Annotated in this window: 59 protein-coding genes and 1 tRNA gene (2 of these 60 running past the window's edge); 30 read left to right on the top strand and 30 right to left on the bottom strand. The window is 62.6% G+C overall.

Features of this window, described 5'->3' with window-relative positions:
• The 3 genes from RHP72_RS02430 to RHP72_RS02440 form a co-directional block, all read right to left on the bottom strand.
• A protein-coding gene (locus tag RHP72_RS02430) for a sensor histidine kinase (protein WP_082920527.1) crosses the window boundary here: on the bottom strand, positions 1-833 show its 5' portion. Its footprint begins 382 nt before the window's first position; 833 of the gene's 1215 nt are visible here — the first part of the coding sequence; its start codon is at positions 831-833; its stop codon lies beyond the left edge, outside the window.
• 20 nt (positions 834-853) lie between these two features.
• Positions 854-1120, bottom strand: a complete 267-nt coding sequence (locus tag RHP72_RS02435) for a response regulator transcription factor (RefSeq protein WP_370333094.1) — start codon at positions 1118-1120, stop codon at positions 854-856.
• Positions 1121-1263: 143 nt separating this feature from the next.
• Positions 1264-1974 (bottom strand): LuxR C-terminal-related transcriptional regulator, encoded by a 711-nt coding sequence (locus tag RHP72_RS02440; RefSeq protein WP_007732315.1) that lies wholly within the window; start codon positions 1972-1974, stop codon positions 1264-1266.
• A 183-nt stretch (positions 1975-2157) separates the two neighbouring features.
• Here RHP72_RS02440 and RHP72_RS02445 point away from each other — a divergent pair, with 183 nt between their 5' ends.
• From RHP72_RS02445 to RHP72_RS02480, 8 genes are all read left to right on the top strand, one after another.
• Positions 2158-2682 carry a TetR/AcrR family transcriptional regulator gene (locus tag RHP72_RS02445; RefSeq protein ID WP_202427151.1) on the top strand — a complete coding sequence of 175 codons (525 nt, stop codon included), beginning with the start codon at positions 2158-2160 and terminating at the stop codon, positions 2680-2682.
• Entirely contained in the window at positions 2679-4163 is a 1485-nt protein-coding gene (locus tag RHP72_RS02450; RefSeq protein ID WP_311094265.1) for an NAD(P)/FAD-dependent oxidoreductase, read from the top strand. The genes RHP72_RS02445 and RHP72_RS02450 overlap by 4 nt, the downstream gene beginning before the upstream one ends.
• Complete coding sequence (locus tag RHP72_RS02455) at positions 4160-5875, top strand: GMC oxidoreductase (protein ID WP_003943453.1); 1716 nt, start codon at positions 4160-4162, stop codon at positions 5873-5875. The genes RHP72_RS02450 and RHP72_RS02455 overlap by 4 nt, the downstream gene beginning before the upstream one ends.
• Positions 5859-6506, top strand: coding sequence for a hypothetical protein (locus RHP72_RS02460; RefSeq protein ID WP_311094266.1), 648 nt, complete (start codon positions 5859-5861; stop codon positions 6504-6506). The genes RHP72_RS02455 and RHP72_RS02460 overlap by 17 nt, the downstream gene beginning before the upstream one ends.
• Positions 6507-6791: 285 nt before the next feature.
• Positions 6792-7346, top strand: a complete 555-nt coding sequence (locus tag RHP72_RS02465) for a Fur family transcriptional regulator (protein ID WP_003943517.1) — start codon at positions 6792-6794, stop codon at positions 7344-7346.
• A 31-nt stretch (positions 7347-7377) separates the two neighbouring features.
• Positions 7378-8829 carry a catalase gene (locus RHP72_RS02470; RefSeq protein ID WP_003943483.1) on the top strand — a complete coding sequence of 484 codons (1452 nt, stop codon included), beginning with the start codon at positions 7378-7380 and terminating at the stop codon, positions 8827-8829.
• A gap of 269 nt (positions 8830-9098) precedes the next feature.
• The gene (locus tag RHP72_RS02475; protein ID WP_311094267.1) at positions 9099-9785 is read left to right on the top strand and encodes an HAD family hydrolase; all 687 of its coding nucleotides are present in this window, start codon (positions 9099-9101) and stop codon (positions 9783-9785) included.
• A 6-nt stretch (positions 9786-9791) separates the two neighbouring features.
• Positions 9792-10781: an LLM class F420-dependent oxidoreductase gene (locus RHP72_RS02480; RefSeq protein ID WP_007732341.1), complete on the top strand. Its 990-nt coding sequence runs from the start codon at positions 9792-9794 to the stop codon at positions 10779-10781.
• Here RHP72_RS02480 and RHP72_RS02485 read toward each other — a convergent pair.
• Complete coding sequence (locus tag RHP72_RS02485; protein ID WP_007732344.1) at positions 10678-12057, bottom strand: sensor histidine kinase KdpD; 1380 nt, start codon at positions 12055-12057, stop codon at positions 10678-10680. The genes RHP72_RS02480 and RHP72_RS02485 overlap by 104 nt on opposite strands.
• The gene (locus RHP72_RS02490) at positions 12054-12758 is read right to left on the bottom strand and encodes a response regulator transcription factor (protein WP_003943475.1); all 705 of its coding nucleotides are present in this window, start codon (positions 12756-12758) and stop codon (positions 12054-12056) included. The genes RHP72_RS02485 and RHP72_RS02490 overlap by 4 nt, the downstream gene beginning before the upstream one ends.
• A gap of 167 nt (positions 12759-12925) precedes the next feature.
• Here RHP72_RS02490 and RHP72_RS02495 point away from each other — a divergent pair, with 167 nt between their 5' ends.
• The 3 genes from RHP72_RS02495 (at position 12926) to RHP72_RS02505 (ending at position 16277) form a co-directional block, all read left to right on the top strand.
• Positions 12926-13390: a hypothetical protein gene (locus RHP72_RS02495; protein ID WP_003943487.1), complete on the top strand. Its 465-nt coding sequence runs from the start codon at positions 12926-12928 to the stop codon at positions 13388-13390.
• A gap of 219 nt (positions 13391-13609) precedes the next feature.
• A complete protein-coding gene (locus RHP72_RS02500) occupies positions 13610-14413 on the top strand; it encodes a metal-dependent hydrolase (RefSeq protein WP_047270024.1) in 804 nt (267 codons plus the stop codon).
• A gap of 118 nt (positions 14414-14531) precedes the next feature.
• On the top strand, positions 14532-16277 hold the full coding sequence (locus RHP72_RS02505; protein WP_311094268.1) for a cholesterol oxidase substrate-binding domain-containing protein: 1746 nt from the start codon (positions 14532-14534) through the stop codon (positions 16275-16277).
• A gap of 5 nt (positions 16278-16282) precedes the next feature.
• Here RHP72_RS02505 and RHP72_RS02510 read toward each other — a convergent pair whose 3' ends face one another.
• A complete protein-coding gene (locus RHP72_RS02510) occupies positions 16283-16996 on the bottom strand; it encodes a DUF6891 domain-containing protein (protein ID WP_083059355.1) in 714 nt (237 codons plus the stop codon).
• Positions 16997-17025: 29 nt separating this feature from the next.
• Complete coding sequence (locus RHP72_RS02515; RefSeq protein ID WP_058038247.1) at positions 17026-18642, bottom strand: DHA2 family efflux MFS transporter permease subunit; 1617 nt, start codon at positions 18640-18642, stop codon at positions 17026-17028.
• Between the two features lie 120 nt (positions 18643-18762).
• Between RHP72_RS02515 and RHP72_RS02520 the strand changes: the two genes are divergently transcribed.
• Positions 18763-19239 carry a MarR family winged helix-turn-helix transcriptional regulator gene (locus tag RHP72_RS02520; protein ID WP_003943458.1) on the top strand — a complete coding sequence of 159 codons (477 nt, stop codon included), beginning with the start codon at positions 18763-18765 and terminating at the stop codon, positions 19237-19239.
• Between the two features lie 57 nt (positions 19240-19296).
• Here the strand turns inward: RHP72_RS02520 and RHP72_RS02525 are convergent, their stop codons facing one another.
• On the bottom strand, positions 19297-20328 hold the full coding sequence (locus RHP72_RS02525; RefSeq protein WP_003943522.1) for an ABC transporter substrate-binding protein: 1032 nt from the start codon (positions 20326-20328) through the stop codon (positions 19297-19299).
• A gap of 189 nt (positions 20329-20517) precedes the next feature.
• Between RHP72_RS02525 and RHP72_RS02530 the strand changes: the two genes are divergently transcribed.
• Positions 20518-22074 (top strand): acyl-CoA synthetase, encoded by a 1557-nt coding sequence (locus RHP72_RS02530; RefSeq protein WP_311094269.1) that lies wholly within the window; start codon positions 20518-20520, stop codon positions 22072-22074.
• A 1-nt stretch (position 22075) separates the two neighbouring features.
• Here the strand turns inward: RHP72_RS02530 and RHP72_RS02535 are convergent, their stop codons facing one another.
• The 4 genes from RHP72_RS02535 to RHP72_RS02550 form a co-directional block, all read right to left on the bottom strand.
• Positions 22076-22429: a VOC family protein gene (locus tag RHP72_RS02535; protein ID WP_042446659.1), complete on the bottom strand. Its 354-nt coding sequence runs from the start codon at positions 22427-22429 to the stop codon at positions 22076-22078.
• Between the two features lie 76 nt (positions 22430-22505).
• Complete coding sequence (locus RHP72_RS02540) at positions 22506-22829, bottom strand: hypothetical protein (RefSeq protein ID WP_003943496.1); 324 nt, start codon at positions 22827-22829, stop codon at positions 22506-22508.
• A 74-nt stretch (positions 22830-22903) separates the two neighbouring features.
• Positions 22904-22977, bottom strand: a tRNA-Pro gene (locus RHP72_RS02545).
• 54 nt (positions 22978-23031) lie between these two features.
• Positions 23032-24000, bottom strand: a complete 969-nt coding sequence (locus RHP72_RS02550; RefSeq protein ID WP_003943461.1) for a metallophosphoesterase — start codon at positions 23998-24000, stop codon at positions 23032-23034.
• Between the two features lie 132 nt (positions 24001-24132).
• Between RHP72_RS02550 and RHP72_RS02555 the strand changes: the two genes are divergently transcribed.
• The gene (locus RHP72_RS02555; protein WP_003943491.1) at positions 24133-24609 is read left to right on the top strand and encodes a GatB/YqeY domain-containing protein; all 477 of its coding nucleotides are present in this window, start codon (positions 24133-24135) and stop codon (positions 24607-24609) included.
• A gap of 95 nt (positions 24610-24704) precedes the next feature.
• Here RHP72_RS02555 and RHP72_RS02560 read toward each other — a convergent pair whose 3' ends face one another.
• Positions 24705-27074 (bottom strand): transglycosylase domain-containing protein, encoded by a 2370-nt coding sequence (locus tag RHP72_RS02560; protein ID WP_311094837.1) that lies wholly within the window; start codon positions 27072-27074, stop codon positions 24705-24707.
• Positions 27075-27365: 291 nt separating this feature from the next.
• On the opposite strand from RHP72_RS02560, the gene RHP72_RS02565 reads away from it, so the two are divergent.
• Positions 27366-27689, top strand: a complete 324-nt coding sequence (locus RHP72_RS02565) for a WhiB family transcriptional regulator (protein ID WP_007732375.1) — start codon at positions 27366-27368, stop codon at positions 27687-27689.
• 18 nt (positions 27690-27707) lie between these two features.
• On the opposite strand, the gene RHP72_RS02570 is transcribed toward RHP72_RS02565, so the two are convergent.
• Both RHP72_RS02570 and RHP72_RS02575 read right to left on the bottom strand, forming a co-directional pair.
• Complete coding sequence (locus tag RHP72_RS02570; RefSeq protein ID WP_007732380.1) at positions 27708-28886, bottom strand: ArsA family ATPase; 1179 nt, start codon at positions 28884-28886, stop codon at positions 27708-27710.
• Positions 28886-29899 carry an ArsA-related P-loop ATPase gene (locus RHP72_RS02575; RefSeq protein ID WP_037130910.1) on the bottom strand — a complete coding sequence of 338 codons (1014 nt, stop codon included), beginning with the start codon at positions 29897-29899 and terminating at the stop codon, positions 28886-28888. Before RHP72_RS02575 ends, RHP72_RS02570 begins: the two co-directional genes overlap by 1 nt.
• 53 nt (positions 29900-29952) lie before the next feature.
• Between RHP72_RS02575 and RHP72_RS02580 the strand changes: the two genes are divergently transcribed.
• The 9 genes from RHP72_RS02580 (at position 29953) to RHP72_RS02620 (ending at position 37305) form a co-directional block, all read left to right on the top strand.
• Positions 29953-30117 (top strand): hypothetical protein, encoded by a 165-nt coding sequence (locus RHP72_RS02580; RefSeq protein ID WP_003943454.1) that lies wholly within the window; start codon positions 29953-29955, stop codon positions 30115-30117.
• A gap of 5 nt (positions 30118-30122) precedes the next feature.
• Positions 30123-30593 (top strand): RidA family protein, encoded by a 471-nt coding sequence (locus tag RHP72_RS02585; protein WP_003943508.1) that lies wholly within the window; start codon positions 30123-30125, stop codon positions 30591-30593.
• Positions 30593-31378, top strand: a complete 786-nt coding sequence (locus tag RHP72_RS02590; protein WP_007732381.1) for an MBL fold metallo-hydrolase — start codon at positions 30593-30595, stop codon at positions 31376-31378. Before RHP72_RS02585 ends, RHP72_RS02590 begins: the two co-directional genes overlap by 1 nt.
• A gap of 126 nt (positions 31379-31504) precedes the next feature.
• Positions 31505-32980 carry a 2-hydroxymuconic semialdehyde dehydrogenase gene (locus RHP72_RS02595; RefSeq protein ID WP_311094270.1) on the top strand — a complete coding sequence of 492 codons (1476 nt, stop codon included), beginning with the start codon at positions 31505-31507 and terminating at the stop codon, positions 32978-32980.
• A 42-nt stretch (positions 32981-33022) separates the two neighbouring features.
• The gene (locus tag RHP72_RS02600; protein ID WP_042446669.1) at positions 33023-33796 is read left to right on the top strand and encodes a 2-keto-4-pentenoate hydratase; all 774 of its coding nucleotides are present in this window, start codon (positions 33023-33025) and stop codon (positions 33794-33796) included.
• Positions 33793-34245 (top strand): RidA family protein, encoded by a 453-nt coding sequence (locus RHP72_RS02605; RefSeq protein ID WP_003943520.1) that lies wholly within the window; start codon positions 33793-33795, stop codon positions 34243-34245. The genes RHP72_RS02600 and RHP72_RS02605 overlap by 4 nt, the downstream gene beginning before the upstream one ends.
• Positions 34242-34763: a 3-hydroxyanthranilate 3,4-dioxygenase gene (locus RHP72_RS02610; protein ID WP_042446673.1), complete on the top strand. Its 522-nt coding sequence runs from the start codon at positions 34242-34244 to the stop codon at positions 34761-34763. The genes RHP72_RS02605 and RHP72_RS02610 overlap by 4 nt, the downstream gene beginning before the upstream one ends.
• A 3-nt stretch (positions 34764-34766) precedes the next feature.
• Positions 34767-35762, top strand: a complete 996-nt coding sequence (locus RHP72_RS02615) for an amidohydrolase family protein (RefSeq protein ID WP_042922846.1) — start codon at positions 34767-34769, stop codon at positions 35760-35762.
• A gap of 184 nt (positions 35763-35946) precedes the next feature.
• Complete coding sequence (locus RHP72_RS02620) at positions 35947-37305, top strand: MFS transporter (protein ID WP_042446679.1); 1359 nt, start codon at positions 35947-35949, stop codon at positions 37303-37305.
• A 58-nt stretch (positions 37306-37363) separates the two neighbouring features.
• Here the strand turns inward: RHP72_RS02620 and RHP72_RS02625 are convergent, their stop codons facing one another.
• The 6 genes from RHP72_RS02625 to RHP72_RS02650 form a co-directional block, all read right to left on the bottom strand.
• Entirely contained in the window at positions 37364-38290 is a 927-nt protein-coding gene (locus RHP72_RS02625) for a LysR substrate-binding domain-containing protein (protein ID WP_003943516.1), read from the bottom strand.
• Positions 38291-38340: 50 nt separating this feature from the next.
• Entirely contained in the window at positions 38341-39633 is a 1293-nt protein-coding gene (locus tag RHP72_RS02630) for a carboxylesterase family protein (protein WP_311094271.1), read from the bottom strand.
• Between the two features lie 85 nt (positions 39634-39718).
• Positions 39719-40279: a TetR/AcrR family transcriptional regulator gene (locus tag RHP72_RS02635; protein ID WP_054827456.1), complete on the bottom strand. Its 561-nt coding sequence runs from the start codon at positions 40277-40279 to the stop codon at positions 39719-39721.
• Between the two features lie 15 nt (positions 40280-40294).
• Positions 40295-40765: a nuclear transport factor 2 family protein gene (locus tag RHP72_RS02640; protein ID WP_311094272.1), complete on the bottom strand. Its 471-nt coding sequence runs from the start codon at positions 40763-40765 to the stop codon at positions 40295-40297.
• 130 nt (positions 40766-40895) lie between these two features.
• Complete coding sequence (locus RHP72_RS02645; protein ID WP_003943506.1) at positions 40896-41570, bottom strand: Crp/Fnr family transcriptional regulator; 675 nt, start codon at positions 41568-41570, stop codon at positions 40896-40898.
• Positions 41571-41825: 255 nt separating this feature from the next.
• A complete protein-coding gene (locus tag RHP72_RS02650; protein WP_019746620.1) occupies positions 41826-42098 on the bottom strand; it encodes a hypothetical protein in 273 nt (90 codons plus the stop codon).
• Between the two features lie 80 nt (positions 42099-42178).
• Here RHP72_RS02650 and nth point away from each other — a divergent pair, with 80 nt between their 5' ends.
• The 4 genes from nth to RHP72_RS02670 are packed head-to-tail and all read left to right on the top strand — an operon-like array spanning position 42179 to position 45527.
• Positions 42179-42964: an endonuclease III gene (nth, locus tag RHP72_RS02655; RefSeq protein ID WP_003943471.1), complete on the top strand. Its 786-nt coding sequence runs from the start codon at positions 42179-42181 to the stop codon at positions 42962-42964.
• A 6-nt stretch (positions 42965-42970) separates the two neighbouring features.
• Positions 42971-43624, top strand: coding sequence for a TlpA disulfide reductase family protein (locus tag RHP72_RS02660; RefSeq protein WP_003943500.1), 654 nt, complete (start codon positions 42971-42973; stop codon positions 43622-43624).
• The gene (locus RHP72_RS02665; protein ID WP_007732411.1) at positions 43621-44340 is read left to right on the top strand and encodes a CoA pyrophosphatase; all 720 of its coding nucleotides are present in this window, start codon (positions 43621-43623) and stop codon (positions 44338-44340) included. Before RHP72_RS02660 ends, RHP72_RS02665 begins: the two co-directional genes overlap by 4 nt.
• A complete protein-coding gene (locus tag RHP72_RS02670; protein WP_003946095.1) occupies positions 44337-45527 on the top strand; it encodes a MarP family serine protease in 1191 nt (396 codons plus the stop codon). Before RHP72_RS02665 ends, RHP72_RS02670 begins: the two co-directional genes overlap by 4 nt.
• A gap of 3 nt (positions 45528-45530) precedes the next feature.
• Here RHP72_RS02670 and RHP72_RS02675 read toward each other — a convergent pair whose 3' ends face one another.
• The 3 genes from RHP72_RS02675 to nhaA are packed head-to-tail and all read right to left on the bottom strand — an operon-like array spanning position 45531 to position 48322.
• Entirely contained in the window at positions 45531-46466 is a 936-nt protein-coding gene (locus tag RHP72_RS02675) for an alpha/beta fold hydrolase (protein ID WP_064689106.1), read from the bottom strand.
• Between the two features lie 15 nt (positions 46467-46481).
• Positions 46482-46991, bottom strand: coding sequence for a phage holin family protein (locus RHP72_RS02680; RefSeq protein ID WP_007732413.1), 510 nt, complete (start codon positions 46989-46991; stop codon positions 46482-46484).
• Positions 46988-48322 carry a Na+/H+ antiporter NhaA gene (nhaA, locus tag RHP72_RS02685; protein ID WP_007732414.1) on the bottom strand — a complete coding sequence of 445 codons (1335 nt, stop codon included), beginning with the start codon at positions 48320-48322 and terminating at the stop codon, positions 46988-46990. Before nhaA ends, RHP72_RS02680 begins: the two co-directional genes overlap by 4 nt.
• 173 nt (positions 48323-48495) lie before the next feature.
• Here nhaA and RHP72_RS02690 point away from each other — a divergent pair, with 173 nt between their 5' ends.
• On the top strand, positions 48496-49887 hold the full coding sequence (locus tag RHP72_RS02690; protein WP_063315960.1) for an MFS transporter: 1392 nt from the start codon (positions 48496-48498) through the stop codon (positions 49885-49887).
• A gap of 55 nt (positions 49888-49942) precedes the next feature.
• On the opposite strand, the gene RHP72_RS02695 is transcribed toward RHP72_RS02690, so the two are convergent.
• The 5 genes from RHP72_RS02695 to RHP72_RS02715 form a co-directional block, all read right to left on the bottom strand.
• Positions 49943-51628, bottom strand: coding sequence for a cytosine permease (locus RHP72_RS02695; protein ID WP_042446692.1), 1686 nt, complete (start codon positions 51626-51628; stop codon positions 49943-49945).
• A 135-nt stretch (positions 51629-51763) separates the two neighbouring features.
• Positions 51764-52822: an AAA family ATPase gene (locus tag RHP72_RS02700; protein ID WP_311094273.1), complete on the bottom strand. Its 1059-nt coding sequence runs from the start codon at positions 52820-52822 to the stop codon at positions 51764-51766.
• Between the two features lie 10 nt (positions 52823-52832).
• Positions 52833-53870 (bottom strand): aliphatic amidase, encoded by a 1038-nt coding sequence (locus RHP72_RS02705; RefSeq protein WP_003946093.1) that lies wholly within the window; start codon positions 53868-53870, stop codon positions 52833-52835.
• 26 nt (positions 53871-53896) lie between these two features.
• Positions 53897-54517, bottom strand: a complete 621-nt coding sequence (locus RHP72_RS02710; RefSeq protein ID WP_003946099.1) for an AmiS/UreI family transporter — start codon at positions 54515-54517, stop codon at positions 53897-53899.
• 122 nt (positions 54518-54639) lie between these two features.
• A complete protein-coding gene (locus RHP72_RS02715; protein WP_311094274.1) occupies positions 54640-55719 on the bottom strand; it encodes a substrate-binding domain-containing protein in 1080 nt (359 codons plus the stop codon).
• 107 nt (positions 55720-55826) lie between these two features.
• Between RHP72_RS02715 and RHP72_RS02720 the strand changes: the two genes are divergently transcribed.
• Positions 55827-56252, top strand: a complete 426-nt coding sequence (locus RHP72_RS02720; RefSeq protein ID WP_042446697.1) for a MarR family transcriptional regulator — start codon at positions 55827-55829, stop codon at positions 56250-56252.
• 37 nt (positions 56253-56289) lie between these two features.
• Here the strand turns inward: RHP72_RS02720 and acs are convergent, their stop codons facing one another.
• Positions 56290-56763: the 3' end of an acetate--CoA ligase gene (acs, locus tag RHP72_RS02725; RefSeq protein WP_050655293.1), read on the bottom strand. Its footprint extends 1458 nt past the window's final position; 474 of the gene's 1932 nt are visible here — the last part of the coding sequence; its start codon lies off the right edge, out of view — the gene reads right to left on this strand; the stop codon is at positions 56290-56292.

Genomic DNA, 56763 nt, shown 5'->3' on the forward strand with positions numbered 1-56763 from the left:
GCCGAACGGAGTTGAGCAAGAACCGCATCCGGGTCCAATCGCTCTGCGGTCTCGACTCCCGAACGAAGATGGTCCAGGCGGGCCAGTGTGCGCCGTGACTGCCCGGCGACGGTGGAGTCGGAGTCCGTTCGTGCAGCAGCCAACAAGGTCGACATCACGGTGTCGTGGATCAGGGCGTTGAAGCGTTCGCGTTCGACGTCTTTTGCAGCTGCAGCCGCGGCTCCGGCGGCCGCAGCGTGGGTACTCGCGATGGTGGCGTCAAGGGTTTGCCCGGTGCGAAGTGCGACAACAGATGCTGCAACAAAAACTGTGCAGAACATCAGCGCAGCACTGAGATCCGGAATCAGAAGATAGAACAGGGGTGCTTCGCGGATGGCGTGATTGATCAGTTGGACGAGCGTGACTCCCACCCCGAGGTATAGCAGAGCCCAGGCAGGCTGCCATGCAGCTGCGGCTGCTAGCCCGGCGACACCAGGGATGTTGGCGAGCCACGTCCCGAAGCCTTGGACATGTTCACCGGTCCAGGCAGGCCACCACGCGCACGCAACGAGAATATAGGCAATCGCATTAATTGCGGCAGCTCGACGAATCCAGATTGTCTGGGGCAGGAACGTCGAAAGTCCCAACACCATGGCTGTTCCGAATATCGCGAAGATGGCCACAGGTGTCCACCAGGCCGCGGTGGTTGCCGCTGCGTCTCTGATATTCGGAATCAGGATGAGCAGGTAGAACAGGTAGCCGGCGCACACGAATCTACCGAACAGACGAAGGATCTTGTCGGTGAAGGTGGAATCGGTAGTACTTGATTGACTCTCTGCTGAATCATTCGCCAAGGATGGGTGAGGCAGTCTGATCAGAGTTCGTCGATCGTCACTATCTGATCTTGTATCGCTCGCACGAGTAATTCGCATTTCGTTGGTGCGTTCCTTCCAACGTCGGCATACTTCTCGCGAATCCGCGACAGGTGGGTCCCCACCGTTCCCACGCTGATGTAGAGGTTTTGAGCAACGCGCGACTTCGAATCACTCAGTAGCCATTCCCTGAGAACCTCGATTTCGCGCTCCGAAAGGTGCGGTCCTACGGGATCCTGTGCCATGCAGTTTTCCACAGTGACTGTCATGAGTTTCGTCCTTACTTCTCTGTAGCGGAATGACAGACCCCCGACAGTGCCGTCTTCTTGTCAGATGAATGTAATTCGAAGAGGGAAATTTTTCCCAGACATCAATTCCTCTGCCCATATTTTCAGGGGCAGCGCTAAGAGAGTTATTGTTGCCGAACCTCATTGTTAGTCAAAGTCAGCTTTTTTCCGGAAGTAGGCCGTTCAGGAATTGGTAACACCCCGTCTTCGACCGCGCGTTTGTACAAATCCGTTTTTGTCGGTGCGGGTCGTCCGACAGCCGCATATTTCTGCCTGATGCGCTGGAGGTAGTCGTTAACCGTCTGCGGCGCCAAACCGGTGAGTCGCGCAACTCGATCCGCCTTCTCTCCGGATGCGTAAAGTTCGAGGACCTCGAGTTGTCGAGGGCTCAGACCCACTTCGTCGAGACCTGGATCCCCGTCGATTGCGGCAGCCCACTCTGTCGTCACCACCTGCCTTCCCGACGCGGCGGCGCGTATCGCATCAACCACGACGGCAGTCGGTTCGGACTTGCGTACAACACCCAGCACGCCGGCACGGGCGGCCGAGCGAACGAGGTACGGGTTTTCCGCCCCGGTGAAGATCAATGTCTCGAGCCCGGCGGCCCGCAGTTGCTCGACATTGCTCTTGGGCGATGAACCGTCGGCCAGCCGGAGGTCGAGGATTGCCAGATCCAAGGCGACGTTCTGAGCGAGCATCTCGGACACAGTGGTCGCGATGCACACCAATTCGAGGTCCGGCTCGTCCTCGAGCATCACGGACACGCCGATTGCTACCGACTCGTGGTCTTCCACCAACCCGACACGGCGGTGTGGAAATGCTGTTTGCTCTGGCATAGCGATTGTTTCCCTCCGCTCGATGCGAGGACGTTATCAGGCAGAGCTGACTGACCGGTATGTTACGTGTCAAGATTTGAAGTCAGCCTGGACTGTTTTACGTTTCGGCTCTACAGTTGTCTTGTGACCGAGACCACTTCCGATGCGAAAGTAAGCCGTACCCAGGCCGAACGTACAGCGGCGATGCGTGGGCGCCTCCTCGACGCCGCCGTCGAATCGTTGGTCGAGCTGGGCTACGCACGGACCAGCACGCAAGAGATCGCCCGCCGCGCAGGCGTCTCGCGGGGTACGCAACTGCATCATTTTCCGACCAAGGAATCGCTGGTCGTCGCGGCCGTCGAGTATCTGGTCGACAAGCGGCTGGAAGAAATCCTCACCGCTGAAGTGGATCGTGGTCGAGGCCTCGAGGTCCTGTCGGACGCGTTCTCCGGGCCGCTGTTCTATGCCGCCCTCGAATTGTGGGTCGCGGCGCGGACCGATCCCGTTCTGCATGCGGCGACGGTGCCCCTCGAACGCAAGGTGAGTGAGGCGCTCGAGTTCGGCAGCGCCGAGTTGTTCGGTGATCGGTTCGACTCCGAGTCGGTCGAACTCACCATCGAACTCGTTCGTGGGCTTGCCGTCTCAGCCCTGTTTCGTACATCCGAAGCCGACGACGCGCTCAGAGCGCGACTGTTGCCGGCCTGGCAATCCCGAGTGGAGAAGAAGTGAAGCTTCCCGAACATGTCGAAACGCTGATCGTCGGTGCCGGATTTGCCGGTATGGGCTTGGCGGCCAGAATGCTTCGCGACAATCGCGCTGCAGACGTCGTGTTGATCGAGCGTGGAGCTGACATCGGCGGCACTTGGCGCGACAACACCTATCCAGGCTGTGCCTGTGACGTGCCGACGGCGTTGTACTCGTATTCTTTTGCGCCGAGCGCCGATTGGAGTCATACCTTTGCTCGTCAACCCGAGATCTACAACTATCTGAAGAAGGTGGCCGCAGACACCGGCATCGTGGAACGCGTAGTCCTGAACTGCGAACTCGAAGCTGCTGTGTGGGACGAGGATGCGGCGCTGTGGCGTATTCGGACATCTCGAGGGTCGTTGACGGCCAAAGCTCTGGTCGCCGCGACCGGAGCGTTGTCGACGCCCAAGATCCCGGATTTCCCCGGTCTCGACCAATTCTCGGGGACCACTTTCCATTCGGCGACGTGGAACCACCAACACGAACTGCGCGGTGAGCGCGTAGCCGTGATCGGAACGGGAGCGTCGGCGGTTCAGTTCGTTCCCGAAATTGCCGACCCTGCTGCCCATGTCACCGTGTTCCAGCGAACTCCGGCCTGGGTGATTCCGCGGATGGATCGCACCCTGCCTGCCGCACAGAAGGCCATGTACTCGCGGATTCCCGTTACACAGAAGGTGATTCGAGGGTGGGTTTACGGCTTCCGCGAGCTACTCGGTGCCGCGATGTCGCACGCGACGTGGGTGCTGCCTGCCTTCGAGGCGGCCGCGCGCCTTCATCTGCGCAGACAGGTGAAAGATCCGGAGTTGCGCCGGAAACTGACTCCCGATTTCACGATCGGTTGCAAGCGCATGCTTCTGTCCAACGACTGGTTGCGCACCCTTGACCGCGCGGACGTGAGTCTGGTCGACAGTGGGCTCGTCTCGGTCACCGAAAACGGAGTGGTCGACGGACGCGGAGTCGAGCACAAGGTCGACACCATCATCTTCGCCACGGGATTCACGCCGACGGAACCGCCTGTTGCGCATCTGATCACCGGAAAACGTGGCGAGACGCTGGCCGCACATTGGAACGGTAGTCCCAACGCGTACAAGGGTACTGCGGTCAGCGGGTTCCCGAATCTGTTCCTCATGTACGGTCCGAACACCAACCTCGGACACAGTTCGATCGTGTACATGCTCGAGTCCCAGGCCGAGTACGTCAACGACGCCGTGAACACCATGAAGCGAGAGCGGATCGATGCCCTCGACGTGAACGACACGGTGCAGGTGCACTACAACAAGGGAATTCAGCACGAGTTGCAGCACACGGTGTGGAACAAGGGCGGATGCTCGAGTTGGTACATCGATCCGGAGGGGCGCAACTCGGTGCAGTGGCCGACGTTCACTTTCAAATTCCGTTCGCTGCTGGAGCATTTCGATCGGGAGAACTACTCCGCTCGCAAGATCGAAAGCGTCGAGGCATGACCACTACGCACTACGACGTGGTGGTTATCGGTTCGGGATTCGGTGGCAGTGTCGCCGCTCTTCGCCTGACGGAGAAGGGCTACCGTGTCGGGGTGCTCGAAGCCGGTCGACGGTTTGCCGACGACGAGTTGCCCGAAACCAGTTGGAGACTTCGAAAGTACCTGTGGGCGCCGTGGATCGGATGTTATGGGGTTCAGCGCATCCATCTTCTTCCGGATGTGCTCGTGATGGCGGGGGCCGGCGTCGGAGGTGGGTCGTTGAACTACGCCAACACGTTGTATCAGCCACCCAATCGGTTCTTCGAAGACCGTCAGTGGGCGCACATCACTGACTGGCACGACGAACTGGCGCCGTACTACGACCAGGCCAAACGGATGTTGGGTGTTCGCACCAATCCGTCCTTCACTCCTGCCGATGCGGTGATGAAGGACGTAGCCGAAGAGATGGGCGTGGGGGAGACCTTCACGTCCACCCCCGTCGGGGTTTTCTTCGGGGAGGCAGGAGTTTCCGTGCCGGACCCGTTCTTCGGCGGAAAAGGGCCCGAACGCACAGGTTGCACGGAATGCGGGGGATGTATGACCGGGTGCCGAGTCGGTGCGAAGAACACGCTGGTCAAGAACTACCTCCATCTCGCCGAGCAAGCGGGCGCCAGGGTTCATCCGCTCACGACCGTCACCGACCTTCGGCCGGCGGCAAGCGGTGGTTACCGCCTGCTCGCGAGGCGAACGGACGGCGTCCGCCGGCGAGAAGTTCGGTTCACCGCCGATCAGGTGGTGGTTGCCGCCGGAACGTACGGAACGGCGAGACTGCTGCTCGGTATGAAGGAATCCGGTGCCCTGCCGGGCCTGTCGGACACTCTCGGCACCGTCGTACGTACCAATTCCGAAGCCGTACTGGCCGCAACGTCGAAGTCGCGTCGACGGAACTTCACGCAGGGCGTAGCCATCACGTCGTCCTTTCACCCGGATGATCACACGCACATCGAGCCGGTGCGATACGGCAAGGGCAGCAATGCAATAGGACTTCTGCAGACCGTCCTGAGTGACGGCGGTGGGCGAACTCCCCGGGTGCTGAAGACTCTGGCAGTCGCGGCCCGGCACCCAGGAGCGTTCTTGCGATCGTTGTCGGTACGGAACTGGTCCGAGCGAACCGTCATCGCGCTGGTGATGCAGACCGACGACAACTCCCTCGAACTTTCCAAGAACACCAAACGATTCGGGCGCTCCCTCACCAGTAGACCGGGACCGGGCGATCCACCTCCTCAGTGGATTCCGCAGGGTCATACAGCCATTCGCAAGGTCGCCGAGAAGATCGACGGCGACCCGGGTGGTTCCATCGCCGAGATCGTGAACATCCCGATGACGGCACACTTTCTGGGTGGCTGCGCGATCGGTGACAGCGCGTCGAGTGGCGTCGTCGATCCGTATCTGCGTGCATACGGTCACGAGGGACTGCACGTCATGGACGGTTCGGTGGTGAGCGCAAATCTCGGAGTGAATCCTTCCCTGACCATCACTGCGCAGGCGGAACGAGCGTGCGCGATGTGGCCGAACAAGGGTGGCGCGGACGCCCGCCCGAAGACCGGCGAGCCATACGTACGTATCGATCCGACTTTGCCGTCCGATCCGGTGGTGCCGACGCATGCACCAGGCGCTTTGCGGCTTCCCCTGACCATTCGAGCTGAGAAGGTGTCCGATGTGGAGCGTGCCTGAATCGACAAGTGACCGCATCGACTGGCCGGTGAGTGATCCGCCGCCGTGGCCGGCTCGCGTTCGCGCGACACTGTGGTGGCACCGCAGTACGTCGGCGGCACGCGAGCTCGGCCCGGATGGTCGAACGATTCCGATGACGGTGGCCATGATGGTGGACTACCTCGCTTCGCCGGTCGGCCCGTATCGCGAGATCCTCGCCAGTCCGGTCTTGCATGCGCCAGGGAAACGGATCGGGCCTATGCCGCGGATGGCGGTCCCTTTCATCGCGGTGGATTCGGAACCGTCGGTGCACGGTGGGCGAGTCCACTGGCAACTACCCAAGGTTCTGGCCGAGTTCGACGGAGACGTGCAGCAGAAATTTACTGCGACCGGCGACGGATGGCGGGTGCGTTCGGATACGCGGATGCTCGGGCCGCGTCTGCCGATTGCCGGGGCGTTGGGATTTGCGCAGCCGGAGTCCGGTGGAGGTCTGGCGATCGCGTCGGCAAGGCTGACGGGATCGTTCCGATACGCGCGCGTGAGCGTCGAGGCAGAGGGGCAGACCCTGCCGGACTGGTTGGCTGCGGGCACCCATCACGGCGTCGTGATTCTGGGCGGAAAAATGACTACGGGAGCGGCCAGGCGTCGGTAACGGGGGTTTGACCTGCGAAAAGCGACCAAGGCCGCCCGTCAGTGACCGGGCGGCCTTGGTCGTGTGGTGTGAAAGTCAGGTGTCGACGTCCCACAGGCGCCTCTCGGCGGGTGGTCGCTCGCAGCGACAAAAGGGGTGGGGCCCGGGGCTTGTTCGGACGCCGACAGGGTGTTCAACGGCGGTCTCCCCGGATTTGTTCCCGTCCTCGATATGTGACACCGGTCTCGATTCAACTTAGGCAATCCTTTTCTTGACTAATTCCAGAAAAGCGGCATACTGGGAAACATGCGAGACGGAGAGCATGACTTCGACCCCCGAGCGCAATTGCGCGCCGTCGGGTTGAGGGTCACTGCTCCGCGCCTCGCCGTGCTGGATGCGGTTACAGCCCAACCGCATTCAGACGCCGATTCTGTTGCAGCACTCGTGCGGCAGCAGCTCGGATCGGTATCCACACAGGCCGTTTACGACGTGCTGAAGGCATGCGTGAACGCAGGATTGCTGCGACGCATCGAGCCGGCGGGTTCGCCCGCACGGTTCGAGACGAGGACTGGTGACAACCACCATCACCTCGTCTGTCGCGGCTGCGGCAAGGTCGTCGACGTCGATTGTGTTGTCGGCCAAGCTCCCTGCCTCGAACCTTCCGATAATCACGGCTTCGAAATCGACGAAGCCGAGGTCGTGTTCTGGGGCCGTTGCGAAGATTGCCTGAAGAATTCTGCCGAATCCGACACCGAGTCGGACGCGGTCTCGCAGAATCGAATTGATGCGTCCAGAACCTCCGAGTCAGCCACCTCGCATGCAGCCCATGCGTTCGACTCGGATGCAGCCCCGCTCCTCTGACGCCCAGCCCACAACGCTAGGAGGCTTCGCCATGACCAAGCCCACCACCAACAATTTCGGTATCGCGGTCGCAAGTGATGACGAATCGCTGACCGCGGGTATTCAGGGGCCGGTGCTCCTTCACGACCACTACCTGATCGAGAAGCTCGCGCAGTTCAACCGCGAGCGTGTCCCGGAGCGCATCGTCCACGCCAAGGGCGGCGGCGCTTTCGGTGAACTCGTCATCACACACGACGTCAGCAAGTACACCAAGGCCGCGTTCCTGCAGCCGGGTAAGAAGACCGAGTCACTCGTCCGCTTCTCCACCGTCGCCGGTGAGCAGGGCAGCCCGGACACCTGGCGCGATCCGCGCGGTTTCGCGATGAAGTTCTACACCGAAGAGGGAAACTACGACCTCGTCGGCAACAACACCCCGGTGTTCTTCATCAAGGACGCCATCAAGTTCCCCGACTTCATTCGTTCGCAGAAGCGACTGCCCGGCTCCGGTCTTCGTGACCACGACATGCAGTGGGACTTCTGGACTCTGCGTCCCGAGACCGCTCACCAGGTGACCTGGCTGATGGGTGACCGCGGTATCCCGAAGACCTGGCGCAACATGGACGGCTTCGGATCGCACACCTACCAGTGGGTCAACGCTGCGGGTGAACGCTTCTGGGTGAAGTACCACTTCAAGACCGATCAGGGCATCGAGTTCCTGACGCAGGCCGAAGCAGACAGCCTCGCCGGTAGCGATCCCGACTACCACCGCGCGGATCTGTACAACGCCATCGAGGCCGGTAATTTCCCGAGCTGGACACTCAAGGTTCAGATCATGCCGGTCGACGAGGCCGAAGGCTACCGCTTCAACCCGTTCGACCTCACCAAGGTCTGGTCCCAGAAGGACTACCCACTGATCGAGGTCGGCAAGTGGACGCTGAACCGCAATCCGGAGAACTTCTTCGCGCAGATCGAGCAGGCTTCGTTCGAGCCGTCGAACGTGGTGCCCGGCATCGGATTCAGCCCGGACAAGATGCTTCTCGGCCGCGTCTTCTCCTACGCCGACGCACATCGTTACCGCATCGGCACCAACTACGCCGACCTGCCGGTCAATGCCCCGAAGAACGAGGTGAACTCCTACTCCAAGGAGGGCGCCATGCGTTACAGCTTCAATTCCCCGTCGACGCCGGTGTACGCACCGAACTCGTACGGCGGACCGCATGCCGATCCGTCGGTTGCCGGTGACGAAGGACTGTGGGCGTTCGACGGCAAGGCAGTGCGCGCCGGATACATCGAGCACGCCGAGGACGGCGACTTCACGCAGGCCGGAACGCTGGTCCGTGAAGTTCTCGACGACGCAGCTCGTGAGCGCCTGGTGAGCAACATCGTCGGCCACGCCCTTGCCGGCGTCAGTGAGGAAGTTCTGTTGCGTGTCTTCGAGTACTGGAAGAACGTCGACGCAGATTTGGGCAAGCGCGTCGAAGAAGGTGTACGCGCAGGTCAGTGACCCGCTGACATGAGCATCGCCTAGGTCTACCGAATGCGGACCGCTGCAAGGGAAATCACTTCCCGGCAGCGGTCCGTTTCCGTCTACCCAACTACAGAAGCGCAAACCAATAGACGAAGCATGCGAGAAGGAATACAACGACTGACTCCATGACGACACCCCTGTTCGACGTGCACTTCTGCTGTTCGCACTCTCCATGATCCGCTTCTCGAGCTGAGAATGCTCGGGGCACAAGTTTCGCGAACCGAGGTGTTGGGCAGTCAATTCCCATGGCAATAGGTGCGGTTCTCTTCGACATCGACGGAACGCTCGTCGATTCCAACTATCTGCACGTAGAAGCGTGGTCGCGAGCTTTCTTCGAGGTAGGTCGCCCGGTCGACGCGTGGCGGGTACACCGCAGCATCGGCATGGACGGAGACCAACTACTGGAGTCCTTGCTCGGCGAAGACATCGACGGGTGCGGACCGCGAGCCAAAGAACTTCACACCACGTACTACCGGCAGTCGGCCGACCGTCTCCGAGTACTGCCGGGAGCGCGCGAGTTGATCCGCCGAGTTCACTCGCTCGGACTGCATGTGGTGCTCGCTACCTCGGCGCCGGACGACGAACTGAAGTTGCTACGCCGGACGCTCGACATCGACGAAATGATCTACGCCGCCACCGCTTCGGAATCCGTCGACGAGGCCAAACCTGATCCGGACCTGATCGAGGTCGCGCTCGCGAAGGCAGGTGTCGACGCGGGCAATGCGGTCATGGTCGGGGATGCCGTCTGGGACATGAAGGCGGCGACATGGGCGGGCGTTGTGGCTGTGGGAGTGCGCAGCGGCGGCATGTCGACCGACGAACTCGAAGGTGCGGGTGCGGCTGCCGTGTACGACGACGCCCGCGACCTTCTCGACCACCTCGACGGCAGTGTGATTTCCGAACTCGTTTCAGGCCTAGATACCGGGAGTTGATCAGTGATGGCACGATTCGGCTACACCTTGATGACGGAGCAGGCAGGTCCGAAAGAACTGGTTCGCCATGCAGTTCGGGCCGAAGAAGTCGGCTTCGACTTCGAAGTGATGAGTGATCACTACTCGCCGTGGCTGACCGAGCAGGGGCATGCGCCCTACGCCTGGTCGGTGCTGGGGGCAGTCGCCCACGCCACCGAGCGAGTCGGTTTGATGACGTACGTGACTTGTCCGACCGTGAGGTACCACCCCGCCGTCGTCGCTCAGAAAGCTGCGACGATCCAGATCCTCGCGGACGGACGCTTCACCCTGGGATTGGGAAGTGGCGAGAGCCTGAACGAGCATGTGGTCGGCGAGGGTTGGCCGTCCATCGACACCCGCCAGGACATGCTGCAGGAGGCGGTGAGCATCATTCGCGCACTGCTCGCCGGAGATCTGGTGAGCTGGAAGGGGGAGTACTTCGACGTCCAGTCCGCCAGGATCTGGGATCTCCCCGAGAACCCGGTTCCGCTGGCGCTGGCCATGTCCGGAGACAAGTCCGTCGAGCGTTTCGGTCCGATGGCCGACGATCTGATTGCCGTGCAACCGGATTCGGAGCTAGTGCACTTGTGGAAGCACGTGCACGGCCGAGCATACGGATTGGCTCCCGCAGGCCGGACCATCGGTCAGATTCCGATCTCGTGGGACCCTGATCGCGACACGGCAATTGCACGAGCTCATCAGCAGTTCCGGTGGTTCGGCGGAGGGTGGTCCGTGAACTCCGAACTGCCGACGCCGGCGAGCTTCTCGGGTGCGACTCAGTTCGTGCGCAAAGAGGATGTAGCTGAAAGCATTCCGTGTGGTCCCGATCTCGATGTGATCGTCGAAGCGGTCAAGGCATACACGGACGCCGGATTCACCGATGTGGCACTGGTACAGATCGGGGGAGATACCCAAGACCGATTCTTCGACGAGGCGGCCAAGCCGCTGCTCGAGGCTCTGCACGTCGAATTGGGTTGATCGAGAAGATCAATCGAGTTCCGCCGAGTGGGCTCTTGTCGAGTCGCGCGCTACCGCCGTGCAGCCTCGCCTGCTGCGCGACGAGGGCCAGTCCCAAACCGCTTCCGGCGTCGCCCGCACCGGTACCACGAACGAATCTCTCGAACATAGCTTCGCGTTCCGAAGGCGCGATCACGGTGCCGTTGTCGTCGACGAAAACCGTCGCCGAACCCGTCGCAGCCCCTGATCGGACGGTGATCTCGACTTCGTCGGCATTGCCGTGCCGAACGGAATTGGTGACGGCGTTGGTCAGCACCAGACGGATACCCGCGGGAAAGGCCTGAACCGAAAGTTCTTCCGGTGCTTTCAAACGAACGTCGACCTGCGGGTGCAGACGGCCGGCGTCAGCGACGGCGCGATCGGCAACCTCGACGAGATCGACGTCGGCACAATCCTCGGGATCGGCCACGTCACCCAGGGCTAGAGTCTCGAGGTCGGTCAGGGTGCGCTCGATCTGGCGCTGCGCTTCCAACAATTCGCCGGACAGTTCGCGCCGTTGGCTTTCCGTGAGATCGAGTGTTGCGAGAACTTCGAGATCGGTACGCATCGACGTGAGAGGTGTGCGCAGTTCGTGGGCGGAGACGCGAGCGAAATCGCGTGCCGACTCCAACGCCTCCTCGGTGCGGCTTCGATCGCTTTCGATGCGACTGAGCATGCTGTGGATTGCCTCCGACAGTTCTTCGGCTTCTCGCGTTCCACGTACCGACGGTGCCCGGCGCGAGAGTCCGTCGACGTCGAGGTTGTTGCCGATCGAACTGGTGGTCTCGGTCAATTGCTGTAGTGGCCGGACGGCTCGGCCGGTGAGGAACCAACCGAGCCCGGCCGCGGCAAGGATGGCGACCACTGCTGCAGCGGCCACTTGGAACTGCTGCTCACGGATTGCCTGGGTCAGTGGGTCTTCGGGGATGCTGACGGCCAGTGCGGCGCCGCTGTCGCCGGGCACCAGAACATCACGACTGCGAACATCGGTGGTAGCCAAGGCGCTGACGGTCGCGGCGTTGAATCCGGGGCTGACCACGGATGGTTCTGTTGTTGCAGTTGGTGTTTCGATGAATAGCGGGCTCGGCGCACTCGCCGCGACGCCCAGGGTGACGGAATCGAGAGTGCGTTCGAGTTGTTCGGATCCGTTGACACGCAGAAAGACCGCGAACGCAATTCCGATCGCGGCAATCACGATTCCGGCGGCCAGGCCCGAGGCGATGGCTACGCGAGTCTGAAGTGACAGCGGCCGCTTCATCGTTCGGCCCTCAGGACGAAGCCCACCCCACGCACTGTGTGGATCACGCGGGGCGCTCCGTCGACTTCGAGTTTCTTGCGTAGGTAGGTGACAAAGACGTCGACGACATTGGTGTCGGCGGCGAAGTCGTAACCCCAGACGAGTCGCAGGAGTTGTGCGCGACTGAGTACGACACCGGCGTGCTCGGCGAGTACCGACAACAGGTCGAATTCTCTTTTGGTGAGTTCGATTCGCCTACCGTCGATGTGCGCTCGATGGCCACGGAGATCGACCGTCAGCGGTCCCACCGTGATCGGATGGTCGACCGACGGGGTGGCTCGCGTCGTGCGTCGAAGTAATGCGCGGAGTCTGGCGACGAGCTCGGCCAACTCGAAGGGCTTGGTGAGGTAGTCGTCGGCGCCCGCCTCCAGCCCCGCGATGCGATCACCCACGGAACTTCGGGCGCTGAGCACGCAGATCGGAACCTCGTTGCCGATCGCGCGCAGGGCGGTCACCACCCCGACGCCGTCGAGGCCGGGCATGTTGACGTCGAGAACGAGCGCGGCCGGGCATTGCTTGTTCACCGATGACAAGGCCGATCGTCCGTCGACGGCAGTTGCCGTGTCGAAGCCCGACAATCGGAGTCCACGTTCGAGCGAATTCAGAACCTTCGCGTCGTCGTCAACGATCAGGATGCGCTCGCGTGTACTCACCCCAGCCATGGTGCCATCGGATCAAGGCCTGGGGCCTCGCTCGGAGCGAGGGCCGTCGCATTCTCATCAACTCCTAAGAAACCGACAACAGATCTGCAGTGTTGGCTTCATAACCTCGGGTTTCTCGGATGCGACCGCGCCGAGAACTCGAGAACGTTCGATCAAGGAGAACTACGATGACGCGATTGAAAGTGAACGGCAAGCGGGCCCGCCGGACCGGTGTGGTGGTGGCGTCCGTGGCGGTCCTCGGTATGGCAGTGGCGCCGGGAATCGCCTGGGCTTCCAACCCGATTTCCGACGGGTCACCGGTGGCGGTGCGGTCGATCGCGACCGCTCCAGCCGAGTTGGGTGTGGCTCCCGAAGTAGCGTGTGGTGTCGCGGCGCCGATTTCCGACGAGGAGCTGCAGAAGCTCATCGACGAGGGGAAGGTCGTGCGCGCGGAGGAGGCCGGTACGGCCGCAGTCACTATCGAAGTGCCGAGCGAAGCTGCGACATTCGTTGCGCGTGAAGGGGTGCCGGCGTTGCCGACCGTCGAGTGGGCTCCGACGACCGAAGGTGTTCCGGCAGAGGTGCTCGACATGGCCGGTGTCGCTCCGCTGGAGGAGGGCGTTGCCCTGTCATGCACGGTTGCCGCGGGCTGACGAGCGAAAAAAGCTCCGCATGAACCGCTTTGACCTGGAACGGTACGGCCGTACTCAACTGGGTCTGGAGGTTGGTCAAGCCTGTCGGTAGCACTTGCTACGTTCGGGGCGGTCTCGGCGAGCATGCCGGGGCCGTCGCCGACGGCGTCATGTGTGTGGTGTCTTGCAGAGGTGCGGTACGGCCTGATGCGGGGCGCGTTTCGAAAGGTGTTGTGTTTCATGGTCATGGGCCCCACCCACGCGATGTCCGGTGCTGCTGTGGGGTTGGTGGTTGCGGAGTTGTTGCCTCTCGACTGGGGAGGGCCCACATCCACTGCGGAAACTTTGACCTTTGCCGGGGTGTGCGCCGGAGCCGCCTTGCTTCCCGACCTCGATACCGGTCAGTCGACGGTTTCGAGGTCATTCGGTCCGCTCAGCAAGGCTCTGGCCAAAGGCATCGACGCAATTTCGGTGACTTTCTACCGCATCACCAAAGGCAAGAAGGACGGCAAGCGTCGTGGTGGGCATCGGACGCTCACGCACACCGCGCTGTTCGCCGCCGGGTTGGGTGCCGGGGTCTCGGCGCTGGTTGTTCAGTTCGGGAAGCCAGCCATCATCATCACCCTGTTCTTCTGCCTCGGGTTGGCCATCCGAGGATTGGCGGGTGAATTGGCCAAGGAGAAGGGATGGCTCGCGGTCTCCGCCGTTGCGTTGGTGCTCTCTGCCCTCACCTGGCAGTGGTATCCCAGCGAGGCCGGATCCACGGGGCTAGGTGTTGCGGTGGCACTGGGCTGCGCCACGCACTGTCTCGGCGATGCGATCACCAAGGAGGGAGTGCCGTTTCTTGCACCTCTGATCCCGCTCGGCGGCAAGCGATGGTGGGAGCAACGGCTGCCGTCATTCCTGTCCATCCGTGCAGGTGGGAACCTAGAGAAGGTTCTGATCGGGCCGGCTCTGACGGTTCTGACTGCCTGGTTGATCATCAGTGCGTTCGACGGTGCCCCGGAAGCGATCTACGCGGTATTCGCTCCGATGGTGCAGTGAGCTTCGGAAAACTTTTATTACGGAACCACTGGCATCGTAATCATATTTGTTCTACGTTCGTCCCTGACATGAACCGAGTCGGCTGACGGAGTGAGCAGTGGTGCATCAAGCAGAGCGCATGGCAGAGCACAGCTCGAGCGAAGACGGTGTGAGCCGGCGCGGATTTCTCGCAGCGAGTGCCGGCGCAGCTGCTCTCGCGGGCATTTCCTGGGCACCGGCAGGAGCAGTTCCCTGGGGCTCGGCATCGACCATCGCGCCACCGCCCGGATATCCGTCGGACATTCCGTTGTCACAGTCGGCGTACGCGAACTGGTCGCGAGAAATCATGCTCGACAGCGTGTGGACGGCCACGGCACGTCACAGCGACGACGTCGTCACCCTCGCCAACTGGGCGTTCGACAACGGGTACACAGTGCGTGCGAAGGGAACGATGCACGGGTGGAGCCCGTTGACGGTGGTGCCCGGCGCGCCTTCGGATCGAGTTCTGCTGGTCGATACGATGGCCAACTTGAATTCGGTTGTGGTGCAGCACGGCACGCCCGCAACGGTCACGGCGGGCGCCGGCGCCAGTATCGAAGCGATTCTGACAGCGCTCGAGCGAGAAGGGCTCGGCTGGGCCAACTCTCCGGCGATCGGTGAGCTGTCCATCGCCGGCGCGCTGGCGATCGGTGCTCACGGGGCAACCTATCCGGCGGTGGGGGAGACGATCACCCCTGGTCAATCGTATGGTTCGCTGAGCAACCTGATCACCGAGATCACGGTGGTGGCGTGGGACGAAGGCATCAATCGGTACGCACTGAAGACATTTCACCGATCGGACGTCGAGAGCACCGCCTTCCTGACCCATCTGGGTCGAACCTTCGTCACCTCCGTGACGCTGCAAGCCGGGGAGAATTATCGGCTGCGGTGCCAGAGTTTCACCGACATTCCGTGGCAAGAACTCTTTGCTGCTCCCGGGTCGCCAGGGCGTACCTACGAGAGTTTCGTCGAGAAATCCGGACGGGTGGAAGCAATCTGGTTCCCGTTCACGCAAACACCGTGGCTCAAGGTCTGGACACCGACCCCGGTCAAACCGCCGGAGTCCCGAGAGGTGAGCGGGCCGTACAACTACTTCTTCTCCGACGCGATTCCCGAAGAAGTCACCACCCCGTTGGGGATGGTGGCACAGGGTCTCCAAGGTGCGACACCGCTGTTCGGCGCCTCTCAGTTCGGCGCTGTAGCAGCAGGATTGGTGCTGACCGACACCGACGATCTCTGGGGCTGGTCGAAAGACGTTCTGTTCTACCTCCGGCATACGACCTTGCGCGTCGTAGCCGGGGGCGGAGCCGTGATCACCAAGCGGTCCAACATCGGCCGAGTGGTCCACGAGATGACGAGTTGGCTGAACGAACGAATGACGCACTACGCGTCGTTGGGGCAGTATCCCGTCAACATGCCGTTCGAAGTGCGTCTCTGCGGTGTCGACGATGACGGCGAGGTGTTGGTCGACAGCGCCGGAGTGCCGGACCTGTCAGCGGTGCGGCCGCGGGCGGATCGTCAGGACTGGGACACAGCGATCTGGATGAACGTGGTCTCGATTCCCGGCACCGCGGGATTGCCTGCGTTCCTTCGCGGAATGGAACGGTGGATGGTCGCGAACTACTCCGGCGATTACGCGACCTTCCGTCCGGAGTGGTCCAAGGGGTGGGCATTCACCGATCAGGCGGCGTACCAGGACGACGAATTCCTCACCAGCACAGTGCCTGCCACCTTTCGTGCCGGTGGCGACGGGAATTGGGACTTCGCTCTCGCCACTCTCGACGAACACGACCCGCACCGCGTATTCAGCAATACGTTCCTCGACCGCGTATTGCCACCCAGCTGAATCTCCTACTGCGGAAGCGGTTTGCGCCAACATACGTCGGTGACACGGATACGCTGATTGTTGTCACCGTTCCAATCGACGCTCAGCCCCTGAGTTCGGAGTGCGTCGGCTACCTGGCGCCCGACGGTCTGATCGGTGTGCGCGATCATGTGTGCCTTGGCGGTTTCGTCGCCGCCGAAGGCAGCGGCGACCAGCGCGGGATCGAGATCGTGGGCCGGACGGAACGCACTGTAGGACAAGTAGAGATCGGACGGCTCGTCGCCGAGACGCTCCGCATCTTGCATGTGGAAGAACGTGTACGCCCACTGAGCAAAGGGATACCCGTTCTCGTCGGGTTCGGACGGCGTGCGTTCGTCGTCGATTTCGGTAGTGCCGCACTGCATGCAGCAGGTGAAGTTCATCCGGGCCACGATGCCGTTGCGTTCGAGTTCGGCGAAGGCTGCGGAGAGGCGCTCGAAGTCTCCGGGAGCCGTCCACTGGGTCTGCTCCTCGACTCTTCGGTCCCAGACCTCACGCACTACTGCGTCGATCTGTCTGCCGAGTTCGTCGTTCTCGAAGCCGCCCTCGACACAGTCTCGGGCGGCTTCGCAGATTTCGTCGAACGTAGCGAAACCTGGGACTACCAGTTCGCGTGCTTGCTCACGTACGGCGACGATGTCGGCCTCACTGAGCCCCGGTGCTGACCGTGACTGTGATGACCGTGACCAGGGCAATCGCATACCGGCACCGTACTGCACCGATCCGACCGTCAGGCGACGTCGGCTGCTGCTTTCGTTTCCTCCTCGTTTGACGGGGCAGGCTTGTTCGGGATGAGCGCCGTGGCGATCAGGCCCACCACGACAAATCCGGCCGCAAGGTATCCGCCGAGTGTGATGCCGTGAGTCATCGCAGATTGGGCAGCGTCGGCGACGAAGGCAGTGTTCGGTGAACCGGCCAGCGAGTCGATGGCGGCGCCTGCGCTGTCGGTGACTGCCCGCGTCAACTGATCAGCCTGAGCTTGGTCGATACCGGATCCGGTGAGGTCGTTGTTCAGCGTCGAATTGAGAGTGCTGAAGAAGACCGTGGTGAGGACAGCGATGCCCAGTGCGGATCCGAGTTGGCGGAACGCGCTCTGAATGCCGGAGCCTTGACCGGCGCTCTGCTCGGGAATCTCCTCGAGCACGACGTTGGTCACCTGGGCAGTCGCAAAACCGACGCCGATTCCGTAGAAGAACAGCACTGCGGCGATAGTCCACCAGGGGCTGTCTGTCGCAGCGATGAATCCGAGGCCGGCGAGACCGAGCGCTTCGAGAGCCAGGCCGATACGGACCAAGCCCAACGGCGAGACCTTCGATGCCAGCCCGAAGCTCGCACCACTGGCGACAAAGCTGCCGATGGCAATGGGAACCAGCGCGAGCCCTGCCTGGAGGGCGCTGTATCCGAGCGTGAACTGGAGCCAGAGAGGAAGCACCGCAACGATTCCGAACTCGCCGAGTCCGATGATCAGCGTCGCGATGTTGCCGTTGCGGAACGACGAGATGGAGAACAACCGTACGTCCATCAGTGCCCGCGACGGATCGGCGCTGCGGGTGAGCATGGTTTGACGGTAGGCGAACGCACCGAGCGACAGAACGGCGAGAACCAGCGCCACCAGAACCGGCGACGGGCCGCTGGACCATGACAGACCGAATAGATCGAAGGGTTCCTTCGTCGTCAGCCACCCGTACGTTCGTCCCTCGACGAGTCCGAAGGCCAGCAGGCCCAGGCCGGCGATGGACAGTGCCGCTCCGGTGGCGTCGACGCGCCCAGCGGTGCGCGGGGAGGGAGCGATGAACAGCACTGCGCCGATGAGAATGAGCGCAGCAAGCGGAATGTTGATCCCGAATGCCCAACGCCATGAGGCATGTTCGGCAAGCCAGCCGCCGAGCAATGGACCGAGGGCGGATGCAGCGCCGATGGTGGAGCCCCAGACCGCGAAGGCCTGGCCGCGCGCCTTTCCGGTGAACATCGCGTTCAGAAGCGACAGTGACGTGGGCAGGATCATGGCCGCGCCGGCGCCCTGCAGGAAGCGCGCCAGGATGAGCAGACCGCCGTTCGGCGCCAGTCCGGCCAGCAGGCTCGTTGCGCCGAACACGACGACACCGGCGATGAAGATACGACGGGCGCCGACCAGGTCGGCAACTCTGCCGACCAGAAGCAGGAGTGCCGCGAACACGATTGCGTAGGACTCTTGGATCCATTGAGCCTGAACGGAATTGATCCCGAGATCTTCGATGATCGAGGGAACTATGACGTTGACGATCGTGGTGTCGACGACGATCAGTGCCACGCCGAGTGCAATGGCGATCAGGCCCAACCACTTGCGGGTGGTGGGTGAGATGTTCACGAATAAACCTCCATTGTGAAGTAACTTTATTATGAAGGTATATTTGAGGCGGTAAGTTGTCAACGTGCGCGCTGGGCTCGACCGGCCGCCGTCTGGCACAGGAAAGGTGGGATCACCGAGGTGGAGGCACCGCGCGACATCTCCGTGGAGCGGGAGCGGCTGATGGACGAATTCCGCGCGTACGGTGGCACGTTCACCGAATTCAGCCATCGATTCGCGTCGTGGCTCGGCCTGCATTCCACCGACGCGACTGCCTTGATGGAAATCACCGCTGCCGAGGAGAAGGGGACGCCGCTCTCACCCGCCCGCCTCGGAGAGCGGATCTCGCTGACGTCGGGTGCAACCACCGCGTTGCTCAACCGCCTGGAGAAGGCGGGACATATCGTCCGGACCCGAGAGAATGCCGACCGGCGAGTGGTCACGCTGCACAGCAGTGCGCATGTGCAGGACCTGGCGGACGAGTTCTTCGGGCCCCTTGCCGTGCGACTCGACGCCATGATGGCGAAGTACCCGCCCGAACTGCTCAGTCGATTCGAGGAATTTCTCGTCGACCTTCACTCGACGATGAACGAACACCTCGAGCAGGACAACCGCTGAACAAAGAACGCCGCTCGACTCCGGAGAGTCGGGCGGCGTTCTTTGTGCCGGTGACGGCTACTTGCCGAGCTTGGCCTGCAGGTCGTCGAGAACCAGGCCGGCACCTGTCGGGCCGAGGCCCAGGAACCAGGTCTCGTCGCTCACCTCGGTGGCGCGTCCTTCCTTGACTGCGTCCATGCTGGCCCACAGCGGTCCGGCAACAACCGTGGTCTGGCCCGTGTCGGCGGGATTTCCGTAGCTGGAGTAGAAGATTCGGTCACCCTCCGCCTCGGTGATCGTTTCGGGGCTGACCTCGACGGCCAGTTCGTCGATGTCCTGGATCGCCGGGCGGGGCAGACCGACGTCCTTCAAGATGACGCCGATGAACGACAAATTGCCGTACAGGCGCAGCTTCCCGGACATGAAACGAACCAGTGAAACGGTCGGGGAGCCGTCGATCGACTCACGTACCTTGTCGGCGTGCTCTTGGTAGTCGTTGAGAACCTGCTCAGCCTTGGTCTCCTCGCCGAGTGCGTCACCGGCAAGGAGGAAGTTCTCCTTCCACGGAAAGCCGGGGCGGATGCTGAAGACCGTCGGAGCGATTGCCGCGAGTTGCGGGTAAAGCTTGTCCTGGCGCAGCTTGCTGCCGAGGATCAGATCGGGCTGCAGTGCGGTGATCGCCTCGAGGTTGAGGTTGTTGGTCGTGCCGACATCGGGGACACCGACCAACTTGTCCGCCAGGTACGACGGCTGACCGGCGGCGCTTTCCGGGCTGGCGATGCCGACCGGGGTGATCCCGAGCGAGAGAACCTCGTCGAGTTCACCGCTGTCGAGGACGACGACGCGGGTCGGCTTGGCCTCGAGGGTGGTCTCGCCCAGGGCATGGGTGATGGTGCGAGGGAACTCGCCTGGCGCGGCATCGCTGCCGAGCTTCGCGGTTTCCGTGTCGGCGGTGCTGAACAGCTTGCCGCCGGTCGCGACATCGGTGTTGCCGTTTGCGTTGCCGCCGGCGTCGGAAGAGCCGCAGGCCGTAGCGGCAAAAACAGTCGCCAAGGCAACCATGGCGACTCGGACCGACGTGCGGCTCCGGAGAGTGGTGCGTGAGTGCATTAGGCTACCCTACCTTTTGGTTATCGGGCTTGGTCAGGGAGGTATCCGCACCGTTGACGCCAGGTGAGCGGCGCGTCAGGTCTCGCTCAGCGGGACCGCTACGCAATTCGGACTACAGGGTGCGACCAACGTGTTAGCTTCGCGAAAGACCTGTACTGGTAAGCGAAGACGCGTGTAGTGAGGATTTCGATGACCCTGAACATTGCCGATCTGTTCGAGGCCGTTGCCGATGCGATCCCCGATCGAGTTCCCTTGATTCTGGAAGACGTGCGATTGAGCTACGCCGAACTCGAACTGCGATCGAACCGACTCGCTCATCACCTGCAGTCGGTGGGCGTCGAGCCTGGGCAGCACGTCGGTATTCACATGCGTAACTGCGTCGAGTACGTCGAAGCGCTCCTGGCTTGCTTGAAGATCAGAGCGGTACCGATCAACGTCAACTTCCGCTATACCGATGCAGAACTCCTGTACATCTACACCAACTCTCAAATGGTGGCACTGCTGGTCGAAGAGGAATTCGCGCCGACGGCATTGGCCGTGGTTCCGCAGTGTCCGGAGATCACCCACGTGCTGATCGTCGGCGAAGACTACGAGAACGCCCTTGCCGCGCAGACTGATACCCGCGACTTCGGCCCTCGCAGCAACGACGACCATTTCATCATCTACACCGGCGGCACAACCGGAATGCCCAAGGGTGTGGTGTGGCGGCACGAGGACTTCTTCTTCGCCGCGCTGTCCGGAGCGAACCTCAGCGGGCCGCCGCGTCGGAGTCTCGAAGAGGTTGTGGATGCAGCTGTAGCGAACACCAATCCAACTGTGCTGCTACTCATCCCGCCGCTCATGCATGGAGCCGCAATCTATTCACTGCTCACGGCATTCCTCATGGGAGCGCCCCGAGTGCTGACCCGCAGCTTCGATCCGATGGAAGTGTTGCGACTGGTCGAGGCCGAGAAGATCACCGGAATCACCGTCGTCGGCGACGCAATTGCTCGGCCGATCGCCGACGCCATCACCGCAAGCGAAGGGCGCTACGACCTTTCGACTCTCCAACTGATCGGGTCGGGTGGCGCGTTGTTCTCCCCGAACCTGAAAGCAGAACTGACAACCCGACTACCGGGGTTGGTGATCAAGGATGCATTCGGTGCTTCGGATTCCGGCAACGACGGCGTCGTCGAATTCGGTGAGGACGGTTCCAAGCGAATTCGATCCAACCCCAACATGATTCTTGTGGACGACGAATTCCGTCGCATCGAACCAGGCTCGGACACAGTCGGTTTCATCGCCCGGGCCGGCCATGTTCCCGTTGCCTACTTCGGCGACCCGGCCAAGACTGCTGCAACTTTTCCCGTCGTCGACGGGGTTCGTCTGGCGGTACTCGGGGACATGGGCACGATGGAAGCCGACGGAACCATCGTGCTGCTCGGGCGCGGTTCGATGTGCATCAACTCCGGCGGCGAGAAGGTCTACCCCGAAGAAGTGGAGCAGGCACTCAAAACTCACCCGGCAGTTTTCGACGCTTTGGTGGCGGGTGCGCCCGACACTCGATTCGGTGAGAAGGTCGCCGCGGTGGTGCAGGTTCGACCGGGATTCGAAGATGTTGCGACGGAATCATTGTCGGAGCATTGCCGCACCCACGTCGCCGGGTACAAGATCCCCCGCTCGATCGTGCTCGTACCAACCATCCTCCGCTCGCCCAGCGGTAAGGCCGACTACCGTTGGGCTCGCGAAACCGTAGCGGGAGCGTAAATCACCTTCCGGCACTTCGGACGACGCACCACTCGTTTCCCTCGGGATCCAGCAGCACCTGAAAGGTGCCGGCCGGGTCCTGCTGGACAGTGCCGACCCGAGTTGCGCCGAGGCGCTCGGCAGCTTCGGTCGCAGCGACGACGTCATCCACACTGACGTCGATGTGTAGACGATTCTTCGTCAGCTTGGATTCCGGTACACGTTGGAAGGCGAGGCGAGTCCATCCTGGAGGGTCGACAAACGCCCACTCCGCGCTCCGCTCCACCGGCTGCCCACCGAGGATTCCGGCCCAGAAGGTCGCCAACTGGGCTGGTGCGGAGCAATCCACAACTACTTCATCGACCTGCCCGATCACCGCTTCACAGCTCCGCTGAATTCGGCTGCCACAGCTGCACTCAATTCGGCTGTCACACCTGCGCTGAATTCGGCTGTCACAGCCAGGGCTCGATCGGCTTCTTCACCCACATGATCTTCTCGTCCGGATGCTCACGCCGAGCTTCGGGACGGTCTGGGTTGGCTGCTGCCCACACGGCTTTCTCGTCGAGCAGTCCGGCCGCGATCGTCCAGGTCTCCCGCGTGCTCGGCGGATTGGCGCCCGCCGCCCGCGCAAGCTTGCGCAGCCGATCGTCGGGCATGTCGAGCAACTCTGCACTACTGATATCGCGATCCCAGGCGAACTTGGCAAGACCGACAGCTTTCTCACGTCGGCTACGGCTCGCCATGTCGTTGTGCGCGAAGTCTGGTTCGGATGCCACGGCTTCACCTTATCGTCAACGAAATCGAGGCCCTCCCGCGTAAGCGGAAGGGCCTCGATTTCTGTTCTTCACTGTCGGGGTGGCGGGATTTGAACCCACGACCTCTTCGTCCCGAACGAAGCGCGCTACCAAGCTGCGCCACACCCCGTGTCGAACCTCGGTTAGCTTACATTACCGAGTCGACTGACATTAAATCCGCAGGTCAGTTGCGTAGAACCGACGCTGGAGACTCTGCGGAACTGTGTGCGGAGACATGCTCCGGTTCGCGCCTGGTCGCCGGAACCAAAGTCAGCAGAGTTGCCTCGGGGCGGCAGCAGAAGCGTGCCGGAGCCCACGGCGAAGTGCCGATGCCCGCTGAGACGTGCAGCTGGGTGTGCGCGCCCCACTTCGACGGTCCCTTGACCCGGGATCGGTCGATCTGGCAGTTGGTGACCAGCGCGCCGTAGAACGGAAGGCACAGCTGACCACCGTGCGTGTGGCCGGCGAGCACCAGGTCGTAGCCGTCGTCGGCGAACCGGTCGAGAACTCGAGGTTCGGGTGAGTGCGTCAGGCCGAGCTTGAGCTGGGCGACGGGATTGGGTGTTCCGGCGACGGTGTCGTAGCGATCGCGCTTCAGGTGCGGATCGTCGACGCCGGCGGCAGCAATGCGAATACCGGCCACTTCGAGTTCGCGGCGCACGTGGGTCATGTCGAGCCATCCACGTTCGGTGAACGCGGCCCGCAGATCGCCCCAGGGGAGGGGATCGCCGGTGATGCGCTTGTCCTTGTTGAAGATGTAGCTCAGTGGATTCTTCGGTTTCGGAGCGAAGTAGTCGTTGCTGCCGAAGACGAACAGACCCGGCCGAGCCAACAGATCGCCGAGCGCCTGGACCACTGCCGGGACGCTGCGCTGATGCGACAAGTTGTCTCCGGTGTTGACCACGAGGTCGGGGTCGAGGCCTTCGAGCTCACGCAACCAATTCTGTTTCAACCGTTGGTTCGGCATCATGTGCAGGTCGCTGAGATGGAGGACCCGCAGCGACGACGAACCGGGCGCCAGGACTGGCATCGTCACCTCACGCAGTGCAAATGCATTGCGTTCGATGCCGGATGCGTACCCGATCCCTAGTGCAGCGGCGCCCGCGGCACCAAGTGCGGTGCGGGTCAGATTGGTGCGGAACTGGGAAGACACCTCTCAAGGATACGGGTGTGGCGTTCTTCTGCGTCGCTCTCGCCGCCTTTTACAGCTATTCCACAGAGAATTGTGTCCGGGCGGAGGTAACTATCGGCACGCTCGAAACGCCGAGCGCGTAGCGTTTCCACCATGTCCGACACGACACCATCGCTCAAAGCCACCCTCCGAACCGACATGGTTGCATCCATGAAGGCGAAGGATCCGCTACGTACAGCCACCCTTCGGATGCTCATGGCAGCCATCCAGACCGAAGAGGTTGCCGGTAAGGAAGCACGGGTCCTCACCGACGAAGAAATCATCAAAGTCCTTGCAAAGGAATCGAAGAAGCGCGGCGAATCGGCCGAGATCTACACCGAGAACGGCCGCGGTGAACTTGCCGCGAAAGAGCGCGCCGAAGCTCAGATCATCGACGAGTACCTGCCGACGCCGTTGACCGACGCCGAACTCGTCGACGTCGTCGACACCGCCCTCGCTCAGGTGTCCGAGGAGCTCGGTGAGCGTCCGGGTATGCGTCAGATGGGCCAGGTCATCAAGGCCGCCAGCGCGCTGGCCAAGGGCAAGGCCGATGGCGCACGTATCTCTGCAGCAGTGAAGTCCCGCTTGTAGAAGCGCGCCACCGGAAACCGAAAACGGCCGCGAACTCCGAGTCACTCGGAGATCGCGGCCGTTCTTGTTTTCAGAGCCGTCAGTTTTCAGGGCCGTCAGTTCGGTGGGGTCCCCGCAGGCGGTGCGGGTTCGCCTCCCGGCGGAGTCGCATCCGGGGGAGTCGCGCCCGGTGCCGGAGCTGCTGGAGCTGCCGGGGATGCGGGTGCTGCCGGAGCCCTTACGGACCCGTCACTGATGTAGATCGTGACGGTCGAACCCGGGATCGCGGACCCGGACGGCGAAACTCCGGTGACCGTTCCCGCGCGTGCTCCGGACGCCGTGGTCACGGAATTGACCGTGAAGCCGGACGCCTGCAACCTCGACGTCGCCGCCGACTGGCTCAGGCCGACAACCTCGGGAACCTGGCCGTTCTGTGATCCCCGTGCGTACTTCTCGTCGATCGGAGGCAGCGAGGTGGGCCCGAAGTTGTTGGCGACCGGGTTCATTGCCGCGAACCAGGATCTCGCCGGTTCGGTACCGCCGTACAGGTTGCCGCTGTAGCAGGGGCGTAGCGGGCTCGAGCAGATCTCGCCGGGTGTCGGGGAGTCGCCGAAGATGTAGACGGCCGCAGCGAGGTTGTTGGTGAAGCCGAGGAACGCCGAGGACTTGTGGGTCTCGGTGGTACCCGTCTTGCCCGACATCGGCAGGCTCCATCCGGCGCTGCTCGCGGCACCGGCAGACGTACCGGCGCCGACGTCGTCACGGCTCATGGCGTTGGCGAGTGTGTCTGCCAAGCCGGGCTCGACGACCTGCTCACAGCCCTGCTCGGTGACGGCCACCGGCTTGCCGTAGCGGTCGAAGACCGAATCGATGGGACTCGGCGGGCACCACTTGCCGTGCGAGGCGAGAGTGGCCGCGACGTTGGAGAGTTCGAGCGGGTTGATCCAGGTGGGGCCGAGGGTGAACGAACCGAGGTTCTGTTCCTTCTGGAAGTCGGCCATGCTGCGCTCGTCGAAGCCCGAGGTGTTGGGATCGGCGTACGAGCGCATGCCGAGACGGACAGCCATGTCGACGGTCGGCGTGACGCCGGTCGCCTCGATGAGCTTGACGAAAGCGGTGTTTGGGGACTGTGCCAGGGCGTCGGTCACGGACAGCGTCGGCGGATAGTTACCGGCGTTCTCCACGCAGTACGTCGAGACCGGGCAGCCTGCCGCACCACCGCTACCCATGCCCTTGGCTTCGAAGCGCTTGGGCACGTCGAGGCTCGCGTTGATGCCGAGGCCCTTCTCCATCGCCGCAGCGGTCGTGAAGATCTTGAAGACGGAACCCGCACCGTCACCGGCAAGGGAGTACGGCTGCGCCTGGACGGTTTCGTCGGCGTCGGCATTGAGTCCGTACGTGCGACTGCTGGCCATCGCGATGACCTTGTGTGAATCCTGGCCCGGCCTGATCACGTTCATCACGTTCGCGATGCCGTCGAGGTTGGTGCTCGCGTTCGCGTTCAGTCCGGCCTTGGTGGACGCCTGGACCTGCGGATCGAGAGTGGTCTTGATGAGGTAACCACCCTCGTTGATCTGGTCGCGGGTGATTCCGGCATCCGAGAGGTACTTCAGTGCGTAATCACAGAAGAATCCGCGATCGCCTGCAGCGATGCAGCCGCGCGGCAAGTTGTTGGGGGTTTCGAGGACGCCGAGGGGCTCTTCCTTGGCTGCACGGAACTCGTCGGCACGATCCGGAATGTTCGTGATCATGGTGTCGAGCACGGTGTTACGACGCTCGGTCACGCCCTCGACGTTCGTGTACGGGTTCAGCGCGGAGCTGGACTGAACCATGCCGGCCAGCATCGCGGACTGCGGAACGGTCAGATCTGCGGCGTCGACGCCGAAGTAGGTCTGAGCCGCGTCCTGAATGCCGAAGGATCCGTTGCCGAACGGTACGAGGTTGAGGTACCGGGTGAGGATCTCGTCTTTCGTGAGTTCCTTGTCCAGCGTCAGCGCCATCCGGATCTCGCGGATCTTTCGGGCCGGGGTGGTCTCGATGGCAGCGCGGCGCTCGGCATCCGTCTTGGCCACGACCAACAGTTGGTAGTTCTTCACATACTGCTGATCGAGTGTCGACGCGCCCTGCTGCACTTCACCGGTCGTCGTGTTGGTGAGGAAGGCGCGCAGCGTTCCCTGCCAGTCGACGCCCTTGTGGTCGGGGAACCGGCGGTCCTCGATGGAGACGATCGCCAACTTCATGTTGTTGGAGATCTTCTCGCTCGGGACTTCGAAGCGTCGTTGGTCGTACAGCCAGGCAATGGGATTGCCTGCCGCATCGACCATGGTGGACACCGCGGGGACCGTGCCTTCGACCAGTTCGGCCGAGACGTTGTCGACGGTATCGGCAGCGCGATTGGACGCGAATCCGAATCCGCCGGCCACCGGGAACATCACCCCTGCGACCAGGACACCCGCCAATGCGGAGCTTCCGGCGAGCTTCGCCACTGTTTTTGCAATCGACACGATCTACAGAGTACGTGTGCCCACCCATTGGAACCGGTTTCAGTGTTTTGCGGGTGTTCAAAACCTCCTGAACACGCGCTTTGTACTGCCGTACCAAAAAATGCTCCCGACCGTCTTGCGTTAGGGGCGTTCTTTACCTAAATTGTGATCAGTGTGATCGACGTAACACTCGATCACGAATGTGTCTCAGCTTTCACGTGCTACCGCGAGACGGCTGAGATGGTGCGCTGCTCGCCTCATGGCGACGGTCAGACTTTGTAGAGGGGACCCAGAATGTACACAGCCACCCCGAGTAGCCGTTTGGACATCGAGCAGGCCGAGGCACGAATCGCCTGGGTAACTCAGGCGCGATGCCGCGAGGTCGATCCCGACCAACTTTTTGTTCGTGGCGCCGCACAGCGCAAGGCAGCCACCATCTGCCGTCACTGCCCGGTCCTCATGCAGTGCGGAGCAGATGCTCTCGACAATCGTGTCGAGTTCGGTGTGTGGGGCGGAATGACCGAACGTCAGCGCCGTGCACTGCTCAAGCAGCACCCCGACGTCGACTCCTGGTCCGAGTTCTTCGAAGACCAGCGCCAGCATCACTCAGCAGTCTGATCCAGGTCGATCGGGGGATCAGCCCTTACGAGTGAGCTGATCTCCCACCGCGCGCAGCGCCTCGAGGTCCGAGACCTCGAACGGTAGCGACGGAACACCGATCAGCGGCACCCTCGGGTGAGCTGCGGTGAATCGACTCAGCAAGGCGATTTCTCGCTTCGCGATCACTGCCCGATGGGCATGGATGCGGAGAACGGCTGCGGTGAGGGCCTCGGCCTCGGTCGCATTTTCCTTCGCTTCCAGTTTGTCGGCGGCGGTCACCGCATGATCGGCAGGCAGAGCCGTCAACGTCGGGTGAGTGCGGTTGAGAACCAGACCGGCCAACGGCATCGAGTCACCCGCAAGGCGATCGACGAAGAACGCCGCCTCACGGAGAGCGTCGGGCTCGGCCGCTGCGATCACCAGGAAATGAGTCCCCGGCTGACGCAGCAACTCGTAGGTCTTCGTGGCGCGTTCACGGAAACCGCCGAACATCGAGTCGAGCGACTGCACGAATGCCGATGCATCCGAAAGCATTTGGCTTCCCACGATGGTCGAGACACCCTTCAGGGCCAATCCCATCGCGCCGGCCACGAGCCTGGTCAGGCCACGGCCGGGTGCCGAGAGCAGCCGGATCATCCGTCCGTCGAGGAATGTTCCGAGCCTCTGTGGAGCGTCGAGGAAGTCGAGCGCATTGCGCGACGGCGGGGTATCGACGATCACCAGATCCCACGCGTCGTTCGACGCCAGCTGCCCCAACTTCTCCATCGCCATGTACTCCTGCGTTCCGGAGAACGATGTGGCAACGGTCTGGTAAAAGGGATTCGCCAGGATCTGCTCGGCCTTCTCAGGGCTCGAATGCTCGATGACCATTTCGTCGAAAGTCCGACGCATGTTCAGCATCATCGCGTGGAGTTCGCCCGTGGCCTCGGGACCCAGCTTCACCGGCTGCGGAGTGTTGTCGAGTTCGGCCACACCCAAGGCCTGTGCGAGGCGACGGGCCGGATCGATGGTGAGGACGACTACGCGTCGGCCCTCTTCGGCTGCCCGCAACGCCAGCGACGCAGCCGTCGTGGTCTTGCCGACGCCACCTGCGCCGCAACACACCACGATCCGGGCCGTCGGGTCCTTGATGATCGCCGAAATATCGAGGGCAGGAGCTGCGCGTCGGCCGGTCCTGGAACTGCCGACCGTCACGTTCTCGGTGGTCTCGGTCATCACACGCCCTGTTCCGTGAGGTATTCGGCCAGCTCGTAGAGCCCACCGAGATCGACGCCGTCGGCGAGTGCGGGAAGTTGCACCCGCGCGCCGTCGATCTCGCGGAGCTTCTCCGCACTGGATTCTTGAGCTTCGAGCACCGACGCGTGCTCGATCGTCTCGGTGAGCAGGCCGGCGAAGTCGTCGTCGGACAGATCGATGCCGACATCGGAGAGCGTCGACCGGATCGAAGCTGCATCGATGTTGCCGGCTGCAGCACCGGAGAGTTGGTCTTCGGGCAAGAACCTCGGGCTGGCGCGGTTGACGATGATGGCACCGAGGTTGAGGTCGTCACGCGCCAGTTCTGCGGCGGCGTCGGCGGTTTCCTGAACGGGCAGCGCTTCGAGAAGCGCAACAAGATGTACGACGGTCTCCGGCGAGTGCAGCAGCCGAACGACGCCTTCACTCTGAGAATGCACCGGGCCGCCCTTGGCGAGGTCGGCCATCGCCTTGGTGACGTCGAGGAAGCTGCCGATCCGCCCGGTCGGGGGAGCATCGACGACAACGGCGTCGTACACGCGTTTGCCGGTTCGATCGGTGCGGATGACGCACTCCTTGATCTTGCCGGTGAGCAGAACGTCGCGAAGGCCTGGAGCGATTGTGGTGGCGAATTCGATGGCGCCGAACTTACGCATCGCCCGGCCGGCGAAGCCGAGGTTGTAGAACATTTCGAGGTATTCGAGGAACGCGGTCTCGATGTCGACGGCCAGAGCCATCACTTCACCGCCACCTTCGGCGGCCGCGACCTTGGTCTCCTGCGGTGGAAGCGGTGGTACGTCGAAGAGCTGCGCGATTCCCTGGCGGCCCTCGACCTCCACGAGGAGAACGCGCTTGCCGCCTTCGGCCAACGCGAGCGCCAACGCGGCGGCAACCGTGGACTTACCGGTTCCGCCTTTACCTGACACAAAGTGCAGGCGGGCCTTCGTCGCAGACTCGGGCCAGGTCCTGCTCAGCTCATCTTGGGATGCAACCACACCGCGAGCCTATAAGTCTGGGGCCGAAGATGTACGCGGGATAGGCTCACCGCATGAGCGAAATAACTTCCTGGGAATACACCGTGACTCCGTTGCTGGTCCACAATCCGAAGGCAATTCTCGACAACTGGGGTGTCGACGGCTGGGAACTCGTCGCCGTCCTGCCGAGCGCGTCGGGCGAGCAGCACGTCGCGTACATGAAGCGTCCGAAGGGCTGAATCACATGGCAGAGGCAACACAGACCTGGTCGGAGCGTCTCGCCGAACTGGGCATTGCACTTCCCGCCGTCGCGGCACCCGTCGCTGCTTACGTTCCCGCGGTTCGCAGCGGCAACCACGTGTACACGTCGGGTCAGCTCCCGTTCGTCGACGGAAAACTGGCGCTGACCGGCAAGCTCGGCGCGGGCGTGTCGGATGAGGACGCCAAGGCCGCGGCTCGCACCTGCGCGCTCAACGCTCTCGCTGCCATCGACGCCCTGGTCGGCATCGACAACGTCGTCCGTGTCGTCAAGGTTGTCGGCTTCGTGGCATCCGCCGAAGGATTCACCGGTCAGCCCGGCGTGATCAACGGCGCATCCGAGTTCCTCGGTGAGGTGCTCGGCGACGCCGGTATCCACGCCCGTTCGGCAGTCGGCGTGGCAGAACTTCCCCTCGGCTCTCCGGTCGAGGTGGAACTGATCGTCGAAGTTCGCTGATGTCGACTGTCCATCCCGCCTACGCGCAGCTTCGCCGCGTCACCGACATCGCTTCGGTCTTGCTCGAGAACAACCCGGGCATGATGACGCTGGACGGTACGAACACTTGGATTCTGCACGCTCCGGGCAGCGTCGAGTGTGTTGTCGTCGATCCAGGCGACAACGACGAGGAACACCTGCAACGTGTCGCTGGTATCGGTCCGGTAGCGCTGACCTTGATCACGCACCGGCACTACGACCACACCGGCGGGGTGGACCGTTTCCACGAATTGACTTCGGCTCCAGTGCGTTCCGTCGACCCAACTTTTCTTCGCGGGGGCGCTTCGGCGCTTGTCGACGGTGAAGTGATCGAGGTAGCGGGCCTGAAGTTGCGGATCCTCGCGACGCCGGGCCATACCGCGGATTCGGTGTCGATAGTCATCGAGAACGATGCGAGCGTGCTGACGGGCGACACCATTCTCGGCCGCGGCACGGCAGTTCTCGACGACTCCGACGGCGATCTGGGGGACTACCTCACCTCGCTGCGATCGCTGGCCGCACTCGGCGAAGGACTGACGGTTCTTCCCGGGCACGGTCCGGACCTACCCGATCTGCAGGCGATTTCGCAGCAGTACCTCGCCCACCGCGAGGAGCGTCTGGATCAGGTGCGGGCTGCTCTGTCGACGTTGGGCGAGTCGGCCTCGGTGCGCGACGTAGTCGAGCACGTCTACTCCGACGTCGACCCGAAGCTGTGGCCGGTCGCGGAGAAATCCGTCAACGTGCAGTTGGCGTATCTGCGACGCTGAGGCGCTCGGCGCCGACACGAAGAGCTGAGTTGTGTGGCCGAACTGCCGCCATCTATGCCGATCGAGGTATAGCTGGCGGCAGTTTTTGCATTTGTTTGATATGGGTCACGGGCCAATAGTTAGTTCATGACCTCACAATGCGACGGATGGATCCTCAATTACGTGGACGGCTCCTATGTCGAACCCGACGAGTCGTCGAGCTTCGATCAGGTCGACCCAGCAACGGGCCGTGTTCTCGCCCGGGTCCACGAGGCCGACAAGGCCCTGGTCGATCGGGCCGTGACCTCTGCCAGACGTGCTCTGGACAACGGTTGGGCCGATACGCCGGTTCGAGAGCGGACGGCTCTGCTGCGACGCGCTGCCGACCGGATCGAGGAGCGATTCGAAGAGTTCGTCGCCGCAGAGATGGCGGACACCGGCAAGCCGATCACGCAGGCACGCGAACTCGACGTCGCGCGCGCCCTGACGAACTTCCGCACCTTCGCCGACATCGTCGCCGCGGCGGGACAGGAATCGTTTGTCACGGATCTCGCGGGCGGCAAGCAGGCGCTGAACTACGCGATCCGCAAGCCGCTCGGCGTCGTCGCCGTGATCGTTCCGTGGAACCTGCCGCTGCTTCTCCTGACCTGGAAGGTTGCGCCCGCGCTCGCGTGCGGAAACTCCGTGGTGGTCAAACCTTCCGAGGAGACCCCGGCGACTGCGTCGTTGCTGGCCGAGGTGCTCGAAGAGGTCGGCCTGCCTGCCGGCGTCTACAACGTCGTCCATGGATTCGGTGCGAACTCGGCCGGCGAGTTCCTCACCACGCACCCCGGTATCGACGGCGTCACCTTCACCGGATCTTCGGCAACGGGTTCGCATGTCATGAAAACCGTTGCCCCGCGGGTCCGTCCGGTCTCGTTCGAGCTCGGCGGCAAGAACGCCGCGATCGTGTTCGACGACGTCGACATCGACGAGGCTCTGACGGGTCTGACCAAGTCGGTGTTCACCAACACCGGCCAGGTCTGCCTGTGCACCGAGCGGGTGTACGTGCACCGCAGCATTTTCGACGACATCGCCGGTGGACTCGTCGAGCGGGCAGCAGGACTGCGTCTGGGCGACCCGACGCTCGATGCAACGACGACCGGACCGCTCATTTCGCAGGCACACCGGAAGAAGGTACTCGACTACTTCGAGATCGCCGAGCAGGAAGGCGCGAAAGTGCTGACCGGCGGCGGTATTCCGGACCTCGGACAGGAACTGTCGGGCGGATCCTGGATCGAACCCACCCTGTGGACTGGCTTGACCAACAAGGATCGCGCCGTACGTGAGGAGATCTTCGGACCCGTCGCGGCACTCATTCCGTTCGAGACCGAAGCCGAAGCGATCGCCCTCGCAAACGACACCGAGTACGGCCTTGCTGCCTCCGTGTGGACCAACGACCTGCGCCGCGGACACCGCGTCGCGCAGAAGATGAACGTCGGAATCTCCTGGGTCAACACGTGGTTCACCCGCGAACTGCGGTCTCCCTTCGGCGGCATGGGCCTGTCCGGCATCGGACGTGAGGGCGGCGAGTCCTCGCTGCACTTCTACACCGAACCGACGAATGTATGTGTGCAACTGTGAACATCGAAACCGCAAAAGTTTTCCAGAAATGAGCGAGGCGTGATGACAGCCCCCGAAGACACCGTATCCGCGCTCGCGCGTCGCCTCGACGACGCTGCGCAGACGCGCACCGACACCCCGAGCCTCGCCGACGAACACACCATCGACATCGACCAGGCCTACCGGATCCAGAACGAACTCCTCGAACGGCGCACCAGTCGTGGTGAATCGATTGTGGGCATCAAGCTCGGCTTCACGAGCAAAGCGAAGATGGCGCAGATGGGTGTCTCCGAAGTGATCGTCGGTCAGTTGACCGACGCGATGTGCGTGAGCAACGGCGGCGAAGTCGACCTGAGGACGTTCATTCATCCCAAGATCGAACCCGAAGTGGCATACCGCCTGTCGAAGGACGTCGATCTCGACGATCCGAACGTCGACATCGAAACCTGCGTCGACGCACTGGCTCCCGCAATGGAGATCATCGACTCGCGGTACCGCGACTTCCGCTTCACCTACACCGACGTCGTCGCTGACAACACCAGCGCTGCCGGATACGTGATCGGGCGGTGGCTGCCGCTACAGAACGTCGAAGACCGTTCCGTACGTATGGAAGTCGGCGGTGAGACGGTAGTCGGTTCCACGTCGGCCATTCTCGGCGATCCGGCGCGCGCTTTGCATGCACTGCTCGACATCGCCCGCCGACGCCGAATTCCGTTGCGCGCCGGTCAGGTAATTCTGGCCGGTGCCGCCACAGCAGCTGTGCGACTCGACGAGGGCGTCGCACAGTGCACGATCGACGGACTCGGAACCGTCACGGTGAAAGGTGTGAAGCGATGAGTGGGGCGCAGGTCATCGAGAAGCTGGCGAAGCCGCGCGGAAAGTTCCCCCACGTCAAGGTGGTCGGCGATTTCGTCTATGTCTCCGGGACCAGTTCGCGTCGACCCGACAACACGTTTGTCGGCGTCGAGGTCGATGAGATGGGGACGACGGCGCTCGACATTCGGGCGCAGACGCGTGCCGTCATCGAGAACATCGCGGCAATCCTCGCCGAAGTGGGTGGAGAACTCAGTGATCTGGTTCAGGTCACCTCCTACCTGGTGTCGATGAACGACTTCGGTGGATACAACGAGGTGTACGCCGAACTGTTCGACGAAAACGGTCCGACGAGAACGACTGTGGCTGTTCACCAGCTGCCCCACCCTCACCTGCTCATCGAAATTTCCGGCGTGGCGTACGTGCCCGCCTCCCGACGCTCGGCGTCCGAAGATACGGAGAATGCATCATGACCACGATTCCTCCCGTCATCGACTTCAAGAAGTGGATCGACGACAACCGCCACCTCCTGCAGCCGCCCGTCAACAATCAGACGATGGCGCTCGGAGACGATTTCATCGTGCAGGTCGTCGGCGGCCCCAACCAGCGGACCGACTACCACCTCGATCCGTACGAGGAGTGGTTCTACCAGCTCGAAGGCGACATCCACGTCAATGTCATGACCGAAGACGGTCCTCATCGCGTCGACATTCGCGAGGGTGAAACTTGGTTGCTGCCAGGAGACATTCCGCATTCGCCGCAGCGTCCCACCGCGGGCTCGATCGGCCTGGTCATCGAACGCGTCCGCAAGGAAGGCACGCTCGAGAAGTTCCAGTGGTACTGCCTCGAATGCGATCACAAGATTCACGAGGTCGAACTTCAGGTGCGCGACATCGTGGCCGACCTTCCGCCGGTGTTCGTCAAGTTCTACGAGAGCGAAGAAGCCCGCACGTGTGACAAGTGCGGCACGCTCCATCCCGGCAAGGGCTGAGCTATGAGCAACCTGATCGACATCCACACCCACTACGTGCCCAACGGGTGGCCGGATCTGACCGAAGACGCGGGGCCGCAAGCGCCGTGGCTGAAGGTCGAGTCGGAAACCGAAGCAATGATCATGATGGGCACCAAGGAGTTCCGCCGCATCCAGTCCGATGCCTGGGACGCCGAGGTGCGGCTTCGGGACATGGATGCCGACGGCGTGCAGACGCAGGTCGTCTCACCTACTCCGGCGTTCTTCAACTACGGCCGGAGCGGTGAGCAGGCAAGTCGCATTGCACGGATCTTCAACGACCTCGCACTCGAGATCGTGGAGCCGGCGAAGGATCGTTTGATTCCCTTCTGCCAGGTGCCTCTGCAAGACACCGACGCAGCGTGCCGTGAGTTGGAGCGGTGCATCGCGAACGGGCACCGCGGTGTCGAGATCGGCAATCATGTCGGCGATCTGGACCTCGACAGCGAGGGCGTGGTGACGTTCCTGCAGCACTGCGCGTCGCTGGACGTGCCGGTATTCGTGCACCCGTGGGACATGGCCAACTCTCCGCGCCTCGATCGCTGGATGGCGCAGTGGCTCACTGCGATGCCGGCCGAAACGCACCTGTCGATACTCGCACTGATTCTCGGTGGGGTGTTCGACAAGATCGACGATCGTCTCAAGATCGGATTTGCGCACGGTGGTGGATCTTTCGCGTTCTGGTTGGGCCGGATGGAAAACGCCTGGCACGGCCGCAACGACATCATCGGTACGTCGCAGTTCCCGCCTTCGCACTACCTGGGAAGGTTCTACGTGGATTCCGTCGTCTTCGACGAGCGTGCGCTGCGACTGTTGGTGGACACGGTGGGGGTGGACCGTGTGATGGTGGGTAGTGATTACCCGTACCCCTTGGGGGAGCGTCCGGTCGGTGAGGTGGTTCGCAAGAGTGAGTTCTTGGACGATACTGCGCGCCAACTCATTTCGCGGGGGAATGCCGAACGCTTCCTGGGTCTCGTCTGAGGCCCCGGCTATACCTTTTCCGGTATGGCGGACGGTGAATTCGGCATTTGTGAGTCATGTCTCGAGCGAGCACAATTCCAAACACAACGATCGACGACGCTCGTGATACCGACAATCCCGAAGACGGGGTCGGTGACTACAGACTTCATCGTCCGCCTGCCCCATCCAATCGATAGGTTCCGCGATGTCAGACAAGATATCCAACAGCACTACGAGCGACGGAAAGCCGTTGCCGGAGAAAGCGGCCCGTAGCCGAGTTGCCATGGCAACCCTGGCCGGCACAACTCTCGAATGGTACGACTTCTTCCTCTACGGCACAGCCGCCGCGTTGATCTTCAACAAACAATTCTTCCCGAGCCTGAGCCCCACGGCCGGCACGCTGGCTGCCTTCAGCACCTTCGCCGTCGGGTTCATTGCACGGCCGGTGGGTGGACTCGTGTTCGGGCACTTCGGTGACCGGATCGGGCGCAAGGCCACGCTCGTGGTCTCATTGGTGATGATGGGCATCGGGTCCACACTCATCGGCCTCATCCCGAACTACGACTCCATCGGTTTCTGGGCGCCCGTCCTCCTGGTGGCGATGCGCGTCGTTCAGGGCATCGGTCTGGGCGGTGAAGGCGCCGGCGCGACACTCATGTCGATGGAGCACGCGCCGGCGGGGCAGAAGAATCTCTATGCAGGTTTCCCTCAGATGGGCACACCCGCCGGACTGGTTCTCGCCAACGGCATCTTCCTGACGACCAACGCCGTGATGTCGGACTCGGCATTCGCTTCGTGGGGTTGGCGAATCCCGTTCCTGCTCAGCTTCGTTCTGGTGGCGATCGGTCTGGTGATTCGCCTGCGCGTCACCGAGTCGCCGTCATTCGCCGGGATCATGGAGAAGGGCGAAATAGTCCGCTTCCCGCTGCGTGAGTCGCTCAAGGTCGGCTTCCCCCGTTTGTCTCTCACGCTTGCCGCGTGCTTGGCGAACTCCGCCGTGGCGTACGCCTTCATGGTGTTCACCCTGTCGTACGGAACTCAACATCTGGGCTACGACAAGCAATTCCTGGTGCTCAGCGTGACCGCGGCAGCAGTCCTGTGGTTCCTTTCCATCCCGTTCTGGACAAAGATCGCCGACAAGTACGGGCGTCGGCACATGTTCATCGGCGGATCAGCTGCAATCCTGTTGTGGTGCATCGTGTTCTTCCCGCTCCTCAACACCGAGAACAAAATGGTCGCCGTCATCGCGTTCCTGGGCATGGGCCTGATCGTTCCGGTCACACATTGTGTCCAGGGCAGCATCATCGCCGATACCTTCCCGGCCAAGGTCCGCTATTCCGGCTCGTCTCTGATCCTCCAGAGCGGCGCGATTCTCGGCGGTGGACTGGCACCGATGATCGCCACGGCTCTGCTCGACGCCACCGGATCTTCGGTCGGTGTGACCTGGTATCTCGCCGGGGTGTGCACGATCAGCCTGGTCGGCGCCATCGCACTGTTCAAGATTGTCCCCGATTCGTCGCGGGGCTTGGAGCACGAGGAGATTCGCGTCTCCGAAAACGCCTGAGTCCTGGTCGATCCGACATCGGCCCGTTCCCTCTGGAGGGAACGGGCCGATCGGCGTTTCACGGTCGCATGAGCTCAGTTGCAAAGGACTCCAGCGTCGCGATCAGGGCCTGCGCGGACGGACTCGACGTGCGAGTCGCCGACGAGGTGATGCCGACGCTGTGCCCGATCGGATCGAGTGTGATGGACAGGGTGGTCAAGCGCGCGTCGTCGCGGGGGATGAGGCTCGGTAGTACCGCGATCATGTCGGTCTCGACCAGTAGCTGACGCACGGTGAGGAAAGAGGTTGCCTCGACCCGATTTTCGGGCAACGGCAAGCCGTTCCGGGCGAAGAACTCCTCGAGTTCGCGTCGGAGCACTGTCTCGACCCCAGGAAGGATCCAGGGGAAGCCGCGTAGTTCTTCGAGTTGGACGTCCTCGCGGTGAGCGAGCGGGTGATCTACGCGGGTGACGAGTTCGACGGACTCCGCGTAGAGGTTCCGTCTTGTCGCGGTGTCATCGGTAGGTGAGGTGAGCCGGCCGACGATCAGGTCGATTCGGCCCGCTTCCAGATCGGTGAGCAACTGCTCTGGCGTACCTTCGCGCACGACGACGGTGAGCAACGGGTGGTGAACCTTCAGGCGCGCGATAGCGCCGGGAAGCAGCACGTTGGATCCGGCGAGATGTGTTCCCACGATGACGGTTCCGCGATTGGCGTCGGCAAGTTCGACGACGTGTCGCCCGGCTTCGGTCAGCTGCGCGATCACGGCCCGTGCATGAGTTGTGAAGGCCTCGCCGAAAATGGTCGGGGTGATGCCGCGTGGGCCGCGGTCGAAGAGCGAGACGCCGAGAATGGACTCGATGTCGTGCAGACTGCGGGTCGCGACGGGTTGCGTGATGTGAAGTGCGGCAGCGGCGCCGACCACACTGCCCTGACGGCTCAATGCGTCGACGAGCAGGAGATGGCGGAGTTTGAGTCGCCCGTCGAGGAGCTTGGGCATGTCCATGGAGCAATCCTAGACGGGATTGCGCCGGGTGGGTAGGCGCCCGAAGTTGCTCAGGAGAAGGTGATTCCGATCGATTGGGACGAGGTGTACTTCTCCCAGGTTTCGCTGCTGTCCGGACTTCCCGTGTGCGCAAACGACGTCCAGTGCCGGCGTATCCGACGGCCCAGTGCGTCGATGCTCTGCCAGTCGCTGCTGCCCAGCATCGGTGAGCGCTGCCAGGACTGCTCGGTTCCCAACACGAAGGGTAGTTCGATGCAGTGAGTGGCCCCGAAGACGTCGTCCGTCGGTGCCCAGTCGAAGCGGTACGTGTACACCGACGCGCCGGCCGCTGTGAAGGTCTCGGCCAGCTCCATTGCCGGTTCGGCAAACATGTTCTGTGTCAGTGCCTTTTCGGCGACGTGTTCGGGATCGGGTACTCCCGCTAGGTCGCGCACGAAAGCAGATCCCTCGTCTCGGGTGTATCCCACGATGACGTCAGGCGCTGTTTCGAAAGTTCGGATCACCGGTTCCAGTTCGGAGATCGGCGCGAAGGGCGGTTGCACGACATTGGGGGACCGCCGGCTGAACTCGACAGCCGTGCCGCGGAATGCGTCGAGAATGTGGGAGAGCGGCGCGGTCCTAGGATCTCCGTCGAGCAGTCGGGCAAACGTCTCCCCGTTCTCGATCGCGGGAGCCTGCGTGAAGTTGAGGTCCGGCCGTGGGGTGCTCTGCAGAATTGCTCGATGGAACAGGGTTCGAGAGTTGTTACTGCTCAACAGATTCACAATGGAATGGGCGCCTGCCGACTGCCCGAATACGGTGACCGAGTCTGGGTCGCCGCCGAATGCCTCGATGTTCTCGCGCACCCACTCGAGCGCCGCGATCTGATCGTGTACCCCGAGATTGCCTTCGCTGACGCCGTCGAGGAGGAGGTATCCGAGCACGCCGACGCGATAGTTGACCGACACCACGACGACGTCGCCCTCGGCTGACAAAGCGCCGCCGTCGTACCAGGGGAGTGAGCCGCCGCCACTGGAGTACCCGCCACCGTGAAGCCACACCATCACCGGGCGATGACCGGTCAGCGACGGGGTTGTGACGGTGACGGTGAAGCTGTCCTCGCTGTGCTCCGGTTCGGGGAGCGGTGGCCCCATGATGCGTTCGAGTCGTGAAGGTGGTTGGGGGAAGACCGTTCCAAGCGCTGTGGCGTCGAAGACGTCGGAGAACGGTTCCACCGGTCGAGGCTTCTCGAAGCGCGGTGCGCTGGCGTAGGGGATCGCACCGAAGTAGTAGGAACCGTCACGCTTTCGGCCGCGGACCTTCCCCGAAGGGGTGGATGCGATCACCGTCTCGAACGAGGGCATGGGTTCCTTTCTTCTTGTGCATGCTTTTTCGAGCATGCCAGGTGGATGCCGCGGCACAAATGCCTTTGTGGTCGTGCGGTATGCGTTACGGCGTGAGTGCCTGTACCAGTCGATCTTCGAGTCGCGTCGTCACTCGGCTGTATACGGAACCGTCGTCCAGGGCCCGGGACATCACGATCGCCCCTTGGATCCCGGCCACGGCTTCTTCGGCGAGTCCGATGGAATCTTCGGCACCGACGAGTGCCGCCTCGAGAGCCGCTGTCCATTCGTCGAAGTATGTTCGCACCCTGGCGCCGAAGCGGTTTCGCTCTTCACCGAGTGCAAATGCGCCGAACAGGCAAATGCGTTGCCCTGACCGAAAGTAGTCGCCCGCGGTAGCGAACATGCTCTGGATGCGCTGCCTCGGTGGAACCGATTCTGCTCGAAGAGGTTCGAAGACTTCGGCGCGAAACCATCTGTCGACCTCGTCGAGCACCGCCTCGGCCATCTCTTCCTTCCCGCGCGGAAAGAAGTTGTAGAGACTGCCTTTGCCCAAACCGGTGTGTTCGGTGATCACGGCCAGGCTTGCTCCGTCGAACCCGTAGGTTCGAAACACGTTCGCGAGAGCGGGAATCGTGTCCGAGCGTTCAGCTACCTGTCTGGCCATGGATTCATCCTTTCATCACAGACCCAACTCGCTCAGGCCCGGATGATCGTGCGGGCGTGGTCCGGTCGGATCCCAGAAGAACTTTCGCTCGGACTCCTCGATGGGAACGTCGTTGATGCTGGCATGACGGTGGTGCATGAGTCCGTCGGCGTCGAATTCCCAGTTCTCGTTGCCGTAGGAGCGGAACCACTGCTCGTCGTGATCGTGCCACTCGTACGCGAATCGCACTGCGATGCGGTCGTCGCTGTGTGCCCACAGCTCTTTGATCAACCGGTAGTCCAGTTCGCGGGTCCACTTCTCGGTCAGAAGTTCGACGATCTCGGATCGGCCGGTGACGAACGTCGACCGATTACGCCACCAACTGTCCGGCGTGTAGGCCAGCGACACCTTGTGTGGATCGCGTGAGTTCCATCCGTCCTCGGCGAGGCGGACCTTCTGGACGGCAGCTTCGTGAGTGAAGGGCGGAATCGGTGCTCGGACGGTCATTGCGGGGCCTCTCGATCAGATGTGTACCTATCGGTACAAACTTTACCGATAGGTACAACAAGAGTCCAGTGAACGACTTCGGCCGCCCCCACCGAAGCGGGAGCGGCCGAAAGAGTCGAACCGGAAGAAACTAGCGCGCGCGACGAGCGAGACGCTCGGAATCCGAGATCAGGACGCTCTTGCCTTCGAGGCGAAGCCATCCGCGGTGTGCGAAATCAGCGAGCGCCTTGTTGACGGTCTCGCGGGAAGCGCCGACGAGCTGGGCGATCTCTTCCTGCGTGAGGTCGTGAGTGACGCGCAGGGCGCCACCTTCCTGAGTGCCGAAGCGCTGCGCGAGCTGCAGGAGCGCCTTGGCGACACGGCCGGGAACGTCCGTGAAGATCAGGTCGGCCAGGGTGTTGTTGGTACGACGCAGACGGCGGGCGAGAACGCGCAGAAGCTGCTCGGCGATCTCGGGGCGCTGCTGGATCCATGCCTTGAGAGCGTCGCGGTCCATGCTCACGGCGCGAACCTCGGTGACGGTCGTAGCCGTCGAGGTGCGGGGGCCGGGGTCGAAGATGGACAGTTCGCCGAACATGTCGGACGGGCCCATGATCGTCAGCAGGTTCTCGCGACCGTCGGGTGAGCGTCGACCGATCTTCACCTTGCCGGACACGATGATGTACAGGCGGTCACCGGGTTCACCTTCATTGAAGATGACATGTCCACGGGGGAAGTCGACGGGCTGCAGCTGCTTTGTCAGCGCCGCTACCGCTGAGGGCTCGACTCCTTGGAAGATGCCGGCTCTTGCCAGGACGTCGTCCACGTGCGCTCCTTGTTGGGATTTGTTCGTTTGTGGTGTCATTTTTGCGCTATCTATCTTTGTACCCGCGCTGCGCACAAACCGTCGTACACAGGCTCAGCCCTCATGAGTGAGACACTGTGTCCAATGCAATCTGTGTTCAATGCAACAGGTACGGCATCGAAGTCTACGTCCCGTTAGCTCGCGACGAGTGATTGATGCCACGTAAGAGCCGAAAATTCTTCCGGAATCCGCTGCGGTGACTACTTTGTATGGCCGTCAACTTGCCCGTTGTGTCCGGATTTCGCCCAGGCTGGCGCTCTCGGGAGCCTCCGACTGACGGCCCTTACGCTTCCGGTGGAAGCGGGCGAACGCATGGGGAAACCCATCGCTTGCCAGGCGGGCGACGTCGTCGTGACTTGCCTGGTCGAGGAAGTCTTCTACTTCATGCTCTTGGACCGAGAGCCGACGCAATCGCCCTTCGACTCGTTCCATCGCCAGGGCAAAGAGCATAAGCAGTAGCGGAAAGAGAATTACTGCGAGTCCTTGCATAGGGGGAAGTAAACACGTCGAAGGTCTCAGAATCGACACGACGGAGTCTCCACTCATGTCGTATCCGTACAGTTGTCTGAGTGCAGACCACCCCGACAGGCAGTTCAGAGCAGCGGAAGAAACCGCGTTCGGGGGGTGCGCGGAAGGAAGAATCACACCTCGGATTGGTACGCCGGGCGCGTCGGATGAATCGTGAGCTCGCTGTGGCTTTCCCACACGTGTACTGCGAACTCGACTTCACGACTCCGTTGGAACTGGCAGTGGCGACAATCCTGTCGGCGCAATGCACCGACGTCCGCGTCAACATGGTCACGCCGGCACTCTTCGCCCGTTATCCCGACGCAAAGGCATACGCGGAAGCCGATCGGACCGAACTCGAGGAGTACATCCGCTCCACCGGCTTCTACCGGAACAAGACGACGTCGCTGATCGGACTCGGTCAGGCGCTACTCGAACGCCACGACGGGCAGGTCCCGAACAAGCTCGAAGATCTGGTGAAACTCCCAGGCATCGGACGCAAGACCGCGAACGTCGTGCTGGGCAATGCCTTCGACATTCCGGGAATCACCGTCGACACCCACTTCGGTCGGCTCGTGCGTCGGTGGAAGTGGACCGAGGAAGAAGATGCCGTCAAAGTGGAACACGCCGTCGGGGCACTGATCGAACGTAAGGAATGGACTCTGCTCTCGCATCGCGTGATCTTTCACGGCCGACGGGTCTGCCACGCGCGCAAGCCCGCGTGCGGTGTGTGTGTTCTGGCCAAGGACTGCCCGTCGTACGGTCTCGGCCCGACCGACAAAACCGAGGCCGCGGCCCTGGTGAAAGGCCCCGAGACCGATCATCTGCTCGCCCTGGCAGGGTTGTGATCGCCGATGACAAGTGCCGGAAGATGGTCTCTCGCTGCGCTCGTGGTCGTCGCGGCTCTCGTCGTGGCGATCTGGCCGCGCGGGGGAGACGACACGACGCCCACGTCGACGGGCCCGTCCTCGTCCGCGTATCAGCCGCCGACGTTCACTCCGTCGTCGGAATCGCTCGATCAACTCCGTAGCCAGGCGGCTCTGGCCTCCTGCCCGACTCCGACCGGCGAAGCGCCTGCCGGCTCGGCTCTCGCCGGAATCACCCTCGACTGCGTCTCCGACGGAGCGCCCGTCGACCTTGCCGCAGCGGTGGGCGGAAAGCCGACCCTGCTCAATCTGTGGGCGTACTGGTGCGCGCCATGCGCCGAAGAGCTTCCGTACCTTCAGGAATTCGCGGAGCGCGCCGACGGCAGCATCAACGTGCTGACCGTGCATTCGGATCCGAATCAGGAGAACGCTTTGACGCGACTCATCGACTACTCGGTGCGTTTGCCCGGCGTCCAGGACGGTGACGGCAAGGTACGGATCGCAGTGGGCGCACCGCCGGTGCTGCCGGTGTCGGTGCTCGTGCGCGCGGATGGAACAGTCGCCAAGGTCTTGCCCCAACCCTTCCGCAGTGCGGACGAGATCGCCGCCGCTGCGGCGCAATATCTGGGAGTCGTCGTATGAGTACACCGGTTCCCGAGTGGTTGCGCGCTGTCGCCAGCACCCAGCCCACCGATCCCCATCGGATCAACCCCGTCCTCGAGCGTCGCGCGCCGCGCGGCACCGTGACGCGTCCGGCCGCGGTGCTCGTGCTCTTCGGCGGACCGCGTGAGGCCGACCCTCTCGCCGTCGGCGGCTTGCCGGAGGGCGCAGACGTCCTGCTGACCCAACGGGCGTCGACGATGCGTCAGCACAGCGGACAGGTCGCATTCCCGGGCGGTGCCGCCGATCCGGGCGACGACGGCCCCGTCGGCACCGCGCTGCGTGAAGCGCAGGAGGAGACCGGGCTCGATCCGAGCGGAGTTCAGCCGCTCACCGTGCTGCCGGAGATCTTCATCCCGCCGTCGGGTTTCGACGTGACGCCGGTGCTCGGCTACTGGGAGCAGCCGACGACGGTGGGCATTCAGGACGAGGGCGAGGTCGGACGGGTGGCCCGGGTGCCGCTGCGCACGTTGCTCGACCCAGACAACCGGTTTCAGGTTCGACATCCCCTCGGATACCAGGGCCCGGCGTTCCGCGCCGACGGCATGCTGGTCTGGGGGTTCACAGCAGGAATCCTCGCGGCGCTGTTCACGGTGTCGGGCTGGGAGATTCCGTGGAATTACGAGGACGTGAGAGACCTGGACACAGCGCTGTCCGAGTTCGGTGAAGGTGTCGAGGATTCGGCGGTGCCGCGATGACAGGTTCTCGTTGGGTGGACATCGCCATCGTTCTGGTCGCCCTCATCGCGGCCACGTCCGGATGGCGTCAGGGCGCGGTGGCGTCGGCGCTGGCGTTCGTCGGCGTGATCCTCGGTGCCGTCGCCGGGATTCTGTTGGCGCCGCACCTGCTCGTGCACGTCACCGAAGGCAAGCTGCGCATCCTCGCGGGCATCTCGCTGATCGTCGTGTTGGTCATCATCGGCGAGGTCGCCGGCATGGTGCTCGGACGCGCGGCGCGCAGCGGAATGCACAGTCCGACGGCGCGATCCGTCGACAGCGTCATCGGTGCGGGTCTACAGGCGGTGGCTGTCGTGGTCGCGGCGTGGTTGCTCGCGATTCCGCTCACTTCCTCGTCGCAGCCGAATATTGCCGCCGCTGTTCGTGGTTCGGACGTTCTCGCCAGCGTGGACGAAGTGGCGCCGCAGTGGCTGCGCCGCATCCCGACCGAGTTCTCGGCGCTGCTCGACACCTCCGGCCTGCCTGACGTCATCGGCCCGTTCGGGCGCACGCCCATCACCGAGGTCGAAGCACCCGACGCGAGCGTTCTCGCCAGTCCGTTGGCGGCGCAGTTGCGTCCGAGTGTTCTCCGCATCAACGGCGTCGCACCGAGTTGCCAGCGCGCGCTCGAGGGATCCGGATTCATCGTCGCCCCCGAACGCGTCATGACCAACGCCCACGTGGTTGCCGGAACCGAGAGCATCACCGTGGACACCATGGAGGGCGCACTGCCCGCGCAGGTGGTGCTCTTCGACTCCGCCGTGGACATCGCGATTCTGGCGGTTCCCGGATTGGACGCGCCGGTGCTGCCGTTCGCTCCGGAGCAGGCTCGGACCGGTGACAACGCGTTGGTGCTCGGTTACCCCGGCGGTGGTCCGTACACGGCCAGCGCAGCCCGCGTTCGTGAGGTCCTGAACCTGAACGGGCCGGACATCTACAAGGCCGGAACCACCCAGCGTGAGGTCTACACCGTGCGCGGATCCATCCGGCAGGGCAACTCGGGTGGACCGATGGTCGATGATCAGGGGCGGGTCCTCGGCGTCGTGTTCGGTGCTGCCGTCGACGACAGTGACACCGGATTCGTCCTCACCGCGCAGGAAGTCTCGCGCCAGTTGAACGCGGCTGCCTCGGCATCGACGCCCGTACCGACGGGCGCGTGCATCCTGTAGCGGTCACTTCTCCGTAAGGAGGAAGTCCCCGAGTTCGCGATTGACGCGCTCGGGGGCTTCCTGATGCGCGTAATGACCGACTCCGGCAATGGTGCGCAGTTTCTCGCCGGGAGCCCAGTGCTTGTCGCGACGCACGGTACGGGTGAGCACGTACGGGTCGAGTTCGCCGTGAATCTGGACGATCGGAATGCGAAGAACCTGATCCATCAAACGCATGAAACGTCGGCCCTCGGGGCGGAGCTGGCTGCGGAAGGCCCAACGCTGGTACTCCAAGGTGGAATGCGCGACGCCCGGGATCCGGATCGCGGACCGCATCTTGCTCATGACGTCTGCGAATTCGGGTTGCTGCGGCCAGGTGGGGCCCGACCGCGAGCGAACCAGACGCTCCACTTCGGCGCCGTTGTCGGCCGTCAACCGACGTTCCGGGCGTAGCGGTACCTGATAGGCCAGGAACGAGGGCAAAAGCGCGCGGCGCTGATAGGGGTCGCGGACGACTGCTTTCTTGAGCGCCATCGGGTGTGGAGACGAGATCAGCGCTATCGACCGCACCAGGCGTGGATGCAGGAGCGCGGTCGCCCAGCACACCAACCCGCCGTCGGCATGACCGATCAGCGTGGCCTTGCCGTAACCCATCGCACGAATGAGGCCGGCTACGTCACCGGCGAGCGTCCAACCGTCGTAGCCACGAGGGGGCTTGTCGGAGTCGCCGTACCCACGAAGGTCCATCGCGACGACGCGGAAGCCCTGCTCGGACAGTGCCGTCAATTGTTGGCGCCAGGACCACCAGAAGTCGGCGAATCCGTGCAGAAGCACCACCAACGGAGCATCCGGCTCCGCGTCGCCTACCTCGACGACGTGAAACCGGATGCCGTTGGCGTGAATGTCCCGGTGAATCCAGGGGCCGTCGAACCTGACGGTGGATGGATCTGGGGCTGCCACTTTCGATCAGACTCGCTACCGGCGCGCGTTGAAATCGACCGACGGCTTTGCGTCGTCATGGCTGCCGGGGATGACGTTCTTGGCCTGCTTGAGCGATTCGATCGTCTTCTCCGGAGCCCTCAACTTGCGCACGCGCAGATAACCGAGCAGCGCCAGAATCGCGGTGGTCACCACCATGATCAGGAAGACGATGAGGAACGCCAGCCAGCGCGGCACCCAGGTGTCGAGCATCTCGGCCAGGAAGAAAAAGAAGAAGAACGAGCTGAACAGCAGAACCGTGAAGGCCAGGATGAAGAAGACGCTGCCCTGCAGACCCTTCTTGACCTCGCCCGTCACCTCGGCCTTGGCAAGTTCGACCTCGGCGCGCACGAGGGTGGAGACCTGTGCGGTCGCGTCCTTGACGAGGGCCCCGATGGTGGCCTCGCCCGGCGTGCGGGCGTCCACATCGGTGAGAGGGATGGAAGAGACCGTGTTCGGTACTCCATCTCCGGTGAAGCGCTGGCTCTCTCCGTTGGTCAAGCTCACTTGTCGACCTCTCCAGGTAGTTCTCTCGCGTCCGTGGCAATGGCGGTGGAAGCGTCGTCTCGAGCCGCATGAACTCGTCCACGTCGCCACAGCAGCGCTGATCCGATCAGCGATGCCACCAACGATGTCACGAGAACTGCGGCCTTCGCTATCTCGGCCTCGCTGCCATCGCCGACCCCGTCCAATGCGAGGTCTGCTACAAGCAGGCTAACGGTGAACCCGATGCCACCGAGAACTGAGAGGGCAAACATGTCTCTCAATTCCAGTGTCTTGGGTTTGGTTGCTATCCCCAATTTGATCGCGAGCAGGGAAATTCCGAAGATTCCGACGGTTTTGCCGACCAGAAGACCGACGACGACCGATTGCCCTACTGGGTCGGTGAAAATGTCGCCGAGTACCGCCGCGTTGATCGGAACACCGGAGGCGAACAGTGCGAAGACGGGGACACAGAAGCCTGCGGAGTAAGGCTGAATGCGGTGCTCGAGACGGCTACCGGGCGCGTACTCCTCGTCCGGATCGCGCCTCACCCGGGTGAGTAAGCCGAGCGCGACGCCCGCGAGTGTGGCGTGTATCCCCGCTTCGTGCATCGCGTACCAGGTCAGTAGTGCCAGCGGGACGTAGAGGAACGGCGTCGTGATGCGTTTGTGTTGGGCGTAGGCGTAGGCAGCCAGGGCTGCGGCCGCGGTCAGCAGCCACAACATCGCGAGGGAACCGGTGAACAGTACGGCGATGAGGATGATCGCGAGCAGATCGTCGACGACGGCCAGGCTGAGCAGGAAAACTCGGGCGCTCGCCGGGATCTTCGAGCCGGTCAGCGCGAGCACGCCGAGGGCAAAAGCGATGTCCGTCGCGACGGGAATGGCCCAGCCCTTGTCCATGCCGGGCGTGCCGAAACCGATGGACGCCGCGATGATCGCGGGAACCAGGACGCCGCCGCACGCCGCGATGATCGGGAGCATCGCGGCTTTGCGGTCCGCGAGTTCGCCGACCACCAGTTCACGTTTGAGTTCGAGGCCGGCGACGAAGAAGAAGACGGCAAGCAGTCCGTCCTGCGCCCACGTGCCCAAGCTGAGGTCGAGATGGAGTGCGGACGGACCGATCTGGAAGTCACGTAGTGCGATGTAACTCTCACCGAAAGGAGAGTTCACCCAGATCAGAGCGAGGGCGGCAGCGATCAGGAGGATCGATCCGCCCACCGTTTCGGTGCGGAGGTAGCGGGACAGTTCGGAACGCAGGGTGGAGATCACGCGTGGGGACGACCTTTGTTCGTGCAACCGAATTCGGATGCAACAGACATGAACGTGATCGACGTTGTGACGCATCGAATGCACGTGCCGACCAGACTTCCCGGCTCACCTTTACGGAATTTTATCGCGGATTGCCCGCTGAGCCGAATTCGCGAACCGAATTTGCGTCGGAAAACCCCGCGGGTGTTCAATTCCTACTGATTGGGACACTATCCCACCAATTGGACATCTTTCGTATAACGGCGCAGGAGCATGTTTTGAGCACGTCAGTCAGTGAGAATCCACCCAAGCCGGAGGGCGGCGACGCAGATACCGTCGCCGGAGTGCCGCGCAGCCGAATCGTGGTCGCCAGCATGGTGGGTACGTCCATCGAGTTCTACGACTTCTACATCTATGCAACAGCGGCAGTATCGGTGTTCCCGCACCTGTTCTTCCCGAAGGGCAACGACACCACCGCGCTTCTCGCGTCGTTGGCGACGTTCGGACTCGCGTTCGTCGCCCGTCCCCTCGGTTCGATTCTCTTCGGACACTTCGGTGACCGCGTCGGACGCAAGGCAACTCTGGTCGGCTCGCTGCTGACGATGGGCATCGCGACCTTCCTCATCGGACTGCTGCCCACTTATCACCAGATCGGACTGCTGGCCCCGGCGTTGTTGGCGCTCATGCGTTTCTGCCAGGGTCTCGGGCTCGGCGGCGAATGGTCGGGTGCGGCGCTGCTCGCGACCGAGACAGCCAAGGAAGGCAAGCGGGCCTGGGCGGCGATGTGGCCGCAACTCGGTGCGCCCATCGGCTTCTTCATGGCCAACGGACTGTTCCTGATCATCACGTTGTTCATGAACCACGACAATTCCAGCCCGGACCTCGAGGGCGCCTTCCTGAGCTGGGGATGGCGAATTCCGTTCCTGCTCAGCGCAATCATGGTGATGATCGGCCTGTACGTCCGGCTCAAGCTCGAGGAAACCCCGGTGTTCGCGCGTGCAGTCGAGCGCGGCGAGAAGGTCAAGACTCCGGTCGCCGAGGTATTCAAGACCAGCTGGCGTCAGCTGATCGTCGGTACGTTCGTGATGCTCGCGACGTACACGCTGTTCTACATCATGACCACCTGGGTTCTCAGCCACGGAACCGGCAAGACGCCGGCCGACGGTGGAACCGGTGCGGGCTTCAAGTACACCGATTTCCTTGTCCTGCAGTTGATCGCAGTCGTGTTCTTCGCTGCCGCCGTGCCGGTCTCGGGTTGGCTCGCCGACCGTTACGGGCGTCGTATCACCTTGCTGATCATCACCGGTCTGATCATGGTGTTCGGCTTGACCTTCGGTGTCTTCCTCGAACCGGACGGAATGAACGACGGTCGCATGTTGGCGTTCCTCATCGTGGGCATGCTGCTCATGGGCCTGACCTTCGGCCCGATGAGTGCCGTTCTCCCGGAACTCTTCCCGACCAACGTCCGCTACACGGGCTCGGGAATCGCGTACAACACGGCCAGTATTCTGGGCGCAGCGGTGGCGCCGTTCATCGCCGTCTACCTCGCGAAGAACTACGGCGTCGGTTGGGTCGGCATCTATCTTCTCGTAGCGGCGACGCTGACTTTTGTCGCGCTGCTGGTCATGCGTGAGACGAAGGGTGAGTCGCTCGACGATGTAGGGGCATAACCCTGCTGTGCGCCTTTATTAACCCCCGGCGGTTAATAAAGGCGCACAGCAGTTGTCAGGGAAGCTGAGCAGGCAGGACGTGCTCACCGGTCTTGTCGGTGCTCAAGGCCAGGGAGCTGATGTACTGCTTCTCGCCGTTCGGACCGGGCACGTTCGACGCGAGCATGTCGGGACGCTCGAATTCGATTCCGCTGACGCAGCACAGAAGCGTTTCACCGGAGGGGTTCCCGTACTCGTCGAACATCGGCAGATCGATGCCGTCGTCGGTGCGTCGTAGGTAGTACTTTCCCTTGGTGGCGACGGCCAGGACCGGCGGCATCACCAGCGCGATGACGATTGCGACGATCGGGGAGAACGGCTTGATCGCCGAACCGAAAGCACCGAAGAACACCAGGATCGAAATGCCCGCGGCCAGCAGCATCGACACGAAGCCGACGGGGTTGACGTCGTAGAGCATCCCGCGTCGGAACTCGGGGACTTTCGGGGAGAGCTTCAACCAGTACTTGTTGATCGCGATGTCCGAGGCGACGACCACGACCCAGGCGATACCGCAGTTGGCGTAGAAGCCCAGGATCGTGTTGAGGAAGTCGAACATGTTGGCTTCCATCAAGATCAGTGCGATCGCCAGGTTGACCAGAACGAAGACCATGCGTCCGGGGTAGGTCTTGGTGACGCGGGTGTACGAGTTGGTCCAGGCCAGTGAGCCGGAGTACGCGTTGGTGACGTTGATCTTGATCTGGCTGATGACCACGAGGATCACGGCCAGCGTCATGGCCAGCCAGTGAGGCATCATGTCCTGGTAGATCTCGAGGAACTGGTGCACGGGCTGGTTGGCGATCGAGGATCCGTCGACGACGTTCGCGATGATGTACACGGCGAGGAACAGTCCGACGATCTGCTTGAACGCGCCGAAGATCACCCAGCCGGGGCCGGCGAGAATTACTGCAGCCCACCAACGGCGGGTGTTTTCCGGCGTCTTGGGCGGCATGAAGCGTAGGTAGTCGATCTGCTCGGCGATCTGTGCGATCAGCGACAAGCAGACACCCGCGGCCAGCATCACCGATCCGAAGTTGACGCCCTTGCCGTTTGCGCCGTCCTCACCGCCGAAGGCGAAGAACGCGCTCACCGAATCAGGGTGCTTGAACAGCAGATACAGGAACGGCAGCACCATCATGACGAGCCACAGAGGCGTCGTCCACACTTGGAGCTTTGCCAGAGCCTTCATTCCGTAGATGACCAGTGGAATGACCATCAGGGTCGAGACCGCGTAGCCGATCGAGAGTGGGATCCCGAGCCCCAGTTTCAAACCCTGGGCCATGATGGAACCTTCGAGCGCGAAGAAGATGAAGGTGAACGTCGCGAAGATGACGTTGGTGACCACCGAGCCGTAGTAGCCGAAACCGCTTCCGCGAGTGATCAAATCGAGGTCGATATTGTATCGCGCGGCATAGTAGGCAAGTGGGAAGCCGGTCGCCATGATGACGACGGCAAACACGGCGATGCCCAGCAATGCGTTACCGGTGCCGTACGAGATGCCGATGTTGGCGCCGATCGAGAAGTCTGCGAGATACGCGATTCCGCCGAGCGCGGAGGTCGCGACGACGCCGGTTCCCCATTTGCGGTAGCTGCGTGGCGCAAATCGGAGGGTGTAGTCCTCCAGAGTCTCCTTCAGTGCGGCATTCTCACCGAGATCTGCCCTGTCCGGTGCGCCGGCGGACACCTGCTCGTTCACTGCTGTCATGACGTCACTTCCCCTGGGTGCCTGTGCATGTGCACTTTGTGGTGCAGGCACCCAACCTAGGGAGGTGGCGTTACGCGGACATGTTTGAAATGTGTCGCCCACGTTGCGGATTCGATCCGCAACGTGAGCGAGCACTCATGGGACTTTCTTTACCTGTATCTGATCACCAACTGCCCGCGCCTGCAAGGCGAGTGGTTGCGTCCCGACCGGCCGAAGGTCGAGAACGGCGGCGGCCACCGGGTCGGCCAAGACGTTCCGGATGGTGCGGCGCAGCCCACGTGCTCCGAACACCGGGTCGAACCCGCGCCGTTGCAACAGGGCGACGGCGCAGTCCTCCACCTCGACGTCGATGCCTCTCCTGGCCAACCGAGTCGTGATCAGTTCGATCTCGAGACGGGTCACTTGTTCCGCGGTCTGTTCGTCGAACTCGTCGAGGATCACGGTTTCGTCGATGCGGTTGAAGAATTCGGGGTCGAAGAACTTCTCCAACGCGCGTTGCACCAGATGATGACCATGGCGCGGTCGATCGATCCGGACGCGATCGGCGAGCTGCCGCAGGTGAGATCGCCGACGTTCTGCCACCGCAGCAGAGCCGAGATTCGAGGTCAGGAACACGTAGCTGTTGCGGAACGAGATCTTCTGCTGACCGTTCGCCAACCGGAGTTCGCCGTTGTCGAGGACCTGCAGGAGCGCACGCAGCACGGTGGGGTCGGCCTTCTCCACTTCGTCGAACAGGACGATTCCGGGGGTGTACGGATCGCCCTCGACGGTGTTCTTGTCGAACAGCGTGAAGGACTCCTTGCTACCGGCATATCCAGGTGGAGCCCCGGAGAATGACGCCGCATAATGCTCTTGCGCAAGAGCATTCATGTCGATGCGGCACAGATCATCGGGTCCTGACCGTAGTTCTGCGGCCACGCGCCGCACCAATTCCGTCTTGCCGACGCCGGTCGGGCCAACGAGAAGGATGTTGGCGAGCGGACGCGTCGGATCCGTGGCACCGACATGCGCGATCGAAATCGCACGAACCACTGCGTCGACGGCGGCCTGTTGTCCGACGATCTTGGAACTCAGGGCTTTCGAGAGCTTGCGAGCGTCGAAGGCCCCGACCGGTACGGGTTCGGTTCGTTCCTCGGCCGGCGGTGGTGCTGCTGCACTGTTCCGATCATGGAGCATGTCGGTGATGTAAGGCACAGTGAGATCCTTACGCTTCGATTGTCTTCTCGACCGGCAGGTTTCCGACGCGACAATCCGCTACACCCACTGTGTCTCGGGTGATGGCCTCGACGCGTTCCTGAGCCTTCTGGGCGTCGGTGACCCACAGCTTGTAGAACTCGAACGGGCAGTCCGCGACGCCCTTGTCTCCGTCACCTGCTGCGTGGACACCGGAGTAGCCGCGATGGAGGAGTTTGAAGATGTGGTTCTGGGACTGATCGTTCTCGCGTGCGTCGCGAATGGCTGAGACGGAAAGCTGCGCGTACTGGATTCCGTATTCTTCTTCGCCGGTTTCACCCAGCGTCCGGCCGTCGAATCCGATGATCGCGGAGTGTCCGAAGTAGGAGTAGACGCCGTCGAATCCGGCCGCATTGGCAACTGCCACATAACAATTGTTGGCCCAGGCCATTGCCTTGGACATCATCACCTGCTGGTCCTTGGCTGGGTACATGTATCCCTGGCAACGGACGATCAGTTCTGCACCCTTCATCGCGCAGTCGCGCCAGATCTCCGGGTAGTTGCCGTCGTCGCAGATGATGAGCGAGATCTTCAGCCCCTTCGGGCCTTCGGTGACATACGTCGTGTCTCCCGGGTACCACCCTTCGATGGGGCACCAGGGCAGGATCTTTCGGTACCTCTGAACGATCTCGCCCTTGTTGTCGATGAGGATCAACGTGTTGTACGGGGGCTTGTTCGGGTGGTCTTCGTGCTGTTCGCCGGTGATGGAGAAGATTCCCCACGTGTCGGCTTCGCGGCACGCTGCGGAGAAGATCGCGGTCTCGTCGCCCGGGATGGTGGCTGCTGTCGCGTACATCTCCTCCTCGTTGTACATGATTCCCTGCGTGGAGTATTCGGGGAAGACCACCAGATCCATTCCGGGGAGGCCGGTCTTCATGCCGATCATCATGTCGGCGATCTTGCGCGCGTTCTCGAGGACGCCGGCGCGATCGTGCAGGCGGGGCATCTTGTAGTTGACCACTGCTACGCCGACCGTGTCGTTGCTCGAGGAGATGTCACCGTGTCGCATTGTCTTTCACTCCTTGGTTGTGTCGATCAGTTGAAGACTGGACGGGATTGGGGTACTGCGGTTTTGGGTGCAGCGAGGATCTTGGCCAGGCCCAGGAGAACCAGAAGCGCTCCGGCCCAACCGGCCGCGACGGCGGGTGTGGTGTGGAAGTTGTCGGTCAGGATCAGAAATGCGGGGACCGTGCACGTGGGCTGGCTCAGAAGGACCGCTGCCCAGCCGGTGAAGCGACTGAGATTCTCGCGGCCGAGCCCGAGTACCAGGAAGAACAGCGTCCACAGCGCTGCCCATGCGAGCCAGATGACCCCGAAGACGGGGTCGTTGCTCACTGTGAAAGAGAGGAAGGAGTACACGAGCGCGGCGCACGCGACGAACAGCGAGAACCACCCGATTCCTTCCGGCTCGAAGCCGGCGAGATTGCTGATGCCCACGTAGAGATAGGTGAATCCGAACAGATAGAGCCCTGAGGCCGCCAGGACGGCACTCGAATCTCCCTGAGCCTGAATCAACATGACGGTGGGGACGACGCATTGAAGTGCGCCGACGAAGAGGTTGAGGACCGAGGCGGATCGAACGGGAACTGTGCCGAGCAGCATCAGTCCGTTGACGAAGAGGACGGCTCCCACGTAAAGCAAACCAACACTGCCCATCGGGCACCTCCGGTTACTTCGGGACGGTTACTTCGGGACGGGTTACTTTCAAATGAAATGATTCCAAATGAAACTAAGTGATGCGCGCCACAGAAGTCAAGAGGGAGATCTCAGGGAAAATCTCAGAGCGTTGCGATGATCGAGAAGTCGAGTCCGTCGGCGACGGCGAGCTGAATCTTCTGCCGTGCAACACGATCACGAAACTCGACGGTTCCGCGAGGCCCGTCGTACGCGGCACCCTCGACGACGGCGTCCAGGTCACGCGGATGAGTGCTGTCGGCGCGCCGCACCAGGGCCGAAAGGGTATGTATCCCTTCGTAACACGATTCGGCGGCATTGTTCAGCGCCGGAGCGTGCGCGCCGTGCAGTGCAACGTAGCGCCCGAGAAGATCCATGGAGTTGCGGTCGACCATCGAACGGAAGTACGCGGCGGAGGCAAACAGGTTGCGGGTTGCCCTCGGCCCGCTCGCGAGCAGCATGTTCTCTTCCATCAACGGGCTGAACCGGATCATCGACTCGTCGAGGCCGCGGCGGGCGAAGGCGCGGTTGAAATCGACGGCGTCCTGGCCGACGAGGAGCATGATCACGCCGTCGCAACCGGAGTTCGAGACGGTCTCGACCAACTGCTTCATGTTTCCGCGCCCGAGGTCGACAAACGAACCGCCGACCAGGCTGAGATCGAGTTCGGTGGCGAATTGCCTCACGGCTCCGAGAGAGCTGTGCGGCCAGATGTAGTCGTCCCCGACGACAAACCACTTACGCGCTCCGACGTTGTCGCGCAGCCACTTCAGCGCCGGCGCGATCTGCTGACGTGGTGTCTCACCCGAGCAGTAGATGCCGGACCTGACCTCGCCGCCCTCGTAGAGCGAGGTGTACGAGTACGGAATACGGCCTGCGACCACCGGTGCGAGTGCGTGGCGGACCGAGGAGATGTGCCAACCGCTGACGGCGTCGATGTCGCCGGCGTCGAGTAGTTGTCCCACGCGGGCGGCGACGACGCTCGGCGTCGCGCCGCCGTCGATCACTTCGATCTGGACTTCGCGTCCCAGTACGCCACCGGAGTTGTTGAGGTCGCGGGCGGCCAATTCGCTGATTGCTTCGCAGGAGGGGCCGAACAGTCCGGCCGGCCCCTGAAGGGGAAGCACCATGCCCAGGCGCCACACCGCGCTGCGCGCGCGTTCCAGCGCGCCGGTAGCGCTCATGCGTCGCCGCCGGAATCGGGAGTCAGCGGCCTGGCCTGGGTTACTATCATTTCATTTGAAAGTATTGCCCGAGAAGTGTGAACTGCGCAACAGCGGGGGAGCGATCAGTGGGAAAAAGTGACTCCGGAATTCTTGATGCGTCGCTGACGACTGCGCTGGTCCGAGCAGCTCGAATGGCCGCGGCAGCGGCGGAGAAGGCGCTGGCGGCAGAGAATCTCACTCTTGATCACTGGATGACGCTCGAAGCCCTGGCGTCGACCGAGGGGCTGACGATGGCTGAGCTGCGCGATCGAACGGGAACACCGGCTCCGACGCTGACGCGAGTTGCGGACAAGTTGGTCTCGCTGGCGCTTATCTACCGCGAGGTCGGTGAGGACGATCGCCGGAAGGTACGCGTGTTTCTCTCCTCGCGCGGAAAGTCCTTGCACAAGCGGGTTGCCGCAGACATTCGCGTAGCCGAGGAGTCCTGGCTGACGTCGAAAGAGGAAGTGAAGTTGCGAGAGGGGCTTCGCCCCTGTGTGCCTTTCCGGTAGTGGGGACTACCAAAAAGGCGCACAGGGGCCGAAGGCCCTACTTGCCGCGGATGGCGTCGAATACCTTGGGGTCGACCAGGGTCGAGGTGTCTCCGAGGTCGCGGCCTTCGGCGACGTCGCGCAGGAGGCGGCGCATGATCTTGCCGGATCGGGTCTTCGGCAGTTCCGGCACGATCGTGATCTGACGCGGTTTGGCGATGGGGCTGATGTCGGTGGAGACCTGAGCCTTGAGTTCGGCGATGAGGACGTCGCCGGTGTTCTCGACGCCTTCACGGAGGATGACGAACGCGACGATGCCCTGTCCGGTGGTCTCGTCGGCGGCACCGACGACGGCGGCTTCGGCGACTCCGTGATGGTTCACCAGTGCTGATTCCACCTCGGATGTGGAGATGCGGTGACCGGAGACGTTCATGACGTCGTCGACGCGGCCGAGGACCCAGAGTGCGCCGTCGTCGTCGTACTTGGCGCCGTCACCGGCGAAGTACCAGCCTTCTTCGGCGTAGCGGGACCA

Source organism: Rhodococcus sp. SG20037 (assembly GCF_031763325.1).
GTDB classification, from domain to species: Bacteria; Actinomycetota; Actinomycetes; order Mycobacteriales; family Mycobacteriaceae; genus Rhodococcus_F; species Rhodococcus_F qingshengii.

Bases quoted from the DNA above. Each gene is read 5' to 3' on its own strand.
- RHP72_RS02595 (WP_311094270.1), top strand. From the start codon at position 31,505: ATGACCTCACAATGCGACGGATGGATCCTCAATTACGTGGACGGCTCC.
- RHP72_RS02460 (WP_311094266.1), top strand. From the start codon at position 5,859: ATGTGGAGCGTGCCTGAATCGACAAGTGACCGCATCGACTGGCCGGTG.
- RHP72_RS02525 (WP_003943522.1), bottom strand. From the start codon at position 20,328: ATGCACTCACGCACCACTCTCCGGAGCCGCACGTCGGTCCGAGTCGCC.
- RHP72_RS02470 (WP_003943483.1), top strand. From the start codon at position 7,378: ATGACCAAGCCCACCACCAACAATTTCGGTATCGCGGTCGCAAGTGAT.
- RHP72_RS02635 (WP_054827456.1), bottom strand. From the start codon at position 40,279: ATGGCCAGACAGGTAGCTGAACGCTCGGACACGATTCCCGCTCTCGCG.
- RHP72_RS02585 (WP_003943508.1), top strand. From the start codon at position 30,123: ATGGCAGAGGCAACACAGACCTGGTCGGAGCGTCTCGCCGAACTGGGC.
- RHP72_RS02660 (WP_003943500.1), top strand. From the start codon at position 42,971: ATGACAAGTGCCGGAAGATGGTCTCTCGCTGCGCTCGTGGTCGTCGCG.
- RHP72_RS02605 (WP_003943520.1), top strand. From the start codon at position 33,793: ATGAGTGGGGCGCAGGTCATCGAGAAGCTGGCGAAGCCGCGCGGAAAG.
- RHP72_RS02590 (WP_007732381.1), top strand. From the start codon at position 30,593: ATGTCGACTGTCCATCCCGCCTACGCGCAGCTTCGCCGCGTCACCGAC.
- RHP72_RS02505 (WP_311094268.1), top strand. From the start codon at position 14,532: ATGGCAGAGCACAGCTCGAGCGAAGACGGTGTGAGCCGGCGCGGATTT.
- RHP72_RS02615 (WP_042922846.1), top strand. From the start codon at position 34,767: ATGAGCAACCTGATCGACATCCACACCCACTACGTGCCCAACGGGTGG.
- RHP72_RS02580 (WP_003943454.1), top strand. From the start codon at position 29,953: ATGAGCGAAATAACTTCCTGGGAATACACCGTGACTCCGTTGCTGGTC.
- RHP72_RS02620 (WP_042446679.1), top strand. From the start codon at position 35,947: ATGTCAGACAAGATATCCAACAGCACTACGAGCGACGGAAAGCCGTTG.
- RHP72_RS02640 (WP_311094272.1), bottom strand. From the start codon at position 40,765: ATGACCGTCCGAGCACCGATTCCGCCCTTCACTCACGAAGCTGCCGTC.
- RHP72_RS02705 (WP_003946093.1), bottom strand. From the start codon at position 53,870: ATGCGACACGGTGACATCTCCTCGAGCAACGACACGGTCGGCGTAGCA.
- RHP72_RS02565 (WP_007732375.1), top strand. From the start codon at position 27,366: ATGTACACAGCCACCCCGAGTAGCCGTTTGGACATCGAGCAGGCCGAG.
- RHP72_RS02530 (WP_311094269.1), top strand. From the start codon at position 20,518: ATGACCCTGAACATTGCCGATCTGTTCGAGGCCGTTGCCGATGCGATC.
- RHP72_RS02510 (WP_083059355.1), bottom strand. From the start codon at position 16,996: ATGCGATTGCCCTGGTCACGGTCATCACAGTCACGGTCAGCACCGGGG.
- RHP72_RS02480 (WP_007732341.1), top strand. From the start codon at position 9,792: ATGGCACGATTCGGCTACACCTTGATGACGGAGCAGGCAGGTCCGAAA.
- RHP72_RS02495 (WP_003943487.1), top strand. From the start codon at position 12,926: ATGACGCGATTGAAAGTGAACGGCAAGCGGGCCCGCCGGACCGGTGTG.
- RHP72_RS02435 (WP_370333094.1), bottom strand. From the start codon at position 1,120: ATGACAGTCACTGTGGAAAACTGCATGGCACAGGATCCCGTAGGACCG.
- RHP72_RS02715 (WP_311094274.1), bottom strand. From the start codon at position 55,719: ATGAGCGCTACCGGCGCGCTGGAACGCGCGCGCAGCGCGGTGTGGCGC.
- RHP72_RS02710 (WP_003946099.1), bottom strand. From the start codon at position 54,517: ATGGGCAGTGTTGGTTTGCTTTACGTGGGAGCCGTCCTCTTCGTCAAC.
- RHP72_RS02490 (WP_003943475.1), bottom strand. From the start codon at position 12,758: ATGGCTGGGGTGAGTACACGCGAGCGCATCCTGATCGTTGACGACGAC.
- RHP72_RS02465 (WP_003943517.1), top strand. From the start codon at position 6,792: ATGCGAGACGGAGAGCATGACTTCGACCCCCGAGCGCAATTGCGCGCC.
- RHP72_RS02670 (WP_003946095.1), top strand. From the start codon at position 44,337: ATGACAGGTTCTCGTTGGGTGGACATCGCCATCGTTCTGGTCGCCCTC.
- RHP72_RS02625 (WP_003943516.1), bottom strand. From the start codon at position 38,290: ATGGACATGCCCAAGCTCCTCGACGGGCGACTCAAACTCCGCCATCTC.
- RHP72_RS02475 (WP_311094267.1), top strand. From the start codon at position 9,099: ATGGCAATAGGTGCGGTTCTCTTCGACATCGACGGAACGCTCGTCGAT.
- RHP72_RS02485 (WP_007732344.1), bottom strand. From the start codon at position 12,057: ATGAAGCGGCCGCTGTCACTTCAGACTCGCGTAGCCATCGCCTCGGGC.
- RHP72_RS02570 (WP_007732380.1), bottom strand. From the start codon at position 28,886: ATGACCGAGACCACCGAGAACGTGACGGTCGGCAGTTCCAGGACCGGC.
- RHP72_RS02610 (WP_042446673.1), top strand. From the start codon at position 34,242: ATGACCACGATTCCTCCCGTCATCGACTTCAAGAAGTGGATCGACGAC.
- RHP72_RS02695 (WP_042446692.1), bottom strand. From the start codon at position 51,628: ATGACAGCAGTGAACGAGCAGGTGTCCGCCGGCGCACCGGACAGGGCA.
- RHP72_RS02555 (WP_003943491.1), top strand. From the start codon at position 24,133: ATGTCCGACACGACACCATCGCTCAAAGCCACCCTCCGAACCGACATG.
- RHP72_RS02440 (WP_007732315.1), bottom strand. From the start codon at position 1,974: ATGCCAGAGCAAACAGCATTTCCACACCGCCGTGTCGGGTTGGTGGAA.
- RHP72_RS02630 (WP_311094271.1), bottom strand. From the start codon at position 39,633: ATGCCCTCGTTCGAGACGGTGATCGCATCCACCCCTTCGGGGAAGGTC.
- RHP72_RS02600 (WP_042446669.1), top strand. From the start codon at position 33,023: ATGACAGCCCCCGAAGACACCGTATCCGCGCTCGCGCGTCGCCTCGAC.
- RHP72_RS02445 (WP_202427151.1), top strand. From the start codon at position 2,158: ATGCGTGGGCGCCTCCTCGACGCCGCCGTCGAATCGTTGGTCGAGCTG.
- RHP72_RS02665 (WP_007732411.1), top strand. From the start codon at position 43,621: ATGAGTACACCGGTTCCCGAGTGGTTGCGCGCTGTCGCCAGCACCCAG.
- RHP72_RS02455 (WP_003943453.1), top strand. From the start codon at position 4,160: ATGACCACTACGCACTACGACGTGGTGGTTATCGGTTCGGGATTCGGT.
- RHP72_RS02650 (WP_019746620.1), bottom strand. From the start codon at position 42,098: ATGCAAGGACTCGCAGTAATTCTCTTTCCGCTACTGCTTATGCTCTTT.
- RHP72_RS02500 (WP_047270024.1), top strand. From the start codon at position 13,610: ATGGTCATGGGCCCCACCCACGCGATGTCCGGTGCTGCTGTGGGGTTG.